The organism is Dyadobacter soli (assembly GCF_900101885.1).
GTDB lineage: Bacteria > Bacteroidota > Bacteroidia > Cytophagales > Spirosomataceae > Dyadobacter > Dyadobacter soli.
The window spans coordinates 57,672-107,118 of record NZ_FNAN01000029.1; the positions used below are offsets into that span (position 1 = coordinate 57,672).

Consider the following 49,447-nt stretch of genomic DNA (forward strand, 5'->3'; position numbering starts at 1 on the left):
GGGAAAAAAGCATTGCTATTCGGGCCATATGCCGGGTTCTCAACCAAGTTTTTGAAAAACGGTTCGTACCTCGACCTTCCGCTTTCCATTAAGCTGAACAATATCAAACCGATGCTGGCGGCGGGTCTGCACAACATTCCGCTGACCAAATACCTGATCGACCAGGTTCGTCAATCTCCTCAGGACCGCCTCGAAGCGCTGAAAGATTATTTCCCGGAAGCGCAGCTCGAAGACTGGGATCTCGAAACGGCCGGTCAACGTGTGCAGGTGATCAAAAAGGATAAAAAAGCAGGTGGTGTCCTCGAATTCGGCACTGAAATGGTAACTGCCGCGGACGGTTCGCTGGCTGCATTGCTGGGCGCTTCTCCGGGAGCTTCCACGGCCGTGTCGATCATGCTCGAACTGATCCATAAATGCTTTGCCGAAGCCAAAACATCCGAATGGCAACGCGAATTCAAGAAGATGATCCCGTCATTCGGCAAATCGCTTTCCAAAGAAAAAGACCTCGCCGCCAAAACCCGCGCGTGGACTACCGAGGTACTGCATTTAAGCGCCTCGCATTTGGAAGAGGAAGTGACCGCGTGATTGTAGGTTAATATAAAAACGTTAAAGCCCTGGCCTGCGCCGGGGCTTTTTGCTTTAATCGGTAAATACTTCTGAGAGATTGATGACAAGATCGGGAAACACACTTGAATAGAGCAGTTCCCCATTATTCTTAGGGTGTTGTCCCACAAATTTGCCAGACCTATCCAATAAAAAGATATTAACGTGGCCATGATCGGGATAAACTACCCAATACTCCCGCACGCCACTTTCTTCATATACATTAAATTTCTGATTCATTTCCCTCAGTGACTTGCCCGGAGAAAGTATCTCGATCACAAGGTCAGGCGCTCCCAGGCACCCGCGATCATCCACTTTTGACAAATCGCAAACGACGCAGATATCTGGTTGTAAAACCGTAGTTATGTCCTGATTACTATTTCTATCCTTAAGTGGCAACCTCACATCGAATGGCGCTGGAAAAACCCGACAGGGGCTGTTTTTGAGCTGTGTCCAAATCATACCACTAATATTCATAACGGCAGTCTGGTGCCGGCTTGACGGTGCCGGTGACATTTTATAGATATACCCTTTAATCAGCTCCAAACGCTCGTTAAACTGCCATTTCAGGTAGTCGGCGTAGGTATACTGTTTGGTAAGATCCAGTTGGTCGAAACTTGTGATCATGAGCCGATTCGTTTTTACAATATTACCAAATCCCCATGCCTATTCCCAAAACGAATACAGAAGAAGCACTTCCAATGTGCAAAAGTACATACTTCATAATCAAGCGGTCAAAACGCCAGCGACCGCAAAAACTTCAACCCTTCAACCGCGATCGCTTCGCGTGATGGCTCTACCTGGCGCCAGATCGAGGCGGCTTTGGCGATCACTTTTACGTCCGGCGTGAAGGATTCGATCACGATGTCTCCCCGATAGTGGATACGGTCTAATGCGGCGAAAATACGATCCCAGTTGATCTGGTCGCCGCCAGGAGTACCACGGTCACTGCCCGACGCATGCAGTAGCCCCAACCTGTCCCCCGCCTTTTGAATGGCGAGCGCCGGGTCCTTTTCTTCCAGGTTCATGTGAAAAGTATCGAGGTGTACCTGCAATGCATCGCTCCCGACGGTGTCGATCATCCGCAGCGCCTGGTCGCAGGTGTTGATAAAATCGGTTTCGTACCGGTTCAGTGGCTCTATCGCCAGTTTTACATCATGCTTTGTCGCATAATCAGCCAGGGCTTTCAGGTTACCCGCCACAAGCTCCCACTGTTTGCGTCGCTGATCATCAGGAACAAGCTCTGCCCGCCCTACCGCGGAATAAACAGGCCCTACCACAAGCTTACTCCCAAGCACCGGTGCGATACGGATCAGCGCTTCGACATACTCAATGGCCGTCACCTGATCCTTCCGCGTGCCGCGCAGGTCGCGCCCGGGCCCGGTAGCCGCGCATACCGAGCGACATTCCAGCCCGTTATCATCCAAAGCCTTTCGAACGTAAACGGGATCTATATCGCCCGGATCCTCCAAAGCAATCTCCACAAAATCAAAACCCCAGTTTTTAAACCGGGGGAAGAAAGAAGTGCTTTCGTTCGTAAACGGGGAAGAAAACAAATAGGTATTGATACCAAACTTCATCGGTGCTTACTTGCCTTTTTGCTGTGTAAAAATGCGTACGCCCTTTTTGTTACCGGTGACGATGTCGAGCAGGCCGTCGCCATTCAGGTCTTCCACGGTCACGTGCAGGCCTACGCCTGAGTTGTCGTCAATATCGTGCCTGATCCACGTCGGTACTTTGCCGGGCTTGTATTCAAACCAGGAAATGAATGCCGGTTCAAACTCGCCGGGATCATTTCCATTGTGTGCGAAATACCGTTTACCGGTAATAAAATCCGGGTGACCGTCGCCATTCATATCTTTCAGCGCCAGGCCGTGCGTCTGCGAAATGGTTTTATCGATCTCGTGATGGATCCAAACCGTCTCTTTTCCTTCCTTCTTCTGCTCGTGCCACCAGATGCCATAGTTATGCGCGGACGCGCTAAGCACGTCGTTCAGGCCGTCGCCATTCAAATCAAGCACATACATTTGTGAGCAATCCTGCCCCAGATCGGCCGGATGGAATTTCCAGTCTTTGTCTTGGGGGTATTTGGCTGGCCCTTCCGCCGGGCCTTCCCACCAGCCGTTTCTTACGAGCACATCCTTGCGCCCGTCGCCGTTGATATCGCCATACCCGATCCCGTGCGTGTACATATGCGTGGAATTGTTGGCATCGTTGCTGATCACATATTTCTCCCAGGTCGTCTCCCCTTTTTTGGAAGGGCATTTAAGCCAGATCACCTTCTTACCCGTCGGATCATTGCAAAGCAAATCCAGCCGTCCGTCGCCATCGATATCTACTAATTGTGGAGATTCATTTCCTACCGAAGAATAAATGGTATGGACCGGCCAATGTCCCGGCTTGTTCTGCGGGTTTTCATGCCAGGCGGCAGCTTTGCCCGGCCAGTCAATGCGGATGAGGTCTATCCAGCCGTCCTGATTTACGTCCATCGCAAAGTCCAGGAAAGAATCACTATAACTGCCGTTTACGATAAATTCCTGCGGTTTCGCCAGTTCGTGTTCCTTCCAGTCGGGGGCTTCGAACCAATACGCGCCCGAAAGAATATCCTTTTTACCATCCTTGTTCACATCGCCCATCGCGGCACCTTCGGCAATGAACCGTTTGGTAAGTTCCGTTTTCTTAAATGCAATAGCCGATCCGCTCTTTCCTTTCGTCTGCGCGAATGCGTGCGTACCGGCAAAGGCAACTATATTCATCAAACAAAACCATTTCAAAACTCTTCCGGTTAACAGCATCGGATGTATGGGTTAGGATTAATACTCAAATATCATTTTACCCCCAGCAGGTAGTCGAGCAGCGCGTAAAAGTCCTTTTCAGGGATGATATTCCGAAACTGGTCGGGCATTAATGTGTATTTGGATGCCCGGTATTCTTTCATATCGCTTTTCGCCACCGAAAACTCCTGCCCGGTCATGTCCGCGAAGACGATCGTTTCGCCTTCTGTCCTGCGGTACAAGCCCGTGAGGGTCTTTTCATTTTTCAATGTGATATTATAAGTACGAAATGCCTCAGTTATATTCCTGTTGGGGTCAAGGATTTTTTGGGTCAATGCCTTGTGGCCCCAGTTTCCGATGCCATCGAGCTGCGGACCGACGAGCCCGCCCGAACCCTGAATCTGGTGGCAGCCACTGCAATTCTGCACGAAAATCACTTTTCCTGCGTCCGAAAACGCAGTCGCCGGTTTGAAATTGGCGATGCGCGCGTCGATCAGCTTCTGGCGTTCTGCACGTTCATTGGCGCCGGTAGCCAGCAATTGCCGCATTTGCGTTTGCTGTGAGGCATCCGCATTGCTCGTAAGCCGCTCCTGCACTGCGCCCTCGGTGGCGATATCTGCCCCAAGCTCTTCATCTTTGAATGCATTCAACAGATAACCGATCCCTTCCGAAGTATTAGCCAATACCGTCGCGATCACGATTTGCAAGTTCCGGGCGCCGCTGGCCAATTGTTTTTTCAAAGTTTCGTAAACAGACGGCGAGGCCGCCTGGCCCATCGCTACCGTAAGCTTCTCGCGCAAAGCTGGCAGCTCCGCAGGATCATTGAATACACCCGAAAGTACATCCACATTCGCTTTTGGATCAATATTCATCAATGCACCCGCAGCGGCGCTCCTCACTGTGTAATCCATCCATTGGGTTTGCAAAATGCTCCGTAATGCCGGTTGAAGGGATTTAATGTGGTACTCCCCGGCGATCTCCGCCGCTGTAATGCGCTGCTCCGAAACAGTAGAAGGCCCTTTTTCAGGAATAGTTACTACTGCCGGCTTAAACTGCCCGATCCCGACGGAGCCCGCCTGCGAACTGTCCACCGCTTCGATATACCCCATTTTCCCCTCATAACCCGCCAGATTGAAAGTCGCGTTGCGGATCAGGTCTTTGAACTGCATAGGAAGTACCTGGTTAACCCTGTATTCGGCAACCACTTTCCCACCATCGACCAGCCTGATTTTTACTGAATTCTTTGAAATACCTGTTTTCTCTGCCCGGTTATGGACATCATTATCGAACACATTCATATTCAATGTCGCAGGCAATTTAAACGGCACCGAATACAGCGCCGACTGCGGCCCATAGCCGCCTTTTTCACTCAAAACAATGCGGAATGCAGGCACTACATCCACCAGGAAATGCTCTGAAACCGTCCATGAATTCACCGGATCGGCATTCTTGGCTACCTTCCTGATTTTCCAGGTTTCGCTTCCGGCAGAAATGTTATTCAAAAACTTCCCGGCCAGCTGCTCGCCCCAGGCCACCATTTTAGGACTCGGCGCCGCCCCGCTTTGCCGGATACCGGCCTGAATGGTCCGGTACAATGAAAGCTGCTTTTCCGGTTCATTGCCAAACTTTGTATTAATCAAATCAATCGCTTTTTCCACCTGGTAAGGCGCCGAGAGTCTGCCGATGTATTCGAGATTGTTCAAAAGATCTTTGGAATCCAGCTCGTGCGTGAGCGTGTAATCGAGCACGAACGCCGCACCCGCGGAAGAAGGCACATCGAGCAGCGCCTTGTTCAGCAATGCAAGCTGCGCATCGGTCCAATGCAGGGCAGGAATCCGCCACATTACGCTGGTATTTTTCAGGTTGCTCCGGACGCCCAGCATTGCGGTATAGCGCAAATGGGTGTCCTCTACCGATGTTTTTTCATACAAATCCATCAGCAATGCCAGGTTTTCAGCCCTGGGAAAGCGCGTCAGCACTTCCGCTGCCGCCCGCCGGATAAACGGATCATCGTTTTTCAATGCATTGGTAACAAGGCGGTAATGCCCGTCGGAGAGCGCATTGCGTTCGCTGAGGATACGTAATGCATGGATTTTCACCACCTGCTCATTATCTGTCAATGCATTGTCCAATGCCCCGTCGTCGAGCGCGCCGAGGCGGTGCAATATCCACAATGCGTGTACCTGGGAAACCGCGTCGCCATTATTTGCCAAAAGGCGTTTCACCGGCATCACCGCTTTTTCTTTCCAGGTATCCACCAGCCGGTCTGCTACTTTCAGGCGCGTATTCAGCTGCGGATGTTTCAGTCCTTCCAGTAATTGCGCGATCGTCGCCTTCGACCAATCGGTGACGGGCAAATTATCGTTCGGTTCAGCGCCTTTGTAGGTAACCTTCCATATCCGTCCGCTCACCCGGTCGCGGCCGGGGTGGTTTAAAGCCACTTCGTAATGCCCGATGATCCGGTTATAGAAATCGGCGATATACAATGCTCCGTCCGGTCCTACCTTAATATCCACCGGCCTGAACCACGGGTCTTTACTTACCAGCAACGGCTCTTCCTTTTTCGAAGAAGGTGTCGAACCATTGAAAGTGACCGTGTTCCGGTCAATGCGGCAGGTGACGACGTCACCGGTAAGAAAGCTGCCGCGGTATTTAGCGGGGAATTGGGTGCCGGTATAATAGACAAGCCCTGCCAATGCCGTCGAGCCCAAATCATAGGTCATCATGGCAGGCGCAAACCCAAGCCCTACCGGCGCTTTTTTACCAAAATGCGGATAATCGCCGCCGAAAATCAGCTGGGTAATCGGTTTGGTATGGCAATCCACCGAATACAAAAAGCCTTTTTCATCATAAGCGTACCCAAACGGGTTCACCCGGCCAAATGTGGTCTGCTCCACGTGACTGCCATCCAGTTTCACCCGGAAAGTATTCCCCGAAGTCATCCGTATCGAATCGCCATCCGTTCCGGCAACATTCGAGACATTGGAAAAACCATGACATACATGCAGCCAGCCGTCGTACCCGCGCATGAGGTTGTTCACCATCCCGTGCGTGTCCTTGTGCCCGAAGCCACCCAGCAATACCTCCCGGCTATCGGACTTGCCGTCGTCGTTGGTGTCCTTGAAATGGTAAAGGTTCGGAATACTGTACCCGATGGCGCCGTCGGCAACAGGCATAATGCCGATCGGAATGTTCAGATTATCATCGAAATGCGTGAAAGTATCCGCCCTGCCATCTCCATTCTTGTCTTCGAGGATCGTAATACGGTCTTTCCCGTCGCTTTCTCCGGCCGCCACAGGATATTCCCCCGATTGCGTCACCCACAACCGGCCGCGATCGTCGAATTCCATGTTCATCGGCTTGGTAATGTCAGGCTCGGATGCGAAAAGCGTCACTTCGAAACCTTCGGGCACGATAAAACTCAGACGTTCTTCTTCCGGCGTTTTGAAGCCGCTCGTCCGGATATGCTCCGCGTAAATGTCGGTCACGGCTTGCTGAGGCGCATTGGCGACCGTCACATTCTGACCGGATTTGTTTTGGGGAGGTTTACAACTTTGTGCATTGAACAACACGGAGGCGGCCAGCAACGGCAGACCGATTCTGAAAGTGCTTCGGAATGGCGGCATACGATCAGGAAGTAAAGCAGGGTTAAGGAATTTCGTTGAATAAGTATTGGTAACTAAACCCGGCGAACCGGTAATTTTACTATGATAATTAGGATTTAAATTAGAATCCGGGCTATTGTGCGCGTTACCGGCGACACGATAGCCCGGAACAGGCAATATCAGTATTTGACAAAATGCGTGCGCTCGGAAGAACCGTCGCGGTACTCGACTTGTAAAATGTAGTTTCCAGGTTTAAAACCGATAAGCGGAAGGTATTTTTCCCCACCACCCGCTGCCTGGCGGGTTTCCTTCACAAGCCCGCCACCCGCATTCCATACTTTTATTTTCGCCACCTGCGACCAGTCTTTGACCGCCATTTCAAGGCGGTCGGCAGCCGGATTTGGAAAAATAGCCAACGCATTCCCACTCCACGACACCATTCGGATCTGACTAAAAGCAAAAGTACCGTCGCGGTCGACCATTTTGAGCCGGTAGTAGTTGTCGCCGGCAATGGGCGCAGCATCCTGATAACCGTATGCTGCCTCCACCTTGCTGTTTCCTGCCGAATGCACACGTCCAATTGATTTCCAGTCCTTTGCATTGCGGCTTCGCTGTATTTCAAAGAAATCGCTGTTCGTTTCGGCAGACGTCTTCCAACTTAGCTGCACTTCCTTTTCTGCCTTTTGCGCTTCAAACGTGACGAGCGTCACAGGCAATGCGCTTCCTCCATTCACAAGGGTGAGCATGCGGATGTCGAGATCGGCCACGTCCTTGGAAACGAAATGCATCCCCAAATCACGCGCGCTGCCCGACATCGTGACAAATCCAGACTCATCCGACCACGAACTCGCAAGTTCCAGCATTGACTCCGTGTTACCATTCAACTCGGCCAGATCGTAAATCACGCCAAGGTTGCCATGAAAGTTGATCGGTGCATTGAAAACATATTTCTTGTTGATACTCGCATTCGGGCTGCCTGGTACCGGCGTATGCTCCACGGTGAGAGAGTAGTTGCTGCCAAGGTTCAAATCTTCCGTGGGAACTAACACGAGGCTGTCCATGGCCAAAACCGTCCCGATTTTGACGTACATGCTATTGCCGGTAACGATCTGCGAGTTTGCTTGCGCTGCGCATAATGCAAGTAGCAAACCCATGACAAGTGTGTTTCTTTTCATATTTTTTTGATGATTTTGGTGGATGGAAATGTCTTCCTGTTTCTCGCAAGGGACACTTTTCTAAGGGTCCGGGTCGTCGGACCGGGCTTATTACAGGCCAACCGCATTTTGATACCTTCAATTTCCAGAAGCAGCTCCCTGTTGCTTTCCCGCAACTGCTGCGTCCTTTTTACCAACGCCTGGATGGCGATCAGGTTCACACCTTCCAGATCAGCTTGATTGATCGTCGTATCATTGCCGATGGTCCCGTAACTGTCGTGCCCGAATGCTTTGAAGAAATCCTGCGCCATCGGACCATAATGCCGGAAAGTCTTGGGATCCTGCCCTTTGTAATTCCAGGATGAAAGGGGCATTGCTTCAATCTTTTCTAAAAAAGCTTCGCCGTCGACGGGGCTGAAATTCTCTTTGCGATTCACATCTGACATAATTTGCCAGGAATTTCCTCCCGGCGCCAAACTTACACCGACATTAACCAAACTGCTGGAAAAGAACTGGTAACCTCCGGCAAAGCGCATCGACATTTGGTTATCGGCACTGGCTGCGAGTTGCACATTCTTGGTATTGTCACCAAAAACAAAAGCACCCTTCTTCCCATTTGTAGAAATCAGCGTGCCCAATGCCAGCGAATTGTCCGCATTCGCAATAGCTGACTCTCCAACTGCAAATGCACAGAACGCCGTAGCCGACGAATTTTCACCGCTCGCAAATGAAGCCCTGCCGGAAGCTAATGTTCTCAAACCAAAAGCTGTCGACCCCACGCCTGTTGCAAAACTTTCAAACCCCGACGCAAAGGAATATGAACCAACGACTTGCGGGTCGAGACCACCGTTTCCCACACGTTCGCCGATGGATCGGAATGCCCCCTTATCATGAAACCACTTCATTTTGAACTCCACCGGGTCGGGGGTGTTTGGGTTGTAGTAAGGATTATTGTCGGCAGCCAAGGGCGGCGTCCCCGATAATATTGAACCATCATGAACGTGCAGCATCGCCTGCGGCTGCGTCGTACCGATACCCACCTGGGCATTGGAGTTGACTGATAATAGAACCGAAGCAACGGTCGACACCGTCGTTACGGCCAATTGATATCTGAATAAAGATTTCATAGTGTGATTTTCGTTGAGTTTTTCGAAACTTGTTTATACAGCTTTAAGAGTTGGATTTTTAAGTCCTCATTTATTTTCAGGAGCTCATTGGTTTCTTTCACCAAAGCCTGAATGGCAATGAGTGTTACCCCATCCAGGTCCGCTTGATTAATGGTCTTATCCGAACCAACCGTACCATAAGAATCCTTGCCAAAAGCCTTGAAGAAGTCTTGCGCCATGGGTCCGTAATGCCGGAAGATCTTCGGGTCCTGGCCTTTATAGTTCCAGGAGGAAATCGGCATGGTTGCAACCCTGGATAACAGCGCCTTTGCATTGACGACTTCGAAGTTTTCCTTCGCTTTTGCGTCGGAAATAATACTCCACGAATTTGCACCTGCATTGAGGGCCAGGCCGATGGTAACGTTCCCGTTTGTAAACAATCGATAACCGCCATCGAACAGCATTTTGATTTGATGGTTATCGGTGCTTTGTGCGCTAAAATCAGTGTGCCCCATGATAAAAGCGCCGATCTTAAAGTTGTTTTCCAGATTCGTCCCCATAGTTACACAGCTTGGGCCATTCGCAGTGGAATGGTTTCCTTGTGCAAATGAAAAATCGTCGTTGGCAATCGCGCGTTCTCCGATTGCAAATGCCAGGGAGCCCGCTGCGCTCGACCTCATACCAAACACCGTTGGTGCAAAGCCGAAAGCAGCGAAAGTATCAAACCCGGCAGCAAATGAATATTTTGCCGCATTAACAGGATCGAATGCAAGAGAAGGATTACCAGTTCCTGACGCACGAAATGCCCCTTTCTCATGAATCCAATTGAATCCATGGTATACCGGATCGGTGTCAAAATTAACCGGATCATAAAACGGGCTGATCTCCGGATCCAAAGCAGGCGTCTGAGACAGGAACGCCCCGTCATATACGTGCAATTTAGCCTGAGGCAAGCTCGTGCCCACACCCAGTTGAGCAGTAGCCACACTACTTGCGGCCACTTGCGCAAACAAAGGCAAACTGATTTTAAAGAATATATTTCTCATTGGGTTATTCCGTTTGGGATGATACTATTTCTTGCTAATCAATTCACGCTTGTTCTTCCTGCGTAATGCAGACTGCGCCTCCGCAAGCTGCGTCTTGATCGTCGCGATCTCTGCAAGCAAATCGCTGTTCATCTGCTCCATCTTCTTTACCAATGCCTGAATGGCAATCAGGTTAATGCCATCAAAATCCGCCTGGTTAATGGTCGTATCCGTCCCGATTGTACCATACGAATCCTGCCCGAACGCCTTGTAGAAATCCTGCGCCATCGGCCCATAATGCCGCAACGTCTTCGGGTCCTGGCCCTTGTAGTTCCAGGAAGTCAGATTCATTTTGCCGATCTTTTGGAGGACGTCCTCGCCGTTGACGGGAGCGAAGTTCTCCTTTTTGTTGACGTCGGAAGTAACCTGCCAGGCATTCCCATTGGCTGGAAGTAGGACTCCGATAGTAGACATATTATCAGTATACAACCGGTATCCTCCCGTAAAAGCCATTGCCATTTCAAAATTAAGATTGCTCTTAACGGTTGTAGTCCCATAGCCCAAAACAAAAGACCCCGTTTTGCCGTTGGTAGAGCCATTCCCTATCACAACAGAATTACCCGCGTTTGCAATTGCGCCACTTCCCAAAGCAATGGAATTGAGTCCGGTTGCCTGGGATTGGTAACCATGTGTGAATGAATAATCACCCGAAGCTTTACCTCCAAATCCAATGGCAAACGATCCTGAACCACTCGCAGCATTTTGTAACCCGATTGCCGCAGCAGCCCGCCCGGTAGCCGAGTTTTCGTAGCCAGAAGCGAAAGAGTACAACCCGATATTCGGCGAATCGAAATCACTTTTCCCTTCTCTGAATCCGCCTGCCCGCAATGCTCCCTTATCGTAAATCCATTTCAACCCAAACTGAATTGAATCAGTAAATGGTAGTTGAGGGTCATAGAACGGATCAAATACCGGATCATAATTTTTGGTCGTTGACATCACCGCTCCATCGTGGACATGTAATTTCGCTTGCGGCGACGTGGTCCCGATGCCCACCTGTGCTTCTGAAACATAGGAAACCAAACTCAGGGCAATGACACTCAATATCATTCGTCCTGCATTCTTCATTTTTTTCATCGTGCGTGATTGTAAAAGTTTAACATTTGACATTTTGAAGCCGAATGTCACCCAATTCACCTACAATCACATCGATAGATACCCAAGTGGCGCGTCACGTTTATTTGCCGGAAGTTGCAAGCATCCGCTTCTTCTTTCTTCCCTGCGCCAGCTGAGCTTCTGCCAGTTGCGCTTTCATGGTGATAATCTCCGCATTCATCTGTTCCATTTTTCGGATCAATGCCTGGATCGCGATCAGGTTCACGCCATCGAAATCCGCCTGGTTGATCGTCGTATCCGTCCCGATCGTGCCAAACGCGTCCTGCCCGAATGCTTTGTAAAAGTCCTGCGCCATAGGCCCGTAATGCCGGTATGTTTTTGGATCCTGGCCTTTGTAGTTCCAGGAGCTCAGGTTCATTTTATTGATCTTTTGAAGAAAGTCCTCGCCGTTGACGGGAGCGAAGTTTTCTTTCTTATTGACGTCGGAAATGACTGACCAGGAATTACTGCCAGAGGGTAATTGGATTCCAACATTAGCCAACGAGTTAGTAAAAAACTTATATCCTCCGGCGAACCGCATCATCATCTGGTGATCAGCATCATTTTGGGAAGCACCAGTAGCGTCCCCAAATATAAAGGAGCCGTTTTTATAGTTGGTTGAAACCTGAAAACCCATAGCGACGGAATAGTCCCCACTAGCCAAGGTAGATGTTCCGTGTGCGAACGACTGTAAACCAACTGCCATCGAAAAATATCCCGTTGCCAATGAAGCCCTACCATCCGCCACGTTTCTAATTCCCAATGCTGTTCCTGCAACACCTTGGGCAGAAACTTCAAATCCCGAAGCGAATGAAAAGTCCCCTATCACTTGTGGCTCTAAGAAACCTTTTCCAACGACTTGATTTACAACCCTAAAAGCCCCTTTGTCGTGCAACCATTTGAACCCATATTCAATCGGCTTAGGGTTGGATGGGTCATAAAACGGATGATTCTGAGGATCCATACTTTTACTGGTACCAAGTAGCGATCCATCATGAACATGCAATTGTGCCTGCGGTAAAGTCGTCCCGATCCCGACCTGTGCATTCGCAGTGTAAGCAGCCAAACTCAAAGCGACAGCTCCCATAGCCATTCGCCCAGCCTTCTTCAAATTTTTCATCGTGCGTGATTGATTTGATTTACATTGAAAATTAAAACTCCAATCTCAATGTATTGATTTACAATCACCTCACCCGATCTACCTTCGGTGGCTTTCAGTTATTTCCCGGGCCTGTATTGATAATTCCCCCTCCCGCCAGGCGCTGCATCGCCATTCAGCCAGAAATCCATCACGTCGCCATCGTTCTGCATATGATCACTCCATTTAAATTCAAAATCCGGCTCGCCTGAAATGCCCAGCAAGGCTTTCGGAACCTTTATTTCCAGCTTGTTTCCTGAAATGGAATAGTCGATTTCACCGGCCTTCTGCCAGTTCCAGGCTGCATCTGTTTTCTCGATTGTAGCCTTCGGCCCCGGGTTAATGCGGTTGATTACAAAGTCGTAACCTTCCCAACCAGTATTCTTGTCACGGTCAATATCGATAAAGAGCCGCATCCAGCCCGGATCGGTGCGTGGAGTGAAGGCCTGGGCGGTTTCTACATAAAAGTAAATGTGGTCGGCGTCACGGGCCACTTTGGAAAGGACAATGTCGTTGCGGCCTGTCGTATTCCGGTACACCATGCTTCCCCAACCCGGACTGTCGCGGTGTATGGTACTCCCCTTGTGCGCATGGAAAGCCGGTAGCACGTTCGCCCATTCTTTAAACTGCCCCATAGGAATGGTAACCTCCTTCGAAACGCGTTGCGGTGCCGGCAAACCTTTGAAACGACGGATATTAGCCGCCATCTGGTAGTAATAATTGTCGCCATGCCCGCCTTTCATCGGCTCGATGTCGCGGCTCCCTTCCTGGTCGAACTCGTCGGGGAATGCATTGGTTTGCTGTTGCCATACGTCGTAACGCCCGGCGATCCATTCATTCCAACCCGTGACGAACACGAGCTCGGGGTTGATTTCCAGGGCACGGTCCCATTGTTCCTGGAAATTATGGCCGTAATTGACGGCCCCAGGCTCGGTAATGTGCCCGTTCGTGTACGTGTAGCTCCGCCCGAACGAACCGGTTGCATTCAATGCGGTGAGGCCGCGTTCCTTCGTCCAGTTCTGCGCGACGCCCACGGTGGCTTGCTCGAAGCTGCCGTCGGCATTCTTTTTGAAACCGTGCTGCGGGTAAATTTCCAGCCAGCCCCAGTGATCAGGTTTCTCCGGGCCTTTGTTATACACCGGCTGACCGGGGCGGAAGGTGAAGAATTCGCGCATTTCCTTTTCTAATTCCGGTTGTGTTTGCTGCCCTTTAATGGTTTCGGTAAATGCGGGATCGGCCATGATGAACGGCTTTCCCTTCCATTGAAACCACAGGTCTTTGTATTTCCCCGGCTTATAAAGGTCCCGGTAAATTTCCCGTATGATTTCCTTCCCGCCATCAGTCACCCAAAACGGCAGCATAAATGCAATCTGAGGCGTTTTGACGCCGTCTTTGCGGGCTTGCGTAAATACCTCGCAAAGCTTCATGTACGACTCCTTCCAGGTGATATTGCCGTTGGTACAATCAAAAATGATCATGTCCACGCCCGCGTCGGCGAGCATTTCGGCGTGTTTGCGGAGTACCCATTCGTCGGTATCGATGTAATAGCCAAACAGCGGCTCGGCCCAGAACCACGGACTGTTCCGCTTCGGCCAGACCGGGTTTTTGAAATCGTGAACAGCCTTGGGATCGCGTGCGAGGTATTCGGTCACATTCAGGGGCGGATTGTTTTTGGCTTGCTGCGTATGCCAGGTCCAGTAGAATAGCCCCACGAATTTGTCCTTTTTCAAATCGCCTACTTGTGAATGGTCCGGCAGTTTGCGGCCTGCGGCGTCGGTTGCGGTGACGTCGGCGCTATAATTCTGGCCAAATGCATTGGTAATGAAAAACCCGCAAAACAATATCTGTACAATTTGATTCATGTGCTACAATTCTCGCGGTGCGCTGCACCTTGTTGGATTTGGATTGCTATGTTCTACAATTCTTGCGGTGCGCTGCACCTTGTTGGATTTGGATTGTTATGTTCTACAATTCTTGCGGTGCGCTGCACCTTTATTGATTTACAATAAAATTAAACCGCCCGCCCGGCGCCACATCGCCGTTCACATACCAGTCCAGCGGGTTGCCGTCCTCCTGCATATTGTCCGACCATTTGAATTCCATATTTAAAGGTGCCTTCAAATTGAAGAGGTAGCTCCGCGGAATGGTCACCATCATCCGGTTACCCTGCACCTGGTAGGTTACCTTTTTCACATCGTGCCAGTTGCCTGCGCGGTATTGCTGCAACGTGTTGCCTGCCACAATGCGGTAATCGTAACCCTTCCAGCCGGTGGCCGGTTTGCGGTCGGTATCGAGGTAGAGGCGCATCCAGTTGTCGCCGGAGTTGGGAGTAATTTCAGCCATTGTTTGGGCGTAGAAATAGAGGTTTTTGCTATCGTGCGCCACTTTCAGTTGGTCAAAATCGTTGCGGCCGGTTTTGTTCACATACGTATGCGTGGGCTCGGTTTGCGCGCCCGGGTGGTTGCGCTCCTGCGTGTCGCCGGTGTAGTCGCGGTAGGTAAGCGTAACGTCCTTCCAGTCGTCAAATGCTTTGATGGTTTTAATGGGGCCTAATGCAGGATTAGCCTCCGCGCCTTTGTAGCGGCGCACATTACCGACGAGCTGCATATAATAATGGTCTTTCAAACCGGCGGTCAGCGAAGGCTCTATGTCGCGACTGTACTCCGGACTGGCCTGATCGCAGAACCACGAATGCTCCGGGTTCATGTCGCGGCTTGGGAATTTACCGGCAATCCATTCATTCCAGCCTGTTACATATACAAAAGGCGTATTTTGTTTGATGGCGTAGTCCCATTGCTCTTGCACATTGTAGCCATAGACAATGTCCTTTTTAGGATCACCGGGTGAGCCGTTACGGTGACTGCGGCCCCAATTGTCCATATTTCCATAAAACGCCGAGCCGCCCATTCCCGCCGTCGGGTTGGGATGCTGGGCTACGGACACATTGATGATCTCGCCCTCACCTTTGGTATTATAATGTACTTTCTGCGGCCGCGTGAACGAAATCCACGGCCAGCCATTCACTTTCTGCTTTTCGGTAGGCCACTGGGACTCGCGGAAGGTAAAGAAGGATTCGAAGTTTTTGCCTTTGGCCTCATTGCTAATGCCGATGATGAGCGGCTTGCCATCGAGCAGGTACCAGCTGTCGGGGTGTCGGTAGGGAGCGCCTTCTTTGTAAAACATATCATAGGCCTCCTGCATTGTTTCGCCGGATTGGGTATTGGTGTAAAACACAATTTTCGGTGCATTGCGGCCCTGCGCACGCACGGCGTCCATGGCTTTCATGAGCACATCGGCTTGCTTGGGATAAGTGAGCCGGTTGGTAGCGTCGATGACGAGGAAATCCACGCCGGCATCGGTCAGGAGCTGAATGCTGCGGAGGTGTACCCAATAATCGTCGGCTTTGTAATAACCGTAAATAGGCTGGCCCCAATAATACATGCCCAGGTTTTTCGGATCGCCGCCCCAATGCGGGTTATCGAAATCTTCGAGCACGTCCGGGTGTTTGGAAACGATTTCGTGAAGGTCCCAGGCCTTCGCCGGGGCCACATCATGCCACAAAAAATAAAACATGCCTACCTGCCGGTTGGCTTTCGGATCGCCCACGGTTGCATTTTGCGGCAATGTGCGTCCGAGATCGTCGGTACCGGCAAGCGGTTGCGCCCGGGTGGTGCGGGTCATTGCTAAAATAGAAATGAAGAGATATAGCGTTATGTGTTTTTGCATTGATGAAAGCTTTGGGGGATGGTTTTAGACATTACTGCGGGAGCTGTTGTGGGGGCTATTGACCGCTGACGGCCGACTGCTGGTATGGTGACGGTCGGGAATTTGACCGCCGACCGCCGACCGCTGACGGCCGACTGCTGTATGGTAGCGGTCGGGAATTTGACCATGGACGATTGACAATTCCCGAGCTGACACGCTGCCTATGGTCTGTCATCCGTAGGCGATCAGCCATCGGCGGTCGGCGGTCAGCGGTCGGCGGTCAATATCCTCAATCCAGCCAGCCTGGGTTTTGCCAGTCGCGGTCGGGGGATCCGGTGCCGGATAGGCCGATAATTTTGTCGACTTCGCTTTGGTCGATGGGATACATGAGGTATTTATCGGAGAATGCGTTCCGGTTCTGGAACTTGAAGCGTTTGTAAACGTAATTGGAACCGCTTTTGGTGATGCGCATACCCGTCACGAAGCGGTCGGTCTGGTCGAGGATCTTCCAGCGGCGGACATCGAAAAAGCGGTGCTCTTCGAATGCTAGCTCGATACGCCGCTCGTTGCGATACTTCTTTTCGAATGCATCCTTGCTCATACCCAGCGGAAAGCCGGGCATTCCGGCGCGGGTTCGCACGGCATTCACGGCGTCACGGGCTGACATCGACAAGTTACCCGCTTTCACCGGCACATCCGGCCCTGCTGATTGGTAAGCCGATTCCGCAAAGTTCAAATACAGTTCTGCCAGCCGCATCAACCGCACCGCGCCGTCGGCATCATTATTCTGCCCGGAGCGGAAATTGCTGAACTTCCGCAAATAGTAACCCGTGCGGGTATGCTTGCGGTTGATATCCGAAATCTCTTCCTCCCCGCCTACGAATGTCTCTACCTTCTTGCCATTGGGTTGATCGAGGTTGCGGACAGCGCCATTGTAATAAACAGAAGCATAAAAACGCGGATCACGGCCCGCATAAGGGTCATTTTCCTTATAACCCGATTTAGCATTGATAACGGGAACCGTCCTCGCCTCATCGGAATAGCCGGTGATGGGCGCTTCGCCATTCGCCATTTCATAGGCATCGACGAGGTCCTGCGTCGGGCAAGGGCCGGTGCGCTCCATACCCGGGTTCGTAGGCATGCCCGCATATCGCCACACCTGCATTTTGTCGCCGACGTGGTAAATGGTTTCCTTATCGGTAGCGCGCTGGTCGTTGGAGGTCGTGAAGAAAAAGAGCGCGTAGGCATTCTGGGCGATGTTTGCAGCTGGTTTTTCATCGAAAAGCCGGTAGCCATTGGCCAGGCATTCCGCCAAAGCCTCCGCATTGATCTCCGTCGCCTTCGCCCAGTCGTAAGTCCCGTCGCTCCAAAGCGGGGAAGCGGCGTAAGTCACGGCCTGGCTTTTGATCGCATAAGCCACGGCGCGCGTCATGATACCGTATTGGTTGTCAAAAATTTCCCATGGAAGCCCGTCGCGGGTTGCGGGATACGACAATGCCTTGTCACAATCCGACAGAATGAATGTGACGACCTCGGAAAACTTCGCGCGTTTGTCGGTCGAGAAATCGTGGTCGATGCCGAGCGGCTTGTCGAAGATCGGCACGCCGCCGTAGCGTTTGATGAGTTGCAGGTAATACAATGCCCGCAGAGTGTGCGCCTGCGCCGTCCAGGCGTTTTTCTCACCCTCGCTCGCGTACACGGGAGCGGTTTTAATGTTTTCGATAAACACATTGCATTTCCGGATGCCTTCGTACAAATCCCCCCACGGGCTGCCGTCGGCGGAATTTTTGCCGTAGGTGGTGGAAGTCACGTTACCGCCATACCACACGATGTAGCGCGAGCCGGGCGTAATGTCGTCGGCGTCCTGGGCTTCGTCGGTAAACGAGGCGCGGTCCATATAAGGCTTGGGAACGAAGCCGTAGCAGGAATTGAGGTAGCCGCGCGTCCGGTTGTAATCGCTGAAAACCTGGTCCATGGTAATGCGGCCGTCGGTAGGCAGGTCGAGCTGCTCGTTGCAGGCAGTCAGCAGGCCGGTAAGCGCCGTGGTGAGCAGGAGTAGTTTATATTTTTTCATATCAAAAACCTGATTTAAAAAGTCACACTGATGCCTGCATTGAAAACCCGGTACGCCGGGAAAGCGAGGTAACCATCGCCCTCGGGCCCGAAATCGCCGGATTTCATCTTGTCCCAGGTAATGAGGTTCTGCCCGCTCACAAGGATCCGCAGCTTGTCCGCGCGGATCACTTTGGAAATGGAAAGCGGCAGCGTGTACGAAAGCTCCACGTTTTTCAGGCGCACATACGAGCGGTCGTACAGGTAGTAATCGCTTGCCTCGTGGTTTACGGTCCGCGCCAGCGACAATGCAGGTGAGGTAATCTTCCCGCCAGCCGCATACCGCTCGGGCGTCCATGCATTGCGGTGCAAATCGCCGAACACGCCGTCGTAATCGGTTTCGAAAACGCCGGTACCGGCATACATGGCCGAATAGTTGCCGACGCCCTGGAAAAGCAGGCTCAGGTCGAAGTTTTTGTAGGTAAAACCGGCAGAAATGCCGTAAATGACGCTGGGCAGCGTCCCGGTACCGATCGGCGCCTTGTCGCGTTCGTCGATTTTACCGTCGGCATTGAGGTCCTGGTATTTCAAATCACCCGGGCGCGGCGTGCCGAAACTGTATGCCAGATTACTGTCATCGATTTCCTGTTGTGAATTAAAAAATCCGTTTCCATTGCTGTAATCCACACGGTAGCCGAAAGCTTGCCCGAATGCATAGCCCTCCTCCCATTTGCGGTAGGCATAATCCTCCGTTTTACGCGCCTCGTTCCAACTGATGATCTTGTTTTTTGCGTAGCTCAGCATGAGCCCGGCGTGGACGGAGAAGTCTTTGTTAAACATTTTAGTATAACCCAAATTCAAATCCACACCCTTGTTCTCGAAAATCCCCGCATTGATTTTGGGATAATTCTCCAAAGGAATGCCCTGGTAAAGCGGGATCGTCGACAGCGCACCCACCACCATATTATCCATCCGCTCCTTAAACACATCCACCGAAACCGAAAATGCATTCAGCAAGCCGAGGTCGATCCCGAAATTCTGCTTTTTGGAAACCTCCGCACGGATATTGGGATTACCCACCTGCCCTTCCTCGACCAGGTATTGCAGCGAACCGATCGGCCCGCCGCCTTTCACGGTCACATTATCGAGGTAGGCAAAGCGCATGAGCCCGCTCTGATCGTTGGCGGTTTTGCCGTAAGAAGCACGGAATTTCAGGTTGGTCAGGAATGCATTGTTTCTCAAAAACGGCTCATTGGAAGCCACCCAGGCGGCCGAAACCGCCGGCGTGCTGGTATAGCGCACATTCCGCGCATATTGCTCCGAACCCGAATAACCCAGGTCGAGCTTCACCAGGTAGCGGTTATCGAAGCCATAGGAAACCTCGAAGCCCGAGCTTAGGCGGTTGTAAGGCAGCAAGTTAGGCGAAGAGTTATCGGCTTTCGTCAGGTTTTGGTAAAACATATAGGCCATTCCGCCCACCCGGTGCCGTCCGAAATCGCGCTTGTAGTTCGCCACGATGTTGTAGGTGAGGTGGTAATAGTAAGAATGACTCTTGGAATAGGCCAGCGGCGTGTTGTTTTGCGCGCCCTTTTTGGTAAATGTCAATGCTGAATCGCTGGTTTGCACCCAGCGTTCGTAGTCTTGTTTGGTGGAAAGGCTGCCCACGGAATTAGTCTGGTAGGCCATGGTACCCGTCAGATTAAGGCCTTTGGTGAGAAAACCCATATCGAGATCGAGGCCGAACTGCGAGACGATATTCGTAACGGTATGCCTCGTGTAGCCCGTCCGGTTGAGCATGCCGTAGGTAGGCGATTCCACGCGTTCGGTCGTGATCACTTTTCCTCCGGCATCGAGCACTTCGCCGGAGCTACTCGTGACGGCCGGCGTCACGGGCCCGTAAACCGTCGGCGGAATCTGGAAAATGCTTTCGTAAACCGCCGCATTGCTTACACCACCGGGCGTGCGCTCGCGCTTCACATTACCCGCGAGGCGGATGAATGCTTTCAGGTAGCGGTTCAAGCTCATATCGATATTGGAGCGGTAATTGACCCAGATATTGTTCGCATTGGGGTCGTAGCGCGGCTGGTCCGTTTTGAAATAACCTCCCTGGTGCATGAAGTTGATGTTCGAGAAAAACTGCACCTTGTCATTACCGCCCGTCACATTCACGCTGGCGCGCTGCATGGCAGCGAAGTTTTTGAGGTAGCGGTCATACCAGTTGTTATTCGGGTACAAATCGCGGTTCTGCCCGGAGCGGTAACCTTCGATCTGCTGCTGGTTGAACAGGTAATTGGCGCCCAGGCCATCATTCAATGCGGCCTGGTTGCGCATTTCGGCATATTCGGCGGCATTGTAGAATGCAGGTTTGGTAGTAACCTGCTGCATCGACTGATCGAAGCGCGTCTTGATCTGCAACGGGCCTCTTCTGCCGCGTTTTGTCGTGATGACCAGGAGCCCATTAGCGCCCTGGATGCCGTACAACGCCTGCGTGGAAGCATCTTTGAGCACAGTGATGGATTCGATTTCGTTCGCAGTAATGTATTCCAATGTCTGGTTGCTGTTGTACGCATTGATAATGCCGTCGATGATCACAAGCGGGCCGGAAGTGCGGGCGGCAGAGAGGCCGCGGATCGAGAGATTGGTGGTCGCACGGGAAAGTTCGGAGAATGCTTCCTGTGTCGTAAGGCCGGATAAGCGGCCGGCCAGCGTTTGCGTAAGGTTCGCAACGGGCGATTTTTCCAGTTCCTCCCCCTTCACGGTCGATACCGCGCCCGAGAGCTCGCTGCGCAGCTGGGAAGTATAGCCGAGCTGTACCACCTCATCTTTCAAATGCGCGTCCCATTTCAGGCGTACTTCCAGTTCCTGCCTGTCGGAGACAGCGATCTTCTCATTGCCGTAGCCATTCAGCGAGCATATCACCGCATTGCTGCCGTCGTCGAGGGTCATGGTAAACTCGCCGTTGACGTTGGTAGCCGTCCCGTTCTTGCCGTTTTCGGAAAGGATCGTCACCCCTGCGAGCGGCTGGCCGAATTCATTCAATACCTTGCCTGTCACCACTCCCGGGGCACCTGCCGGTTCCTGTGCGTAGAGCTGCATTCCCGCCAGCAGGCAAAGCAGGAAGGTTATTATTTTTGATTTGATAAAATGTATCATATCCTTGAAGATCTGGGCTTTTGAAAACTGGATTACCAACCTGCATTCTGCCAATCGGCCCCGGTGATGGAGCGGAGGCGGTTTGCTTCGTTGAGCGGGATCGGTACCCACAGGAATTTGTTGGAGTAATTCTTGCGCTCGGTCGCACGCACATTGCGGCGCGCGTAGCTGAATGAGCCGTCGGCATTGCGGGTGATTTCCATAGCAGTTACCCAACGGTCCGTTTTCGCCAGATCATCGGCCGGTTTCAACCATCGCCGGAGATCGAAATAGCGGTTTTCTTCCATCGCAAGTTCCACTCTTCTCTCGGCACGAATGCGTTTGATCAGGTCCGCTTTCGACAGCGACGCGGGTAATGCAGGCATTCCGGCGCGGGTACGAATCTCGTTCACGGCTTTGGCGGCGTCGGCGAGTTGTCCGGCCTCCGCGGCGGCTTCTGCGAAGTTGAGGATCACTTCCCCCAGCCGAAAGAGTTTCCAGTTGGCCCCGGCAATAGGATTATCGCCGCCGGAGTTGGGATGCAGGAATTTTCGCTCGTAGTAGCCCGTGCGCGTAGCCCGGCGCGTGCTCGGGTGAATGCCGGTTTGCGGCTCGTTTTTATAGGTAGCAATTACGCGCGTCCGGTTACCGATCGGCGCAGGATAATTCTCAAACGATTCCGGCGCTTCGGCGAAGTTCCACATGGCTTTTCTTTTGGAACCATTGTAATAAATAGAAGCATAAAACCGCGGATCGCGCTTGGCATAAGGGTTTTTCGGGTCGTAGGTTTTGTTGGCGGCATTGTAATTCGGCTGCAAATGCTGGTCGTCGGCATAAGGTTTGTCCAGATCGAGTACAGGCTGGCCGTCGATGGTTTCGTACGCGTCCACGAGCTCCTGTGTCGGGCAGGTGCCTGATTTGTAGCCGTCCTGCGAACCGATACCGTCGATGTTCCAGATGTTGCCCTGGTTTTCGCGACTCTGGTAAATGGTTTCCCTATCCACCGGGTTCGGCGCGTACTTCATGGTTTGAGTGAAATACTCATTGTAAAGCGCCGTTTTCTCATTCTTGTCGGGCCCCAGGAATGCAACGTCCGACAAATACGTCTGCGGCAGATTCACTTTGTTGTACAGTTCGTAGCCGTTCGTCCGCAGGTTTTCCAGGGATGTTTTGTTCACGTGGTAAGCCTCCTGCCAGTAATCCTGGCCTGCATTGTTCAGCGGGCTCGCCGCAAATAGGATCATTTTGGCCTTGATCGCCTCGGCCATCGCTTTGTGCACGCGGCCGCCTTCGCTTTCGGTGGTAATGCGCCAGGGCAGTTCGGCGGTGCCCAATGCCACGTCGCAATCCTCCATGATGAACTTCACGAGCTCGTAGTAGCTCGCTTTGGTCACCGTCGAAAAGTCCTGCTGGAAGTCGTAAGGTTCGCGCTCGATCGGCAGCACGGCACCGAACCATTTCAAGAGTTCGGAATAATAATAAGCGCGGAGCAAATGCGCCTCCGCTTTCCAACGGGCGCGATCGGCCGGGTTGCGGACGGTGGCTTTGTCGATGCGGCTGATAAACAGCGTGCAGTTGCGGATCGCGCTCCAATACCGGGCCCAGTATTCTCCATTACCGCCCTCGGAACTGATATTTGTGACCGGGTGGTTGCCTGCGGAGGCGTCACCATTGTACATCCGTCCGGACATAATCCATGATTCCGCTTCGGCATCGGTATCCCAGCTTTCGTCGCTCCAATTCACCGGCCCGCGGCTCCAAAAGAAGTAGCGCGTGCCTTTTACGGGGATATTGGCGTAGCAGCTGTTCAGGAATGCGCCGGTTTTGTCGTTGTCGGTGAAAATCTCGTCCATCGTCAGCTTGCCGTCGGGCGCCATATCCAGCACATCTTTGCAGGACGTGGCCGTGAGCATCGCCAGTATCAATGCATATCGTAAAGCTCTCATTTTCATATTACGGCGCTGTTAGAAAGTGATATTCAAACCGAAATTGGCCATTTTGGTCACCGGGTAACCCAGCGAAGCATCGTTCTCGGGGTCGAGGTGGCCCATTTTCAAATGCGCCCAGGTGAAGTAATTCTGCGCGCTCACGTACACGCGCATCTTGCTCACGCCCACGGCCTTCAATGCGCCCGCGGGCAACGTGTAGCCGAGTACGAGGTTTTTCAGGCGGGTAAACGAGCGGTTCATCACGAAAAAGTCGTTCGCCGTGTGGTTGGTATTACTGTGCGTACTGAGGGCGGGGTAAGTGATCTTCTCTCCGGCGGCATACCGTTCGGGTGTCCAGGCTGTTTTGTGGTAATCAAAATAAGTCCCCCGGATAATGTACTCATACACCCCTTGCTGCTGATAATTGCTCGAATATTTACCTACCCCCTGAAAGAATGTCGTCAGGTCGAAACCCTTGTACTCGAATGTGAGGGAGAGACCGTAAATCACGCGGGGAATGTTGGAATAGCCGATAGGCGCCTGGTCCTTGTCGTTGATCACACCGTCCTTGTTCAGATCAATGTATTTGAAATCGCCGACGCGCGGTTCGCCGAAACCGTAAGTGGTTGTTTTGAGGTAACTGTCCAGCTCTTCCTTTGAATTGAAATACCCATTCCCATTGCTGTAATCGATCTTGTACCCCCACGACTGGTTGAGCGAAAAGCCGGTGGAACGATAGCGGTAGGCATAAGTTTCGTCCCGGACCGATTCGTCGAGGAACTTCACGGTGTTGTGGTTGTAGCCGTAATTCCCGGAAACCATGATTTTGAAATCTTTCGAAAGCGCCTTGTTGTAGGATAATTCGAGTTCAAAACCCTTGTTATCCACCAAACCCATATTCACTTTTGGAATGCTGCCCAGCGGCACGCCCTGGAATTCGGGCACTGTACCGCGGGAGATCAGGATATTGCTCCGGCGCTCTTTGAATACATCCACGGACAGGTTGAGGTCGCGCAAAACCTGCAAATCGAGGCCGTAATTCTGCTTTTTGGCGATTTCCCAGGTGATATTCGGGTTGCCGAGCAGCCCCTGGTTGACCGTTTGGCCTAAACCTAAACTGGGTAACGGCCCGCCGCTTCCCAAAGTAATGTCGCTCTGGTACAGAAACCGCGCGCTGCCCATTTTGTCATTCCCCACCTTACCATAGGAAGCCCGCAGTTTCAGATTGGTGATGAAACGGTTGTTTTTCAAAAAATTCTCATTGCTGATCACCCAACCGGCCGAGAATGCGGGGAAAAAGCCGTACCGATGCCCCGGTGCGAACTGCTCGGAGCCATTGTAGCCCATATTGATCTCGGCCAGATAGCGCTCATCGTAGCCGTAGGTAGCCCGCGCGGCCACCCCCAGCACATTGAACGGGATCTCGCCATTCTGCGTCTCCCAGGTATCGCGCTGGCCGAGGATCATACCCGTCGCATCGTGCCTGCCAAACGCCCGGGCGTAGTTAATGGAGCCTTGCATATTGATGTTATAGCGGGAATCGGCGCTTTTCGAGAGGGAAAGCAGCGTTTCGTCCGAGCGCTTCACGGCGTAGCTCAGTTTGTCGTTCACCATATCCACTTCGGCCAGGTAAAGCCTTTCCGACTTTCTCCCCTGCATCGCCGTGGTGGCTTTGGAATCATACGAAAGCATTCCTTTCAGGCTCAAACCTTTGGTAACCACACTACTCAAATCCCATTCGGCACCGAACGAGGCATTCAGGTTCGAACGCACTTCGTTGCGGGCGCCCATGCGGTTCATGATCTCGAACGCGGAACGGTCCATATAACCCGGATCGACGATCTGGCCCGGCGCCACGCCGAAGCCGTCGATGGTGGTGGGGCCGGGGGTAATGGGCAGGATCGTTTGCGCCTGGTAAATGAGGTCGCTCATCATCCAGCCGGTGTCGCTATCGCCGTAAAGCCACGCGGCGGGCATATTCACCTGCTCGATGTAGCTGCCGATATTCAGGAACGATTTCAGCGAATTGGTCACCTTGTAATCGAGGTTCGCGCGGAAGTTGTATCGGTCCATTTTAGCAGCCGGATCGTAGCCCAGCACCGATTTCGGCTCCGTATTGAGGTTACCACCCTGGTGCAGGTAGCCTCCATTCACGAAGTACGAGACCTTGTCGGTACCGCCGGTCACGTTCATGTTCACGCGCGTCTGCGGTGCGTAACGCGAGATGTATTCGCGGTAATAGTCGTGGTCGGGATAAATGTATTTCCTCACCATCGCTTTCCTGGCATAATCGGGGTCGTTCGGGTCGAGGCCGGCGAGCGGGTTGGCGTATTTGGCCATTATTTCGTCCGAAAAAGGCAGGGGTGTAATACCGTCGTTTTTGGAAGCCTCGTTGCGCAGGGCCATGTATTCGAGCGAATGCAGGCGCTCCGGCTCGCGTGTGAAAGAGGAGAAACTCTGCTCGGCATTGATGGTGAGTTCATTCTTGCCTGCACTGCCGCGTTTGGTGGTGATCAGGATTACGCCGTTTGCACCCCTTACGCCGAAAACGGCGGTCGCGGAGGCGTCTTTGAGAATGGAGACAGAGGCCACTTCGCTGGCATCGAGCGTGCGGATGTTGTCGCGCGGGACGCCGTCGATAAGGATCAGCGGGCTGCGGCCGTTGGTGGTGGCTGCGCCGCGGAGGTACATCGTGGCGTCATCGCGTCCCGGCTGGCCCCCACCCGATTGGATGGAGGTCAGGCCCGGTAAGCGCCCCGACAAAGAGTTGGCCAAGCTTGCTGATGAACTCTGCTGCAATACTTCCGACGTGACCGACGATACCGAGCCGGTCACTGATACCTTTTTTTGCTCGCCGAAACCTACGACGACCACTTCTTCCAATGCTTTTTCATCGACTTTCAGGGTAATATCGAGGCTGGTGGCATTGCCGAGCTGTATTTCCTGACTGATATACCCCACAAAACTGAATATCACAATGTCCTTATCGTTCGGCACCGAAAGCTGGTAAACGCCCTCGATATTGGTGGAAGTACCTACCGTCGTGCCTTTCACCACCACGCTCGCACCGGGGATCGGCTCGCCCTTTTCGTCGAGCACTTTGCCGGTGATTTCGCGGTCTGCGCCGTTGGGAACGGTGTTTCCGATGGACTCTGTTTTGAGAGAGGTTTTCTTTTCTGCTGCTTTTCTGAGCAATATCGTTTTCCTGGAAACCTTGTATTCAATGCCCAGCGGGCCGAGCAGCGTTTCGAGCACGGTGTCGAGGCGCTGGTTCTGGTAATCGAGCGTTACCTTGCGTTCGGCGTGGATTACCTCGGCGCTGTAAATGAAGCGTACCTTGGTTTGCCCTTCTATTTTTTCCAGCACTTTTTCCATATCCATATCAGTAACGGATATTGTTATACGCTGACTTAAAATTTCCTGCGCGCGCAGGTCTTTGGCCAGCGAGAGCTGCACACAGAGCATCCAGAGCAAACACGGGGCAATGCTGATTTTCATGATCGGCCAAATGATCTCCTTGTAATGTTTTCCCATAAGTAAAAAGGTTTTTAGTAATGCTATTCGCAACCTTCCGAGGTGACCGCCACGACGGTGCCGGGCGCCGATTCGCCGGGCGCCGAATCGCCGGCCGCCGGTCCGACCCGCATTTCGTACCGCGCATTCACGACTGCGCAGATGAGGTCGAGCTTTTCGTACACCGGCTCGTCGCCCAGTTTCGCCGTGAGTGTGCAATAAGCAATGGTTTTCGCGTCAAACTGAATATCGATACCGTAAGTTTGCTCCAATGCCGCGAATACCTCAGCCAATGGCGTACGCCGGAATTCGAAGTTCTGACTTTCCGCGGGCAGGTTCAGCAATACCGGCTTCTGCACCGTTTTGGCAATCATATTCAGGCTTTTACGATTGAAAGTAACCTGTTCGTTCGGTTTCAAAATCAGCTTTTTACCCGCACCGGATTTGCTTTTCCCCTCATTTTCAAGCGCTGAAACTTCCACGACGCCCGTTTTTACCACCAGCTCCACATCTTCGTCATCATCATTGGCCTTAATGCTGAAACTCGTGCCTTTGACTTTGGTAACCATCGAGCCCGCATACACGAAAAACGGTTGTTCCGGGTTTTTGACTACCTCAAAAAACGCCTCGCCGCGCAGCGTAACCTCCCGCCGGTCAGCTAAAAATGCCGCCGGATAACTGATCCGCGCATGTTTTTTGAGTATTACCGAGCTGCCGTCGGGCAGGTTCACAAGTTGTATGGCATGGGTTTCATTGTAAACTTCCAGTTCGTCGGGCTTGTCGCCATCGCGGAGGCCCGCTACGAAAGTTTGCAGGTTTTGAAGACTCTCCTTTTCCCTGAACAATGCCGTCACGATGCCTAATGCAAGCAGCAGCATGGCCGCCATTTTGAGCCAATTACTTCTCCACCAAGGCAATGCGCGAAGCTTATCGTCCGGAATGGCATTCAGTATTTCACTCACGCGTAGTTTCACTTCCGGCTCGGGCAATGCGTCGAGCTCCCCACGGACGGCCAGCAATATTTCGCGTGCCTGCTCGATGTTGGCAAGCTGACCGGGATTGTTCCGGACAAATTCTTTCCAGAAACCGTCCTGCTCGCCATGGTAAACCCAGCGCTGAAATGCCAGGTCGTCGAGCCAATCCTTCACCTGGAAGTGGCTGTAATTATTCATGGATTTTATTTAACTATTTGCTTTGATACGATGAGTAAGTCGCTTTCAAATAGTACCCACGGGTTTCAAAAAAATTTTCAAATTTTTCAGTACCAAGCGATTTCAGAGCACAACACCATGAAAATGGCTGCGTGCTGCCAGTATTCGCGCAGTTTCTGAATGCCGTATTGCAGGTAATTGGCCACGGCCTGCCGTTGCAGCCCCATCACGGTCGCGATTTCTTCGTAGGACAGGTTTTCGTAGTATTTGAGGTAGAGGGCTTCTTTCTGGCGTTTGGGCAATGCGTCGATGGCTTGTTTCAGGCGGTGGCTTGTGAGCTGGTCGGTTTCCTGAATGATCCAATCGGATTCGGGCGAAATATCATCCTCCACATCGTCGTCGCGGATATCGGAGAAAACGGATTGCCTGCGGATGCGGCGGATGAGGTTGTTCCGCAGCGATTGGAAGAGGTAGGGTTTGATGGCGGCAATGTAGCTGAGCGTTTCGCGTTTTTCCCAGATTTCGAGAAAAAGGTCCTGCAAACAGTCTTTGATCAGGTCGCGGTCGGGTGTGAAGCGCGTGCCGTAATGGTAGAGCGCGGCGTAGTTCAGCTCGGTGAGCTCGCCGAACGCACTTTTATCCCCCGCACAAAACTGCTGCCAGCGTGTGATCAGATAGGTTTCTGATGAACGTTCTGAATTTTTCACAGGATCAGGAATAGTCAGCGGTCTGAAATACGCTCCTTGATGTCCGGGAAATGCCCGGCATCAATACGTAAATATCTGTACTGACTATCCCTTAACTATCCTGCCCTGTCATGTTTTATTTAAAAAATTTCTCCGATTTGGTCAATATTTACACCTAGCACCCTTTGCGCGATCGCATTCAGTGCCGCTTTGTCTCCTTCGAAATGGAACGTGCTTTGCCGGTGCGTGATCGCTTCGCCTTCTTTCAATGCCTTCACGGATGAGTTCGATTCCAGTTCGTAGAATGGGCCCATTTGCGTGCCGTCGGCCAGTTTGCCGTCGTTGTAGGCGTTCAACGCATCGCCATTATAGGGGTCTTCGTGCATTTCCCAGGTCGATTTCATGTACTGGCCCTGCGGGTCGAGATCGAATTGGATGATCGTAAGAATGCCTTTTTCGGCATCGTAGCTTCCCGCCACATTCCGGGCCGATTTGGGTGCAATACCGATTTTAGCGCGGTGTTTTCCATCGGCTTTCAGGAATAATACCGAGTCTTTTACAACGAGCCGGTCGGCTGGAATTTTACCGAAATAATCGTCGGTGATAAGTGGCTTTTCGGATAATGCTTTGGAAAACGGCGCGATGATGGTCGTCTGGTCCGAAGGCCGGAACATCCCCAGCAGCCAGATACCCAGCATGCCGGTTTCGGGTTTCCAGGCCTCGTCTTTATTGGTAACTGAATTAATGGAGCGGTAAGCAACGGCTTTCACGCCGCTTAATGCATCCAGGCCGAGCAGGTTGGCGATATTTTTCTTTGTCAGCATTTGAATTTTCCGGCTGATCTCGATCACGAACATCTTGCCCGAATAATTCTCAATCATCGCATCGATCTCAAACTTCACCGAATGCGCATCCGATTCGACCGCTTTATAAGCCACGGTATCGATCAATGCAGGCGTCTGCCAGTTTTCAAAATCAAAGCTTTGCCCTTTTTTGAAATACACCGAAAACTGACCGCCCTCGGGTGACAGCCAGAAGCGCTCTTCCCCGCCAAAACCATTCATATGCGGCTGGTATTCGCCGCTTTCGATGAGTTTGTAGTTGATCCAGCCGTAGCTGTTGCCGCTATCGCCATTGGCTGTGCTGGTCATGACCCTGCCTTGAAAGGCTGGGTTAACGAGCGCCCTCGCGTCCGGATCATCGGGGGCGGTGAGTACGATGGTTTCCTTATGTTTTTTCAGGAATGCGAGGTCATAGCCGAATGTACCGGCTGCCTGCGTTTGCGCTGTTTCCAATTTGTTCTTCTCGCTTTTATGGTCCGACGAACAGCCCGCAGCCGCCATTATCACTGCCAGTAACACCGGGTAATGCGCTTTCATGGCTATTCTTTCAAATAGTTGCCATAACCGACGATCAGCACGGACAGTACAATCACCAGGATACCGATGATGATCGAGGAAATGGTCTTTTTACTTACTCCTTTCCACTCTTTCAGGACTAGTCCCCACGAATTCGCTACCAGGATAATGAATGCCATGTGCAGGATCCACGAGCTCGGGCCGTTGCCTAACTTGCTCTCGCCCATGCCGTAGAAGAAGAATTGCAGGAACCAGGTAGTGCCGGCCAATGCGGAAAAAATATAGTTCGAAAGCAGCGGCGTCGAACTGTCGGTGTAGTTGCCGAAAGTTTTATTGCGTGAATTCAGGAGCATACACCAGATGAAGTTGGTCGTAAGTCCGCCCCAGAGGATCACTACGTAGGTTACATTGTTTTGGAACAAAAATTCACCCTGCCCCGGATTTGCCGCTTTCCATATCTCGTTCGCTTCCTGCGCCATGATCTTGCCGGCGTCGATCCCGAATGCGAAACAAGCGCTGAGAATACCGGAAATAATCGATACTGTAAGCCCCAGGCCGATTTTGAACTCGGTATTATCCGCCGCTCCGTGGCCGGTTTTGCGTAAATCGGCGTCTTTCATCGCGCCCGCCTTACCGCAAATGATGATACCGATCACACACACGAGCAAGCCGATGAGCACCCATTGCCCCCACGCATTGCCGAAAAGTATTGAAATGGTGTCCTTACCCGGCTCCGGGTTGAATTCATAGTAAATGGAGGGAATCAAAGCGCCGAAAACCGAGCATAACCCGAGGATGATCGAGCTTCCTAGCGCGACGCCCAGGTAACGCACGCCCAGCCCGTACGTGAGGCCGCCTATGCCCCAGAGCACGCCGAAAAAGTAGGTCAGAAAGAGAATGTTGCCGTTGGTATGTGCGATGATTTCGGTATAACCCGGGATGGTGAGGTAAGCCGCGAGGGGCGGTACGATGAGCCAGGAAAACAACCCGCCGACGATCCAGTACGACTCCCAGGCCCAGCCTTTGACCTGCTTGTAGGGAATATAAAAACTGCCGGAGGCGAAGCCACCGATGAAATGGAAGATAACACCCAGAAGAGCTTGCATGAATATTTTTGAATTTTATCATGTAAGAGCGTTCCTCCGGCTATCTACTGCCAAATGCGGCAAGTCTTTCGGGTTTTTGCCCGCCTAATCGCCCACCACAACCTTCCTGACTACCCGGCTGTTACCTGTTTTGAACTCGACGAGGTACAGCCCCGCCGGCCATTGCGCGGTGGATATTTGCTGTGTTTCGTTGGCGCGGATACCGCGGTTCCCGAGCATACGTACGCCGCCCGCCGTGAGCACATCGAAAGTCCCCGCTTTGGAAGCATACACTTTGAAAAAATCGACCGACGGGTTCGGAAACACCTTCACTTCGCCCGCATTACCCGGCTCCACACCCGTTACCGACACCGGGAGAATGTTGGTCAGTAAACGCAGGCCGCCCGCATTGGTGCCGATCGCGACGTCGGGCTTTTTGTCGCCGTTCAGGTCGGCGACGGCGAGCGAGAGGTAATTTCCCAGGTACATATCTCCGGCCTTGCCGTTCACGCTGATGATAGCGCTCGCGCGATCGGTCCATTTGCCCCAGTCGGCATTGTTGAAGACGCGGATCGTGCCGGTGTGGTCGACGGTCGCGAGGTCGGGCTTGCCGTCGAGGTCGAAATCGGCGACGGCTACCTGCGAGAAGCGGCCTGCAAAGTTGATATCCACGCCTGCGAATGCGTCGGTTTCTAATTTGAAAGTGTATTGCTTGTTGGTACCGGTGTTGGTGTAGTAGTAAATGTTGCCTTGCGTTTTGCCGATGAGCAGGTCGAGGTCACCATCTTCGTCGGCGTCGTAGAAATAGGGAGAATCGCCGATTTGGAGTTCCGAGGGCAATGCTATGGTGACTGCCTCGGCGAGGTTGAGCTGTACAGCGGCGCCGTTTGCGCCTTTGTTGGGAATGTAACGGTATTCGAGTTTCAGGCTGGAAGATGCTGTCGCCGCGAAACCCAGATCAGCCACGCCATCGCCATTGAAATCGGCCCATTGGGGTTTGATATTGTAAACAGAAAGCTTTGAAAGCAGTTCGAGGTAATCCTGCGATTCGAGACTGAAATTCGGTTCGGTAGCGGTGCCGTTGTTTTTTAAATACCATAAACTTCCCTTGAAACCGCCGCTTACCGGATTTCCGCCGGTTCCGACGAGCATATCCAGGTCGCCGTCGCCGTCGATGTCAAAGAAAGACGGCACCGCGTTTTCGCCGACGTCGATCATCTGATCCTGCAAGAAGTTTTTGCGGACCAGTTTGAAAACGGGTTTGTCGCTCGTGCCTTCATTGTGGTAGTACCAGCCCGAGGATTTGAAATCGGTCATATTCGCGTCGCTCGCGGGCAGGCTGGGCGCGATGAGCAGGTCTTTCACGCCATCGAAATCGACGTCTTCGTAAAAACCAGCCGGGAAAATGTGCAGCGTGATCGGGTCTATCGCGGGATAGGTATTTGTGTAGCCCGTAAAATTGGCAATAATGCCTTTGGCGGAGTTGGGCAGGAACGAAATGTGGTCATTGCTGATGTGGCCCGCCAGGAGGTCCTTGGTGCCGTCGCCATTCAGATCGTGCAGCATAATAGAGTTTCCCGCGTGCAGGATGTGCGTAGGCGCAGCCGTCCGGGCCGAGGGATCGGTCACCACTTCGCAATTAACGCCTACCACGAAGTCTTCGGCATCGCCTTTGTGAAAATTCCCCCAGCAGTCGCCGTTACGCTGAAAAACCGGGCTGGCCTGCGTGCCGAGGCTGTCGCGCACGCCGAATTTTTCCATGCTCAGGTTCTGGTGCAGCTCAATGTAAGTTCCTGTGAAATCGAAAGTCAGCAGGTCGAGGTCGCCGTCGTCGTCCACGTCTGTAATAGCCGGAATGTCGGTACCCGACACCTGCATATTGATATTACCCGAAAAGCCTTTGGTATACAACACATCCCGCACTTTCTTCCAGGACCACACATTGCCCGTTTTGACCTGCTGATAAACGAGAATACCCAGCGATGTGCTCGCGAAAAGGTCTTTCAGGCCGTCGCCATTATAGTCGGCGAGGATCATCCAGTTATCCACCTGCGGGAAGAGGGTCTCGTAATAGGGCGCGTGGATGAACGTCTTTTTGCCCGGATTCAGCGGATCGGGGCCTGCCAGGAACGTCGTAACCTTGCTGTTGGTCCGATCGTAAACGACCAGGTCCTCGTCGGCGTCGTTGTTCAAATGCATTTTCAGGAATTGCGACGCGTTCAGTCCCCCGCCCCACGGGTTCGTCATTTTCACGCCGCCCACGGACACGCCCGTGAGTGTATCGAGCTTGAACCAGGCCTGCTGCGCGAGCAGTTCCGAAGGTTTGTAAAAGCAGATGAGGCAGAGGATAAAGGCGGTAAATTTGGTTCGCATTGTTGAGGAATAATCTGTTAGTTTTGCAGGTTTTCAGCGGTCACCGCAAGGCTCCGCGGCGGGCTTGTTTGTCTTAAACGTAACGAAATAAGCCATAATAACTTTATAACGACACGACAATTCATGTATACTTCCATCGAAACACTTTACGATATATACCGCAAGGGCGCCAAAGTTTCCACCGACACCCGCCAGATCACCGACGGCTGCATTTTCTTCGCATTGAAAGGCGATAAGTTCGATGGTAACCAATATGCGGCCGAAGCTTTGCAAAAGGGCGCGGCTTATGCGGTAGTCGACGACCCGGATGTGGTTACCAGCGACCGCTTTTTGCTTTTCGAAGACGGCCTTACCGCATTGCAGGACCTGGCGCGCCACCACCGCAAGACGTTCGACTTTCCCGTGGTTGCATTGACCGGCTCCAACGGCAAAACCACTACCAAGGAGCTGATTGCCAAGGTGCTTTCGATGAAGTTCAACACGTACGCCACGCGCGGTAACCTGAACAACCACATCGGCGTGCCGCTCACGATCCTGAGCATCGACCCGGCGAAGCATGAAATGGCCGTCGTTGAAATGGGTGCCAATCACCAGCAGGAAATTGCATTGCTCGCCAGCATTGCGCAACCGACGCACGGGCTTATTACCAACATCGGCAAGGCGCATCTGGAAGGTTTCGGAGGCGTTGCCGGGATTATCAAAGGCAAGGGCGAGCTGTTCGATTTCCTTTCCAAAAAGAAAGGGACTGTGTTTGTGAATTCCACCCAGGACGTGATCCTGGACATGGTGAGCAAGCGCCGGGCATTCGGTGAGATCGTATTCTATTGTTCGGAAAATAGCCCGGTGAACCCGTCGCTGATCGAGGAAAACCCGAACGTCGTTTTCAGTAACGGCGGCAAGACTGTAACCACCCATTTACCCGGAAGATACAATTTCGACAACATTTGCGCCGCGCTGGCCGTGGGTAAGCATTTCGGAGTCGAAGATGCGGATGCGTACGAGGCGGTAGCGACGTACGAACCGGACAACAACCGCTCGCAAATCGTCAAAAAAGGGACAAATACCGTGATTATGGACGCTTACAATGCGAATCCATCGTCGATGGCCGCGGCGGTGGCCAATTTCGGCAAGATGGAAGCGCCGCGGAAGATTTTGATCCTGGGTGATATGTTCGAACTGGGCGATGCCGCGCCGGAAGAACATTTAGCTTTGGGAAAACAGATCGCCGGTGAGAAGTTCGACGTCGTAATACTTGCAGGAAAACTCATGCAGCACGCGCTGCCCGCGTTGCCGAAAGCTTACTATTTCCCCGATAAATTCTCGCTGCACAACTGGATCATGGATAATCCGCAAGAAAATACACATTTCCTCATCAAGGGCTCGCGCGGGATGTCGCTCGAAACGGTACTGGGCGTAATGCCCGATAGATAATTTATAATTACAGTTATTATTAGTATAATTATATTGCAAAAATTGATGTAATTATAAACACAATTTATAATAGCTCCGTTTCTATAAATAAAACTAAATTCATTTGATTAAATCAACTCTTTCCTGGCATAATACCAGGTTGGCGTTTGACCCATGTACTCCTCATTCGTAGTTTTGTAACACCAAAAAATACAATTTATAAACAAACGAATAATCATGGCTAATAGACTGTTATCAGTTGGATCGGTTTTCCCGGAATTCAAAAAAACATCCGTAGTATCGTTGGAAAAAGGAAACGAATTCTACGATATTACCTCAGAAGATCACAAAAACGCTGAGAAATGGATGGTAATGTTCTGGTGGCCAAAGGATTTCACCTTTGTGTGCCCTACGGAAATCGCCGAGTTCAACAAACACACTGCAGACTTCGCCGACCGTGACACGATCCTGATCGGTGCTTCTACCGACAGCGAGTACGTGCATTTGGCATGGCGCAAAAACCACGACGACCTGCGCGACCTGCAATTCCCGATGCTGGCCGACACTTCTAAATCATTGGCAGAAGAGCTGGGTATCCTCGAAGCAAACGAGAAAATCGCTTACCGCGTGACTTACATCGTAGATCCACAAGGTATCATCCGTTGGGTAAGCGTTAACGACCTTTCGGTAGGCCGTAACGTATCAGAAGTATTGCGCGTACTCGATGCTTTGCAAACCGACGAACTTTGCCCTTGCAACTGGCAAAAAGGCGAAGCGACTATCGCATAATAAGCCTTTCGAAAGCAGTTCACAGCGGTTGGCCATTCGCACGCCGGTTCTGTGAACTGCTTTTTTTCTATCCACGGGAAAACCTTCCCGCTTAAAATTCAAAACGAACATGTATCCATTTGCTGCCACAGGGAACACGAAAGAGTCCCTGTATAAAGAGGTCAATTTGCCTGCTGAATTCGAAAGCGTACTCATCAACAAGCTCGCCGCGCTTGACCATCGTTACCTCAAAGACCTGAAAATCAATGTTGGTAATGTATTGAAATCACAAACATTGAACCGTAAGGAGGCATTGCTGCTCGCATTGTCGGTTGCTATCAATGAAAAAAACGCGGCGTTGATCGCGGCGCTGGAAGAACTTGCTGCGCAGGAAGGCGCGGACGAGAAGGAAATCGCGGAGGTAACGGCCTGTGTTTCACTGATGAATGCGAACAATGTATTCTACCGTTTCCGCCATTTCATGCACAAGGAATTTTACGATAATGCGCCTGCTGGCATCAAAATGAGCATTATGGTGAACCCAGTGCTGGGCAAGGAGTTTTTCGAACTTTTGAGCCTCGTCATTTCCGCATTGAACGGTTGCGAAATGTGCGTGACTTCGCACGAACAGTCGGTGCTGAACCACGGCGGCTCTCAGGCGCGTATATTTGATGCAGTTAGGCTTGGAGCGATTTTCAAGAGCTTTTCTGTTTTGATATAAAACAAAACTAGCCAGGTCTTGAAGATCTGGCTAGTCTCAAATTATCCATCCTATTTCTCTATTGTTTTCTTTGTTGGCCGCTACACATCCTCTTCGGTGTAGCTGATGTAAAAGGAATTCCTTCCCCAAATGGTGCTGGGTTCGAAATCGATCACCAGCGTACTCCCATACTCGTCGTCCGAGAAGTGGTCGCGCAGTTTGAGCGGCATTTTACCAGCTTCCCCGTTGTAATAGGCGGTCATTTCATACCGTCCCAACGGAATGTCTTCGAGGTATCCGTTCGCCGCCTTCATTTTCAGCTGCTTTCCTTTCGACCCATCGATCAGGTTACCCACGGGCGTGAGCGTAAATTCGATGTTTTCATCATCGTAGATTACACTGTACAGTGCTTTGTTGATCCCGATCGTTGCGCCGAAAAAACCCTCCCCCTCCGGGCGCTCGCCGGTGAGTTTCCACTGAAAATTCCGTACGGCCCCATCGATACTGAATGCCTCGTAAACGTCCACATCCAAGTCCTGCTCGTAGCGGCGGCCATTGTATTCTTTCACGATCTGCGCCGAGGCCATGAATGTACCGACGCTGGGTAGCTGGATCTGGTAGTTTCCATTCGCGTCGGTACTCCCGAGCGAATAGGATGCGTGGAACATCGTATTGTCGATCACTACTTCCACGCCCTTCATCGGATTACCCTGTGTATCGGTTACTTTGCCGGTGGCATAGCCCTTTTTACCGCCACCCTCCGTTCCGGGCTCGTCGTCGGTGGTGCACGCCGCAGCGAGCCCCAGTACCAGGGCCCATTGCAGCATCAGAATCCATTTTTTCATAGCCGCTTATTCGACTTTCCGCAGCTCGGTGGTAGAAGTGCTCTCTTCGCCTTTTTCGATCGATTTCACGACACCCACACCCGGTGCGGTCCAGAGCGTTACGTTCACGAGCTCAGTAGTGATTTCCGGCTGCGTCACTTCCGTTTCGAACTTGGTATAAACCTCGTACGAGTATTCCCATTTGGTACATTTGAATTCGCCAGCTGGCGTAGTGATTGATTCTTCGGCTACCGCTTTGCCGTTTTTATGCGTCATACGCGCTTCGAGCTTGCCGATTACCGAGCCTTCTTCGCCTACCGGAATTTCCAGCTCCATGATCAACTTGATAGGATCACCCTTGAATGTGAGCGGGCTGTTGACTTTCCCATTGTTTTCCAGCATCTGATATTGCGGGAAGCCGGTGATCTTCAAATCTGAAATGTAGGCGATGTCGTTGATTTCGTTTACCATCTCCTTAATCGCGACGGGGTAAGGCAACTCGTTGGTGGTAGTACCGCCCTTGGCATAGGCCTTGGATTTGAATGTTTTCTCTTCCTCGTTTTCGCGGATGAAATTGCTGATCGTATGGACTTGCAAGCCCGCCGAGTCGGCGGTACTGATAATCTTGGTGATCATATCGCCGGTGGAGCCGTCCGAATCGGTGATTTTATAAACGTAGCTCTTGTCTTTTGTTGGAATAAATACTTTCTCGGTTCCGCCGCCGTCTCCGTCGCCACCTGGCTTCGGATCGTCGTCGTCCTTACAAGCAGTGAAAGACATGGCCAGAACGGCCAGGGCCAATGCGGATTTTGCAAATCTGCTTATGACCAGTGAGGGTGTAATTTTAATTTTCATGGCTGTTTTTGATTTATTTAGATTTCAAGGGATTTCGTAAAGTTTGATGGCCGACTGGCCCGTGGTATCCTTTTCCAGCTCTTTGCGAAGCTTTCCATTCAGGTATTTTCTAACTGAAAGCTTCGTAATGTCGAGCAGCTCCGGTTCGGTCGTTTCCGACACGAGGTGGTTGCTGTGGGCGTAGTACCGTACGATCGTCGATTTTTTACCGGGATTGGTTTCCGCCACCCAGAAGCCCTTTTCGGGGAATGGCTGCCGGGCAGAGCGCACCGCCCGGTTTTGCATGCCCGCGGCGACCAGCAGTCCCACGAGCACGCAATGCGCGATGAGTTTCATAGTTCAAAGCGGCCCTACTCTTTCAGGAGCTTCGCTTGTGCATTGTCCTTGAATGTGTTCACGGTTTCGACGTCGGCATTGATGGTAGCCTGGTAGTTGACGAAGATGCCGTAGCCACCGCTGTTGGAGATCACCGATTTCCGGATCGCCATGCGCGATTGTCCGCCGTAGACCGCGATGTTGGCCTTCTTGCCCGATACGATCGCGATGTTACCGCCGCCAGACACTTCCGCGTTTTCGATGATATTCTGGTCGCTGGTCGAGAAGCAGATCATCCCTTTCCAGTAAGCGGCTGAATTTTCAGCGCCGCGAATGACGATTTTGTTGGTTTCCGTTCCTACCGCATTGAAATAACCGTCGTCGATAGTGATGAAGCCTGCGCGGCCTACTTCGACAGTTACGCCCGGCAGGAGTTTCCAATTGGCGTCAGAGGTAATGTTTTCGAGAATGCGGTAAGGCGTTTTGTCTTTGAAACCTTTCCATACCACTTCGGCAGCGGCGTTTTTAGGCAGGGACGACGAGAAGATCTCGACCACATTGCGGCCATTGCCGTTTGTGAATTTCGAATCCGTATCGAGGTTCTTCACGTTTTCGGCGCTCAGCAGCAGACCTGCTTCGGTATTGTCTTTGAAGTTGTTCTTTTCAAACGAAGCCAGCGCTGCACCTTGCTGAATGTAAAGGCCATAACCCGCATTCGCTTCGAACAGACAGTGCCTGATATTAACCTCCGCCTGGCTGCCCAGAATTGCCATACCCGCTTTGGTAGTGCTGTACAATGGCTTGCTGCCTGCGTGCAGCATCTGTACGTATTCAAGCGTGTTGGCGCTGCTCGACGAGCGGAACGTCACGCCCGACCAGAACCCTTTGGTCGTTTCCTTGCCGATGAAGCGGATCGGGTTCGCCGAATCGCCTTTCGCGAGCAGTACACCGCCGCCGTCGTTGATTTCCAGGCGGGTATCACGTGCAAATGCGATCACAACGCCCGGTTTGATTTCGAGTTCGGCATTCACCGTTACGTTCGCATTCACGATGTAATCCGGAATCGACGGGTTGTTGACGCGGTCGGCCAAAGTGAGTTTGGCGCGGATGTTCGCGTCGATCACGATCGGTTCGATTACCGTAGCCGTGATCAGGACCTTGTCTTTGCTCTGGCCATTGGCATTGCTGATGGTCAGCTCCACTTCGTACTCGCCGGGAAGATCGGCGGTGAAGGTCGGTTTCGCGGTGGTAGCCGACGCCAGGTTGGCGGTACTGCCGGCCGGCTTCTTACTGAATGCCCAGCTGAATTCGAAAGGCTTGTTCTCGCTGTCGGCAGAAGCGCTGCCGTCGAGGTTCACCGCAGAGCCTGCGTTTACATTCTGGTCCGCTCCTGCTTTGGCGGTCAATGTGTTGGATGGTGTTGGATCTTCGTCCTCCTTGCAGCTACCCAGCAACAGGGCAAAAGACAAGGTTGCCCAAAGAATTCTTCTTGCGTTTAACATGGCTAATAATCCAAATGATTTAAATGAATACATTCCATTTCTCAATGGCGGTGCAATTTTAAACCGATTTGGCGAGCCTGGGAAGCGTATGAAACCGAGTGTCGATCAACAGCGGGTTTTGTCGACAAACGCCGTTTGCGGCGCCGTTTAAAATGTGAGCTTGAAGCGGCGCTGGCAGTCGTTGCGGAAGTTGCGGCCGATAGGCAGCTCCTTCCCGGCGATTTCGAGCTTGTGGGAATGGTAGCTTTCAACCTTATCGACGGAGACGATGAACGACCGGTGAATGCGGATGAAGCCGTCCTCGGGCAGGAGTTCTTCCAAAAGGCTTATTTTCTGTTTTGAAATGAGTGCTTTGTCTTTCAAAACCACTTTAATATAGTCGCGCAGGCTTTCGATCCAGTAAATGTCGTTGACGTTCACTTTCACCATTTTACGGTCTACTTTTAAATACAAAAACACATCCTGGGGCGTCTGCGCAGCCTTTTGCGCTACTGAAACGGATTGATTGGTAATATTCAAACCCGTAAAAACCTTGTCCATTGCACGCAGGAAGCGCTCGAATGGAATGGGTTTTAACAGGTAATCCACTGCATTGAGGTCGAAACCTTCGACGGCGTAATCCTGGTAAGCGGTTGTAAAAACGACTTTCGGAGGGTTTTTGAGGCTTCTGAGCAGGTCGGTACCTTTCAGCCCCGGCATTTTTACATCCAGAAACATGAGGTCGATCTTCTGCTGCTGCAACACCTGGAATGCCTGGATCGCATCCTGGCAGCGCGCCGCAACCTCTATTTCCGCGAAATTGGCGAGGTAGTTGTCCAGTACTTCGATCGCGTGGGGTTCATCGTCCACCAGGATGGCTTTCAGCTTCATAAATATCAGATTTCCAAACGTTTATCCAGGTCAATTTCCAAAATTACGGCAAAAACATCCTCCTCGTCCATGATTTTAAGGTTATGCGCCGAAGGATAAAGGATTTCCAGCCGCTTGCGCACGTTTGCGAGGCCTATGCTCACGTGGTGCGGGCGGTCGTCGTGCACAGCAGTTTCGGGCTTGCTGTTCGAGATTTTGAATTTCAATGCATTGTTCTTCACGCGCAAATCCATATTGATCCACGCCTGGCCGATCTGCTCGCTCGCGCCATGCTTGAATGCATTCTCGACCAGCGGCAATATCAGCAGCGGCGCAATGCGGTATTCCGGCGATATACCATTGATACTGAAATTGATATCCAGCCGCTCCTCGTACCGGATTTTTTCCAATTCGATATAACTTTTAAGAATGCTGATGTCCCTTTCCAGCTGCACGATCTCCGTATTGGCCTCGTAAAGCATATACCGCAATATCTCCGCCAGCCCCATCACCACCCCCGGCGACTGCGGCGATTGTTTGAGCGTCAGCGCATACAGGTTATTTAATGTATTGAACAAAAAATGCGGGTGCAGCTGGCCTTTCAGGAAGTTCAGCTCGGCTTCCATCGCCGCCTGCCTGCGATCGAACCACATTTTGAAAAACTTCACCGACAATGCAATCCAGACGAAAATATTGGTCTGCTCGAATGCGCTGATCAGGTAGGTCTGCTTTAAGAGCTGCTGTTTGAATGTACCTTCGAGCTTGCGCCATACGAACGTCGGGTCGTTCTTTTTGACCGCATTGTAGATAATCGGGTCCGCGACGAGTATTTCCATCAGCCTGAAAGCCAGCGTAGAACCGATTACGATCAGCAGGAAAAACAATATAAACTGCACGTATTTCTTACGATCAAAATAGCGCGGGATAATCACATAGGCGATCAGGTAAAAATAACCAATGTGGATCGGCATGAACATGCCCACAATGCCGATCGTGAGCCAATAGTCGGGCATGCCTGCACCATAGAGGACCGTCAGGATCGTCAGTACGGCGAGCCAGAACGTGATGTGCAGTAAAATTCTTTTATGTTTAGCGTTGTCGGGGACCGGGAAAACAGGGCGCATGGTAACAAAGATAACGATTTCGAGGGCCAATACCGGGTTTGAAAAGCATTGTCGACCGACGTCATACTATTGTCGACGAACGGCATTATCACCTGGTGCATTTGCGGCACAGACAAAATATCTCCGCTAACCGGTGAATCACAGGGCCGTCACTTCATAATGCAGTCATATCCAGTATTTGAAAGATAAAATATCCAAATTTTAGCCCCAAATCAGAATTTGTATCTGCAAATATTCCCTACGGTGGTTTTTCTACTTAGTTTTGTGGTAAAATCAAGATATTAACTAAACTGTAAAAAATGGCAACGTCAACCGAAACGTACATTCCGTACAAGGTAAAAGACATCTCGCTGGCCGAATGGGGCCGTAAAGAAATCACATTGGCAGAAGCTGAAATGCCTGGTTTGATGGCGATCCGTGCTGAATACGGTCCGTCACAGCCTTTGGCAGGTGCACGTGTTGCAGGTTGCTTGCACATGACGATCCAGACTGCGGTTTTGATCGAAACCCTTACAGCTTTGGGTGCAGAAGTTACCTGGTCTTCATGTAACATCTTCTCTACGCAAGACCACGCAGCAGCAGCTATCGCGGCAGCGGGTATCCCTGTGTACGCTTGGAAAGGAATGAACGAAGAGGAATTCAACTGGTGTATCGAGCAGACTTTGTTCTTCGGCGAAGACCGTAAGCCGCTCAACATGATCCTTGACGACGGTGGTGACCTTACCAACATGGTATTCGACGAATATCCTGAGCTGATCGACGGCATCAAAGGTCTTTCGGAAGAAACTACAACCGGTGTTCACCGTTTGTACGAGCGCTACAAAAACGGAACGCTCCACCTGCCTTCTATCAACGTAAACGACTCAGTTACAAAGTCTAAATTCGATAACAAATATGGCTGCCGCGAGTCACTGGTTGACTCTATCCGCCGCGCAACCGACCTGATGCTTGCTGGTAAAGTAGCGGTGGTAGCAGGTTACGGCGACGTAGGTAAAGGTTCTGCGGAATCACTCCGTGGTGCCGGCTGCCGCGTACTCGTTACCGAAATCGACCCGATCTGCGCATTGCAGGCTGCTATGGACGGTTTCGAAGTAGTAACAATGGACGAAGCTGCCGACCGCGCTAACATCTTCGTTACCGCAACCGGTAACTACAAAATCATCACCGACCGTCACTTCCTCAAAATGCGTGACAAAGCGGTAGTTTGTAACATCGGCCACTTCGATAACGAAATCGACATGGCTTGGTTGAACACTACTTACGGCCACACCAAATCGCAGATCAAACCACAGGTGGATATCTACAATGTGGAAGGCAAGGATATCATCGTGCTGGCAGAAGGCCGTCTGGTGAACCTGGGCTGCGCAATGGGCCACCCGTCATTCGTAATGTCATGCTCGTTCTCGAACCAGACTCTGGCTCAGATCGAACTTTGGACCAACACGGCTGCTTACGAGAAGAAAGTATACGTCCTTCCAAAAGCATTGGACGAAAAAGTTGCTGCATTGCACCTCGCACACGTAGGCGCGAAACTCGACGCATTGAGCGACGAGCAGGCTGCTTACATCGGCGTATCGGTAGAAGGTCCTTTCAAAGCGGAGACCTACCGTTATTAATAATAGGATTGATTTTGAAAAGCCCCCGCTGCGATTCGTGGCGGGGGCTTTTTGTATGCTTTTGTAAGATTACGCCTCGGCTTTTCCAGCTGTCGGCGGTGTTAGGTCAATTGGTCGTGCCGCTGTTGGGAAAGAAATATTGTTTTCATCAAAAATCCGCTTCACCACTTTCATAGCCGCACTTTTAGCTGGGCCGGGACCGGTCTTGTCCTGACGGATCCAGAAGAGGATTTCAAAATCAATGCTCTTTTCGGTGAAACGGGTGAAGTTGAATTCTACTACTTTCAATGGATCGATAAAGTCCAGCTTTTTGATCACACTTAACGCCAGGCTCTCCACAATCGCCAGATCGTCGCGATAGCCAATGCTGCCATCCATGCGTACACGTCGTTCGCCCGAGTGCGTGAAGTTCACGATCGGCTTCTGAAAAATGTCCTTACTCGGCAGCTCCACCTGCTGGCCCTCGAAGTTATCCAGCTTCACCGAACGCAGCCCGATCGACAGCACCTTGCCCGTGTAGCCATTGGTTTCGATAATATCCCCCACCTGGATCGGGCGCTGAATGGCGATGAATGCACCGGAGATGAAATTGGTCGTGAGATCCTGGAATGCGAAACCGAGCGCCAACGCAAGCACACCCGCGCCTGCGAGCAGGGAAGTCACCGTTTTGTCCAACCCCAAAACACCTAATGCGAAGAAGAAACCGGTTGCGATAATCGCAATGCGGGTAATGGTCGAAATCAGCCCTACCAAAGCTATATTCTGCGATGCGTGGCCCAGTATCCGCTCGATAAACTTCCCGCCCAGCCTCGACAGAAACCTGAATACGACCAGGATAACAACGGCAATGAGCAGGTTGGGCAGGAGGCGGTAAGCATCCACCGTCCACCGATCGACCTTTACGGCAATGGGATCTACTATTTTGGAAATTTGTGCAAAAATCATGTTACCAACCAATGCGGGCGTCCTATCGAACTAATAGAGGCCCGGCTTCCTATAAACAGGGCAAAAATCGCAAATGTTGCCCGGTTCGCAAAAAATCCTCTTTCGACACCACCGCGGGAGATGCCCCCCATTTTACCTTAAACTTTTTACAACCTGCCTTTTGCCCATCGCTTTTCGCGCCATTTCGAAGCGCTGTTATGTTTAAGCCAGTTCAAAATCAATTTATTCACGCTTAAACAACTTCATTATGAAACTAGTTGGAAACACCTCAATCCTGGCCACCGGCCTTTTACTCGCAGGAATGTTGGGAGCTTGTCAGAACGAGCATGAGAATGCGCTTATTCCACAGGCACCTACGACCGACTCAGACCGGAACGCGAAAACACAAGGTGTAGGTAAATTAATTAAAGACGGTAATGTTAGCCTCGCTTACGGCAATCAAGATCCGAGTGCTTTATGGAAAGAAATTTCTGACAATGGCGCGCACCACGAATTTACTTACGGGCCTCAGTTAATCACAGGAAAAAGATATATCAATGGTTTCCCCAACCCAACGATGACATTCACTTATACGCTGGATGCTAGTGGGCGATGCACGCAAACCGTTACCAACAAGACGCACCTTTACGAGTATAACGAAAGCGGACAACTTAAGAAATATTACAATAAATTACAGCCTAACGAGCGAACCGAGTTCACCTACACTCCCGATGCCGATGGAATTACAAATGCACTATTTGCTGTAACATTTTATGATGCGGCGGGTACAAAGACGAGGGAACTATGGTTTAATTACAGTCTCACAGAACCTATTGCAGACAAATCGCCGTTGAATCCCGATGTGTTTCCAACGGGTGTCAGCAAGTACATTCCGGTATTCGGGAAATTTAGCAACAATCTCGTTCAATGCTCCGCAGACAAAAAGTTCTCGAATGGGAAACAAATATCCAACATAAACTATTACCATACTTACACATTGGATTATGCGGGCAAAGTCAAGAATGCGACTGTCAAGAAATATGACGGCACATTGATTTCGACCACAGATCGGGCATACACCGTCCCATACTACAAATTTTAGCTTACAACCCGACAAACCGGCCCGGGTAACCTGGGCCGGTTTGTTTGACCGCAGGCTCTTCAATACCCGCCTTTTGCCCATCGCATTTTTTACTCGCACAGAGGTAGCCTATGTTTGAGGCGATTCAAAATCATTTAATCACACTTAATGAAGGTAATTATGAAACTAATTCGAAACGCGGCTATGGTAGCCAACACACTTTTGATCGCAGGGATGCTGGGAGCCTGCCAGAATGAAAACGAGGCGGCACTTGCGCCGCAGACGGCTACCACCGTTAGCGATCACAATGCGAAAATTTCCTCTCCCGCTCAACTGATCAAAGACGGTGACAAGTTACTCGAATACTCAACCAACGCGCTTGGCCGAAAAGTGCTTAATAAAATAATCAATCAAACTTCTAATTGTTACCTGACATTCAGTTATACACCTCAGGCTGTTACCGTTAAAAACTACCAAACCGGGACAGATAAATACCTTAGCGAATTCGTCTATAAGTTGGATGTCAATGGAAGATGCTATGAAACTGTCGCGATGAGTAAGGCCTACGGATTAGAGTACAATGCCGATGGCCAGCTTAGTAAACGTTTCAGCAAAGCCGAGGTCTATGAGCGAACTGAATTTGTTTACAAAGTCTTCAACGGCAGTAATGCAAAAGCACTGCATAAGATATTATTTTACGACAAGTTCAATGACAATTACCGCGTAATAACTTACAACTATGGTGCTGATCCTGATTTATTACTAGTAAATCCGGAAAGTTTCTTTGACACTCCTTCTATCTACCTACCAATTTTTGGAAAGTTCAATAGTAACCTGCCCACATTGATGGTTGATGAAATAGGCACAGCCAATAACAAAACATCCCAAAGCTGGGTTTTCAATTATACCTTTAATGCGGACGGCTACGCGAAAACAGTTAGCCGTAAAATCGTGGGAAGTAATAATCCGATTGTCACCGAACGCAAATATTTGGCGCCCCTGGTGCCGTAATAAAGTATTATAAAACAGAAAGCCGACGGCGGCCGGCTTTCTGTTTTATAGTCTCGAAAGCATTTCTTGCTTTTTGGCTGTAAATTCCTCCTCCGTAATCTGCCCCTTCTCAAAAAGTATATTCAGCTTTTCAATGGTGGCCATTACAATATCCTGAGGGCTTCTGTCCTGCGAATGCGGACCAGCCGTCGAATTAACGTCATAAGTCATTTCGGGAGTCGACTGCTTGGGCGCATCAGGATCGGAAACTTTTTTCAACGCGTTCAAATCAACAATACCTTCCCGGCTTGTAAAATGGTACGCATCCGAGACGCCCTGCTGTTGTGAAACACCGGTGATGTGGTGATGCAAGGTATCGTAAATCGTACGTTTGCCATTTTCTTCGATCACCAGCCGGTGTACAGTCGCGAAATATGCGTAACGGAAATTGTTTTGAGAACCTGTGGACGTAGGACTTCCGAAAACGGTCGGCCAGGTGTTATCCGCCCGAATATCCGGCGCAGCAACACTTTTGTTCGGCACAGCGGATGTATCATCATCCGTGAACACCACCGAACTCGTTACCAAGTCCGCCAGTTCATTGCAGAGCTTGTCGACAGTGCTTCGAAGCGACGCATTGAACATATCGCCCACCATCGTCATCCCTCCTTTCATCCATTGCCCCTGCCCGCCCAGTTCTGGCAGATCGAATTGGGCCATCGTTCCATTGCCACGGATGATGGCTTTCAAAAGTGATTCGACGGTTTGAGGCTGCAAATTATACCGGGCGGCGATGTCGGTGACTTTCTGCCGCCCGTCCGTACTAAGTGTTTTCATGGTATCGAGTTTTGAAAAACAACCACAAAAACAGTGCCATATGGCTATCCCCAACACGGTGACACATTCAACACGGCTTTTCAACTACCGGACTTCCGCCGACTTCTACAAGCAAATTATGTTTGAAACGACATTAGTCGAGTTTGTTAACCCTTTAACACCAAAACGTCATGAGAAAATTTACGCCCACCGGAAATCTGCCGAAAATATTTACATTAACTGCAACGCATATGGCTGTCAAAATAAATATTCACTAACTCAAAACCCTCGAACTAATATTTCAGCCTGCATAGAAATACCAAAACTACCTGTACAACTGAATTATCAAGAAACACACGAAGGAATTAAAGTATTACGGATATTACAATGTAAATAAAGGAAAGCTGAAAACATTCTCGAAAACGCTTATACCGAGCGTCGCTATCATGGACACACGATCATATCGCAACAAAAAACCGAAGAATTATCCATTCAAACCGATCAAGCATTGCATGACAGTGATTTCTAAAACAGAGATTAAGTTTGAAGCGATAGTTTTAATTATTCACACATTTACAATCACAAACGTTATGAAAAAATTACAATTAGCAGGGAATTTGTTAAAAGCATTAATGTTGGCCGGGGTAATGACGGCATGTCAAAACCAGGATGCGGTAGCTCCGCTGGAAAGTACCACGCCTCTTATGGAACAGGCGGCTAAAACAAATGCGGAGTTGAAATTGGTAAAAGATGGCACTACCAACTTGCAATATATTAAACAGGGACGTCTTACAGGAAAGTTATCAAAAGTTTCTGAAACAGCATTCTATACACAGTACTCCTACGACGACAGCACAGGCGACCTCTGGATTACGAGTAAGCGCTACAACAAGAGCTCAAATGTCCTTGTGCAAGAAATAAAATATAAGATAGTCAACGGTCGCTGCGTAACAAGTATTAATCAGACAACCAATTGGACCTCTGAGTATAAATACAATGAAATGGGTCGGCTCGATGAAGTCAATTTGTCATCCGGAGCACTTACGCAAAAGCATACATTTACTTACGATAACGTCGCAAATAGCATCGGCAAAGAGCGCCTAAAAGAGATCATAAAATCTTCACCAATAGGACCTTATCAGCAAATAAATTTCTTCTACACACTCGAAGGTTCAGCTGAGAAACTGGATAACTACCCTTTAAATTCTGAGCATCTGGGTTTTGACAAATACCTGCCGTATTTCGGTAAGTTTAGCGACGTACTTATACAACAGGTACAAATTACGCCGCTCCCCTTCACCAACCAGGCAAAACCTTACTATAAACATTACTATACCATTAATTCGGATGGGTATCTTATTGGAAGAAACATCGAATACTTTCCCTTGGGCTATGGAAAAGAAGCAGGAAAAATGACCTTTTATAATGTCCACCAATACTCTTCCAACTGGCAGGGGATATAATACCATTTCATTCACTTCACAATAAAAGCAGGCTGTCGATGATTTGCCTGCTTTTTATATTTATTTTTAAAATAGAAAATTTTATTGCTAATAATCATCAGTAAAAGCCGTCAGTTAAATATTTTATCATTACCGTAAATTTCTAAATACTTTTAAAATGAACGTTCAATTTCTTCCATTAATTAAACACTCATTTTATGAAACATTTAAAAATTTCCGGCAACTTGTTAAAGTTATTATTGTTCACAGGACTTTTGAGTTCTTGCAATAATAATAATGAATCGATTACACCAAATGAGCAATCTCTCATTGAAGTAAATGACCAGAATGCAAAGCTCATTTCCACGCCCAAGCTTTCACAGGATGGCACCAGGACTTTGGAATACTTCACATTGGGACGGTATCAAGGCAGGTTATCCAAAGTAACCGAAGTGAGCCACTATACCGAGTATTCCTATAACGACAATAATGGCTCTACCGACTTGTGGATTACGAGCAGACGTTATTCCAAGGCCAACAATGCCTTAGTTAATGAAAACAAATACAGAGTGGCAGGTGGAAGATGTGTAGCAAGTGTAGCCTTACCTAAAATAGGACAATGAGATATCAGACTTTTTTGTTTTCTATTGTCTTCGCAAACACGGCTGGTGCCATTCCTGCAAGGGCT

37 protein-coding genes (1 of these 37 running past the window's edge) are annotated in these 49,447 nt (G+C 50.9%); 9 read left to right on the plus strand and 28 right to left on the minus strand.

Annotated elements, in window-relative coordinates; translation table 11 throughout:
- A protein-coding gene (locus BLQ88_RS33665) for a malate:quinone oxidoreductase (protein WP_262485728.1) crosses the window boundary here: on the plus strand, positions 1 to 585 show its final stretch. The gene continues 960 nt to the left of window position 1, outside the view; the window shows 585 of its 1,545 coding nt (coding positions 961–1,545); its start codon lies beyond the left edge, outside the window; its stop codon occupies positions 583 to 585.
- Between the two features lie 54 nt (positions 586 to 639).
- Here the strand turns inward: BLQ88_RS33665 and BLQ88_RS33670 are convergent, their stop codons facing one another.
- The 20 genes from BLQ88_RS33670 to BLQ88_RS33765 form a co-directional block, all read right to left on the minus strand.
- A complete protein-coding gene (locus BLQ88_RS33670; RefSeq protein WP_090157418.1) occupies positions 640 to 1,230 on the minus strand; it encodes a Uma2 family endonuclease in 591 nt (196 codons plus the stop codon).
- A gap of 107 nt (positions 1,231 to 1,337) precedes the next feature.
- Complete coding sequence (locus BLQ88_RS33675; protein ID WP_090157419.1) at positions 1,338 to 2,183, minus strand: sugar phosphate isomerase/epimerase family protein; 846 nt, start codon at positions 2,181 to 2,183, stop codon at positions 1,338 to 1,340.
- Positions 2,184 to 2,189: 6 nt separating this feature from the next.
- Entirely contained in the window at positions 2,190 to 3,359 is a 1,170-nt protein-coding gene (locus tag BLQ88_RS33680; RefSeq protein ID WP_229212977.1) for an FG-GAP repeat domain-containing protein, read from the minus strand.
- Between the two features lie 71 nt (positions 3,360 to 3,430).
- A complete protein-coding gene (locus BLQ88_RS33685; protein ID WP_143016996.1) occupies positions 3,431 to 7,003 on the minus strand; it encodes a PVC-type heme-binding CxxCH protein in 3,573 nt (1,190 codons plus the stop codon).
- Between the two features lie 158 nt (positions 7,004 to 7,161).
- Positions 7,162 to 8,157 (minus strand): T9SS type A sorting domain-containing protein, encoded by a 996-nt coding sequence (locus tag BLQ88_RS33690; protein WP_176885185.1) that lies wholly within the window; start codon positions 8,155 to 8,157, stop codon positions 7,162 to 7,164.
- Positions 8,154 to 9,263, minus strand: coding sequence for a tail fiber domain-containing protein (locus BLQ88_RS33695; protein ID WP_090157422.1), 1,110 nt, complete (start codon positions 9,261 to 9,263; stop codon positions 8,154 to 8,156). Before BLQ88_RS33695 ends, BLQ88_RS33690 begins: the two co-directional genes overlap by 4 nt.
- A complete protein-coding gene (locus BLQ88_RS33700; RefSeq protein WP_176885186.1) occupies positions 9,260 to 10,255 on the minus strand; it encodes a tail fiber domain-containing protein in 996 nt (331 codons plus the stop codon). The genes BLQ88_RS33695 and BLQ88_RS33700 overlap by 4 nt, the downstream gene beginning before the upstream one ends.
- 57 nt (positions 10,256 to 10,312) lie before the next feature.
- Positions 10,313 to 11,404: a tail fiber domain-containing protein gene (locus BLQ88_RS33705; protein ID WP_090157424.1), complete on the minus strand. Its 1,092-nt coding sequence runs from the start codon at positions 11,402 to 11,404 to the stop codon at positions 10,313 to 10,315.
- Positions 11,405 to 11,504: 100 nt separating this feature from the next.
- Positions 11,505 to 12,542: a tail fiber domain-containing protein gene (locus tag BLQ88_RS33710; RefSeq protein WP_090157425.1), complete on the minus strand. Its 1,038-nt coding sequence runs from the start codon at positions 12,540 to 12,542 to the stop codon at positions 11,505 to 11,507.
- A 98-nt stretch (positions 12,543 to 12,640) separates the two neighbouring features.
- Complete coding sequence (locus tag BLQ88_RS33715; RefSeq protein WP_218132981.1) at positions 12,641 to 14,422, minus strand: hypothetical protein; 1,782 nt, start codon at positions 14,420 to 14,422, stop codon at positions 12,641 to 12,643.
- Positions 14,423 to 14,552: 130 nt separating this feature from the next.
- Complete coding sequence (locus BLQ88_RS33720; RefSeq protein WP_143016997.1) at positions 14,553 to 16,286, minus strand: hypothetical protein; 1,734 nt, start codon at positions 16,284 to 16,286, stop codon at positions 14,553 to 14,555.
- Positions 16,287 to 16,554: 268 nt separating this feature from the next.
- The gene (locus tag BLQ88_RS33725) at positions 16,555 to 18,339 is read right to left on the minus strand and encodes a RagB/SusD family nutrient uptake outer membrane protein (RefSeq protein ID WP_090157427.1); all 1,785 of its coding nucleotides are present in this window, start codon (positions 18,337 to 18,339) and stop codon (positions 16,555 to 16,557) included.
- Positions 18,340 to 18,353: 14 nt separating this feature from the next.
- Positions 18,354 to 21,470, minus strand: a complete 3,117-nt coding sequence (locus BLQ88_RS33730) for a SusC/RagA family TonB-linked outer membrane protein (protein WP_090157455.1) — start codon at positions 21,468 to 21,470, stop codon at positions 18,354 to 18,356.
- A gap of 32 nt (positions 21,471 to 21,502) precedes the next feature.
- Positions 21,503 to 23,401, minus strand: a complete 1,899-nt coding sequence (locus BLQ88_RS33735) for a RagB/SusD family nutrient uptake outer membrane protein (protein WP_090157428.1) — start codon at positions 23,399 to 23,401, stop codon at positions 21,503 to 21,505.
- Positions 23,402 to 23,413: 12 nt separating this feature from the next.
- Positions 23,414 to 26,911 (minus strand): TonB-dependent receptor, encoded by a 3,498-nt coding sequence (locus tag BLQ88_RS33740; RefSeq protein ID WP_218132982.1) that lies wholly within the window; start codon positions 26,909 to 26,911, stop codon positions 23,414 to 23,416.
- 23 nt (positions 26,912 to 26,934) lie between these two features.
- Positions 26,935 to 28,062: a FecR family protein gene (locus tag BLQ88_RS33745; protein WP_090157429.1), complete on the minus strand. Its 1,128-nt coding sequence runs from the start codon at positions 28,060 to 28,062 to the stop codon at positions 26,935 to 26,937.
- Between the two features lie 86 nt (positions 28,063 to 28,148).
- On the minus strand, positions 28,149 to 28,748 hold the full coding sequence (locus BLQ88_RS33750) for an RNA polymerase sigma factor (protein WP_176885187.1): 600 nt from the start codon (positions 28,746 to 28,748) through the stop codon (positions 28,149 to 28,151).
- 119 nt (positions 28,749 to 28,867) lie between these two features.
- Positions 28,868 to 30,106, minus strand: coding sequence for a DUF6786 family protein (locus BLQ88_RS33755; RefSeq protein WP_090157431.1), 1,239 nt, complete (start codon positions 30,104 to 30,106; stop codon positions 28,868 to 28,870).
- A gap of 2 nt (positions 30,107 to 30,108) precedes the next feature.
- On the minus strand, positions 30,109 to 31,191 hold the full coding sequence (rhaT, locus tag BLQ88_RS33760) for an L-rhamnose/proton symporter RhaT (RefSeq protein WP_090157432.1): 1,083 nt from the start codon (positions 31,189 to 31,191) through the stop codon (positions 30,109 to 30,111).
- An 84-nt stretch (positions 31,192 to 31,275) separates the two neighbouring features.
- Positions 31,276 to 33,543, minus strand: a complete 2,268-nt coding sequence (locus BLQ88_RS33765; protein ID WP_090157433.1) for an FG-GAP-like repeat-containing protein — start codon at positions 33,541 to 33,543, stop codon at positions 31,276 to 31,278.
- Between the two features lie 123 nt (positions 33,544 to 33,666).
- On the opposite strand from BLQ88_RS33765, the gene BLQ88_RS33770 reads away from it, so the two are divergent.
- The 3 genes from BLQ88_RS33770 (at position 33,667) to BLQ88_RS33780 (ending at position 36,442) form a co-directional block, all read left to right on the plus strand.
- Positions 33,667 to 34,974: a UDP-N-acetylmuramoyl-tripeptide--D-alanyl-D-alanine ligase gene (locus tag BLQ88_RS33770; RefSeq protein ID WP_090157434.1), complete on the plus strand. Its 1,308-nt coding sequence runs from the start codon at positions 33,667 to 33,669 to the stop codon at positions 34,972 to 34,974.
- A gap of 216 nt (positions 34,975 to 35,190) precedes the next feature.
- Positions 35,191 to 35,742, plus strand: coding sequence for a peroxiredoxin (locus tag BLQ88_RS33775; RefSeq protein ID WP_090157435.1), 552 nt, complete (start codon positions 35,191 to 35,193; stop codon positions 35,740 to 35,742).
- Positions 35,743 to 35,851: 109 nt separating this feature from the next.
- Positions 35,852 to 36,442: a carboxymuconolactone decarboxylase family protein gene (locus BLQ88_RS33780; protein WP_090157436.1), complete on the plus strand. Its 591-nt coding sequence runs from the start codon at positions 35,852 to 35,854 to the stop codon at positions 36,440 to 36,442.
- Between the two features lie 80 nt (positions 36,443 to 36,522).
- On the opposite strand, the gene BLQ88_RS33785 is transcribed toward BLQ88_RS33780, so the two are convergent.
- The 6 genes from BLQ88_RS33785 to BLQ88_RS33810 all read right to left on the minus strand — a co-directional run bounded on the left by BLQ88_RS33785 (position 36,523) and on the right by BLQ88_RS33810 (position 41,890).
- Complete coding sequence (locus BLQ88_RS33785; RefSeq protein ID WP_090157437.1) at positions 36,523 to 37,266, minus strand: carboxypeptidase-like regulatory domain-containing protein; 744 nt, start codon at positions 37,264 to 37,266, stop codon at positions 36,523 to 36,525.
- A gap of 6 nt (positions 37,267 to 37,272) precedes the next feature.
- The gene (locus BLQ88_RS33790) at positions 37,273 to 38,100 is read right to left on the minus strand and encodes a TapB family protein (RefSeq protein ID WP_090157438.1); all 828 of its coding nucleotides are present in this window, start codon (positions 38,098 to 38,100) and stop codon (positions 37,273 to 37,275) included.
- Between the two features lie 24 nt (positions 38,101 to 38,124).
- Positions 38,125 to 38,436, minus strand: coding sequence for a hypothetical protein (locus BLQ88_RS33795; protein ID WP_090157439.1), 312 nt, complete (start codon positions 38,434 to 38,436; stop codon positions 38,125 to 38,127).
- Positions 38,437 to 38,450: 14 nt separating this feature from the next.
- A complete protein-coding gene (locus BLQ88_RS33800) occupies positions 38,451 to 39,917 on the minus strand; it encodes a PKD domain-containing protein (RefSeq protein ID WP_090157440.1) in 1,467 nt (488 codons plus the stop codon).
- Positions 39,918 to 40,064: 147 nt separating this feature from the next.
- Positions 40,065 to 40,787 carry a LytR/AlgR family response regulator transcription factor gene (locus tag BLQ88_RS33805; protein WP_090157441.1) on the minus strand — a complete coding sequence of 241 codons (723 nt, stop codon included), beginning with the start codon at positions 40,785 to 40,787 and terminating at the stop codon, positions 40,065 to 40,067.
- Positions 40,788 to 40,792: 5 nt separating this feature from the next.
- Positions 40,793 to 41,890, minus strand: coding sequence for a sensor histidine kinase (locus BLQ88_RS33810; RefSeq protein WP_090157457.1), 1,098 nt, complete (start codon positions 41,888 to 41,890; stop codon positions 40,793 to 40,795).
- Positions 41,891 to 42,189: 299 nt separating this feature from the next.
- Here BLQ88_RS33810 and ahcY point away from each other — a divergent pair, with 299 nt between their 5' ends.
- Positions 42,190 to 43,506: an adenosylhomocysteinase gene (gene ahcY, locus BLQ88_RS33815; protein ID WP_090157442.1), complete on the plus strand. Its 1,317-nt coding sequence runs from the start codon at positions 42,190 to 42,192 to the stop codon at positions 43,504 to 43,506.
- 69 nt (positions 43,507 to 43,575) lie between these two features.
- On the opposite strand, the gene BLQ88_RS33820 is transcribed toward ahcY, so the two are convergent.
- Positions 43,576 to 44,451: a mechanosensitive ion channel family protein gene (locus tag BLQ88_RS33820; RefSeq protein WP_090157443.1), complete on the minus strand. Its 876-nt coding sequence runs from the start codon at positions 44,449 to 44,451 to the stop codon at positions 43,576 to 43,578.
- A 247-nt stretch (positions 44,452 to 44,698) separates the two neighbouring features.
- Here BLQ88_RS33820 and BLQ88_RS33825 point away from each other — a divergent pair, with 247 nt between their 5' ends.
- Both BLQ88_RS33825 and BLQ88_RS33830 read left to right on the plus strand, forming a co-directional pair.
- Positions 44,699 to 45,532, plus strand: a complete 834-nt coding sequence (locus BLQ88_RS33825; RefSeq protein WP_090157444.1) for a hypothetical protein — start codon at positions 44,699 to 44,701, stop codon at positions 45,530 to 45,532.
- 183 nt (positions 45,533 to 45,715) lie between these two features.
- Entirely contained in the window at positions 45,716 to 46,522 is an 807-nt protein-coding gene (locus BLQ88_RS33830; protein ID WP_218132983.1) for a hypothetical protein, read from the plus strand.
- Between the two features lie 45 nt (positions 46,523 to 46,567).
- Here the strand turns inward: BLQ88_RS33830 and BLQ88_RS33835 are convergent, their stop codons facing one another.
- Positions 46,568 to 47,338: an SHOCT domain-containing protein gene (locus BLQ88_RS33835; protein ID WP_090157446.1), complete on the minus strand. Its 771-nt coding sequence runs from the start codon at positions 47,336 to 47,338 to the stop codon at positions 46,568 to 46,570.
- A 491-nt stretch (positions 47,339 to 47,829) separates the two neighbouring features.
- On the opposite strand from BLQ88_RS33835, the gene BLQ88_RS33840 reads away from it, so the two are divergent.
- The gene (locus tag BLQ88_RS33840; RefSeq protein ID WP_090157447.1) at positions 47,830 to 48,780 is read left to right on the plus strand and encodes a hypothetical protein; all 951 of its coding nucleotides are present in this window, start codon (positions 47,830 to 47,832) and stop codon (positions 48,778 to 48,780) included.
- Between the two features lie 197 nt (positions 48,781 to 48,977).
- Positions 48,978 to 49,382, plus strand: coding sequence for a hypothetical protein (locus BLQ88_RS33845; RefSeq protein WP_090157448.1), 405 nt, complete (start codon positions 48,978 to 48,980; stop codon positions 49,380 to 49,382).
- Positions 49,383 to 49,447: the final 65 nt, after the last annotated feature.

Bases quoted from the DNA above. Each gene is read 5' to 3' on its own strand.
- BLQ88_RS33680 (WP_229212977.1), bottom strand. From the start codon at position 3,359: ATGAATATAGTTGCCTTTGCCGGTACGCACGCATTCGCGCAGACGAAA.
- BLQ88_RS33825 (WP_090157444.1), top strand. From the start codon at position 44,699: ATGAAACTAGTTGGAAACACCTCAATCCTGGCCACCGGCCTTTTACTC.
- BLQ88_RS33830 (WP_218132983.1), top strand. From the start codon at position 45,716: ATGGTAGCCAACACACTTTTGATCGCAGGGATGCTGGGAGCCTGCCAG.
- BLQ88_RS33715 (WP_218132981.1), bottom strand. From the start codon at position 14,422: ATGAATCAAATTGTACAGATATTGTTTTGCGGGTTTTTCATTACCAAT.
- BLQ88_RS33685 (WP_143016996.1), bottom strand. From the start codon at position 7,003: ATGCCGCCATTCCGAAGCACTTTCAGAATCGGTCTGCCGTTGCTGGCC.
- BLQ88_RS33835 (WP_090157446.1), bottom strand. From the start codon at position 47,338: ATGAAAACACTTAGTACGGACGGGCGGCAGAAAGTCACCGACATCGCC.
- BLQ88_RS33725 (WP_090157427.1), bottom strand. From the start codon at position 18,339: ATGAAAAAATATAAACTACTCCTGCTCACCACGGCGCTTACCGGCCTG.
- BLQ88_RS33805 (WP_090157441.1), bottom strand. From the start codon at position 40,787: ATGAAGCTGAAAGCCATCCTGGTGGACGATGAACCCCACGCGATCGAA.
- BLQ88_RS33740 (WP_218132982.1), bottom strand. From the start codon at position 26,911: ATGGGAAAACATTACAAGGAGATCATTTGGCCGATCATGAAAATCAGC.
- BLQ88_RS33770 (WP_090157434.1), top strand. From the start codon at position 33,667: ATGTATACTTCCATCGAAACACTTTACGATATATACCGCAAGGGCGCC.
- BLQ88_RS33745 (WP_090157429.1), bottom strand. From the start codon at position 28,062: ATGAATAATTACAGCCACTTCCAGGTGAAGGATTGGCTCGACGACCTG.
- BLQ88_RS33755 (WP_090157431.1), bottom strand. From the start codon at position 30,106: ATGAAAGCGCATTACCCGGTGTTACTGGCAGTGATAATGGCGGCTGCG.
- BLQ88_RS33670 (WP_090157418.1), bottom strand. From the start codon at position 1,230: ATGATCACAAGTTTCGACCAACTGGATCTTACCAAACAGTATACCTAC.
- BLQ88_RS33705 (WP_090157424.1), bottom strand. From the start codon at position 11,404: ATGAAAAAAATGAAGAATGCAGGACGAATGATATTGAGTGTCATTGCC.
- BLQ88_RS33730 (WP_090157455.1), bottom strand. From the start codon at position 21,470: ATGATACATTTTATCAAATCAAAAATAATAACCTTCCTGCTTTGCCTG.
- BLQ88_RS33795 (WP_090157439.1), bottom strand. From the start codon at position 38,436: ATGAAACTCATCGCGCATTGCGTGCTCGTGGGACTGCTGGTCGCCGCG.
- BLQ88_RS33775 (WP_090157435.1), top strand. From the start codon at position 35,191: ATGGCTAATAGACTGTTATCAGTTGGATCGGTTTTCCCGGAATTCAAA.
- BLQ88_RS33780 (WP_090157436.1), top strand. From the start codon at position 35,852: ATGTATCCATTTGCTGCCACAGGGAACACGAAAGAGTCCCTGTATAAA.
- BLQ88_RS33675 (WP_090157419.1), bottom strand. From the start codon at position 2,183: ATGAAGTTTGGTATCAATACCTATTTGTTTTCTTCCCCGTTTACGAAC.
- BLQ88_RS33840 (WP_090157447.1), top strand. From the start codon at position 47,830: ATGACAGTGATTTCTAAAACAGAGATTAAGTTTGAAGCGATAGTTTTA.
- BLQ88_RS33800 (WP_090157440.1), bottom strand. From the start codon at position 39,917: ATGTTAAACGCAAGAAGAATTCTTTGGGCAACCTTGTCTTTTGCCCTG.
- ahcY (WP_090157442.1), top strand. From the start codon at position 42,190: ATGGCAACGTCAACCGAAACGTACATTCCGTACAAGGTAAAAGACATC.
- BLQ88_RS33810 (WP_090157457.1), bottom strand. From the start codon at position 41,890: ATGCGCCCTGTTTTCCCGGTCCCCGACAACGCTAAACATAAAAGAATT.
- BLQ88_RS33695 (WP_090157422.1), bottom strand. From the start codon at position 9,263: ATGAAATCTTTATTCAGATATCAATTGGCCGTAACGACGGTGTCGACC.
- BLQ88_RS33845 (WP_090157448.1), top strand. From the start codon at position 48,978: ATGAAACATTTAAAAATTTCCGGCAACTTGTTAAAGTTATTATTGTTC.
- BLQ88_RS33765 (WP_090157433.1), bottom strand. From the start codon at position 33,543: ATGCGAACCAAATTTACCGCCTTTATCCTCTGCCTCATCTGCTTTTAC.
- BLQ88_RS33790 (WP_090157438.1), bottom strand. From the start codon at position 38,100: ATGAAAATTAAAATTACACCCTCACTGGTCATAAGCAGATTTGCAAAA.
- BLQ88_RS33690 (WP_176885185.1), bottom strand. From the start codon at position 8,157: ATGAAAAGAAACACACTTGTCATGGGTTTGCTACTTGCATTATGCGCA.
- rhaT (WP_090157432.1), bottom strand. From the start codon at position 31,191: ATGCAAGCTCTTCTGGGTGTTATCTTCCATTTCATCGGTGGCTTCGCC.
- BLQ88_RS33710 (WP_090157425.1), bottom strand. From the start codon at position 12,542: ATGAAAAATTTGAAGAAGGCTGGGCGAATGGCTATGGGAGCTGTCGCT.
- BLQ88_RS33735 (WP_090157428.1), bottom strand. From the start codon at position 23,401: ATGAAAATGAGAGCTTTACGATATGCATTGATACTGGCGATGCTCACG.
- BLQ88_RS33720 (WP_143016997.1), bottom strand. From the start codon at position 16,286: ATGCAAAAACACATAACGCTATATCTCTTCATTTCTATTTTAGCAATG.
- BLQ88_RS33820 (WP_090157443.1), bottom strand. From the start codon at position 44,451: ATGATTTTTGCACAAATTTCCAAAATAGTAGATCCCATTGCCGTAAAG.
- BLQ88_RS33785 (WP_090157437.1), bottom strand. From the start codon at position 37,266: ATGAAAAAATGGATTCTGATGCTGCAATGGGCCCTGGTACTGGGGCTC.